The following is a 56,999-nucleotide window of genomic DNA, read 5'->3' as shown; positions in this document are numbered from 1 at the left end:
CAAAGGAATATGAACTGCTTTATTTCCTGGCAAAGGCGCCGGATAAGGTTTTTGACAGGGAGCATCTGCTTAAAGAAGTATGGCATTATGAATTTTTCGGAGATTTAAGAACAGTTGATACTCATGTGAAGCGCTTGCGTGAAAAACTGAATAAAGTTTCTGAGCAGGCTGCCAGAATGATTGTCACCGTTTGGGGAGTGGGCTACAAGTTTGAGGTTATTAATGAATGATGCTCTTTAGGAGTGTTGCCGGAAAGCTTTGGGGCACAATTCTTTTATTAGTTTCCTTTGTACTGCTGATTTTAACAGTCATGCTGCTGGAATTCTTTGAGAATTACCATATAAATGAGACAGAAAAGGGATTATCAAATACTGCCCATAAAATAACCAGAATTTTAAAAGAACATAATCGTGATGTCGGTTTGGAGATTTCCTGGGAGCTTGTCGATGATGTTACAAAAGTAGTCATTATTAACTCGCAGAAAGAGTACTACTATTCACCAAACCATACAGATTCATTAAAACTGCCCATTTCCTATCTCACCGAGGAAGATGATTTAAAAGAAGTTCTTACGAAAGACAAGACTGTAAAAAAAGTTACATCCGTTAATCCGGAGTATACAGACGTATCTGCAGATGACGACAGCAAAATTCTTATCATTGGAGTCCCGCTTGAAGGTGACGGCAGCAATGGAGCCGTTTTTATTTATCAGTCCATTGAGGTAATGCATGAAACATTGCGTTCAACCACAAAATTTATTTTGCTGGCTGCGGGAGTTGCCATCATTTTAACAACCATCTTTGCTTTTTTCTTATCGACAAGAATCAATGCTCCGCTGAGAAAAATGAAAGAAGCTGCCTTTGAGGTAGCAAGAGGTAAATTTGATACAAAAGTTCCGATTCTGACTAATGATGAGGTTGGCGAATTAGCCATGGCTTTTAATCAAATGGGCAGACAGCTGAAATTTAATATGAATGCCTTAAGCCAGGAAAAAGAACAGCTGGCAAGCATTTTAAGCGGGATGGCTGATGGGGTAATCACCTTCAACCGAGATGGAACGATTCTGATTACAAATCCTCCTGCAGAGCGTTTTCTGCAAAGCTGGTTTTATGAGCTGGATGACATCGAGAATAATACAGAAGAAGTTCCTTCCAAAGTAATGGAGCTCTTTCAGCTTGCTGTTAATACGGAGAAGGAACAGATTGGTGAAATCCCAATACAGGGACGTTCATGGGTGATAATCGTCAGCCCTCTTTATAATAAAAAATATATTAGGGGAGCGGTTGCAGTTATCAGGGATATGACTGAGGAGCGTAAGCTTGATAAGCTCCGCAACGATTTTATTGCTAATGTTTCTCATGAATTAAGGACGCCAATTTCGATGATGCAAGGATATAGTGAAGCGATCGTCGATGATATTGCCGGAACGGATGAAGAGAAAAAAGAGATGGCAAGCGTCATTTATGATGAATCGCTGAGAATGGGCCGGCTTGTGAACGAATTGCTTGATCTTGCCAGAATGGAAGCCGGGCATATTCAGCTGACAATGGAAAAAACTGATGTAAATTCCTTTCTGCAAAGAATCACCAGAAAATTTCAGGGACTCGCTAAAGAGAAGGAAATTAACCTGGAACATGATTTGCAAAGCGAAAATTTATCTATTCAATTTGATCCGGACAGAATAGAACAGGTTATGACCAATCTGATTGATAATGCCATCCGGCATACCCCTCAAAATGGAGAGGTTAAAGTTATCGAAAGGAGTGATGAACGGGGGCTGCTTATCGAAGTGAAAGATTCTGGCTCGGGAATCCCCGAAGAAGACCTGCCGTTTGTATTTGAGCGTTTTTACAAAGCTGACAAAGCAAGGACACGGGGCCGCTCCGGAACTGGCCTTGGACTCGCAATTGCAAAAAATATTATTGTAGCTCATAAAGGCCATATTACCGTTCAAAGCAAGACCGGACATGGTACGACATTTTCAATATTTATCCCCTCGAAATGACGGTTAAAGACGGGAATTGTGGCGATTGTTCTTGATACACGGGAAACAATTAATTATAGAATGGGGAAGGAGATGCAAGAATTTCCTTCCCTTTCTTTTTGGATTATAATGATAAGGCATTGGCCATTCGTATCCGAAGGCAGGGAGTAATCCTCCACCCAAACAGGCTCTTGCGCTTTTCTGCAAAATAATAATATAGTTAAACTGTAACTTTTTTTAGAGAGAGAACGACTATTTTATTGAACGGGGAGGGGAATTCATGGACTCCGTTTTTGATGAACTTTATAAAAAATACCATCAGGACGTTTTTCAATTTCTTTTTTATATGGTCAAAAACAAGGAACTGGCTGAGGATTTAGTCCAGGAAGTCTATATAAGAGTGTTAAAGTCATATGAAAGATTTGAAGGGAAAAGCAGTGAAAAAACATGGCTCTTTTCAATTGCGCGGAATGTTGCCATTGATTCCTTTCGCAAGCAAAAGGGCTGGAAACAAAAGATTATGGAGAAATTTGACTGGTCAACACAACAGGTAAAGGATGAACTCCCATTGCCTGATGAAATTGCTGTCCAACGGGAAGAAATCCAGATGATCTATCGCTGTCTGGATTTATGCACCATTGACCAGAGACTAGTCATAATTATGAGATATATACATGAACTCACCATTACAGAAACAGCTGATTCACTTGGCTGGACTGAAAGTAAGGTAAAGACAACACAGCATCGTGCATTAAAGGTGTTGAAAAATCATATGGAACATTTTAAGGCAAAGGAGGGAATGGATAATGAAGGAATCAAAGTGGAGCGATGAGCAGCTTCAGGAATTGTTGAGCCAGATGCCTAAGATTAAAGATAGTCGAGACCCGAGAGAAATCTATCAAACCATACAAATCAAAATGGGCAAACAAAAGAAAAGAACATGGATTATGCCTGCTGCAGCAGCGGCTGCTGCCTTGCTCCTGCTTTTCATTCTTGCCCCGAACCTTATGAATTGGCAGGAGTCTGCTGATAAGCAAGTCGAAATTAAATCAGATCAGACACAATCATCTGAACAAATAACAGGCGACAATTACAGCATATCTGAAAACAAAGACGAAGAGTCGAACCCGGAACCTCTTGCAAAAGAAGAAGATCCACAAGAGGATCATGCGCACCTTTCCGGTGACCCGGAAAAAGACTCAAAAAATGATATAAGCATGAAGTCTGTTTCATCCGAAGCAAACACCACTGCCGTTTATGAAGAAGATTTGGCAGGAAAAGAAGTCCTGACCTATGCAATTCCGGATAAGGAGGCTCAAAATATTGTACCTGTCAGCGTTCTGGTTGATGATGACCCGGACAGGACGAAATTTGCTTTGTTTGAAGACACGATGAACAAACTTACTGAGGATGCATGGGGCTTAGAGGATTACTATCCTTTAAAAGCAAATTTTACACATGATCAGGAAAATAATATACTGACAATTGATGTGCCGGCGGATCACCCTTATAGTATGTCCTCCACCACAGAGTTGCTTTTAGAAAAGGTTATGGCGAATATAATAAATAATCTTGATATAGAAAAGATTAACCTCAGGACGGAAGGGAAAGTTGGCATTGAGTTCAGTCATTATGGATATAGAGATGAATTTATCCCGGAAAAAAGCAATGGTAACTTAATTTATTATTTCTTCTATTCCAATGGTGCTGATTCAACACCATTCCTTGTCCCGTTAAGAGAAGAGCTCAATTCGGTAAAAGACGCTCTGAAAGCCATGAAGCAAAATAGGACTGAAAATAATCTACAGGCATCCATACCGGATGATATTGATTTTGAAATAGAAGAAATAAAGGATGGCAAACTCATAATCCGTTTTAATAATGAATCAGAAATAGTTGATAATGCGCCAACGCTTCATGCGATCGAAGCAATTCTTCTTACTGCCAAAGACTTTGATTTCAACACGGTCAAATTGGAAAATGCAGATGTTGATAAAATAGGCAAATTTGATCTTACGGAGGAATTAAAGGTGCCGATAGCAGCTAATAAAAGAGATTTGCCAAATTAGAAAGGCGGCCCCATGTGGCCGTCTTTTCCATTTGGGATAAAGTTCCTCCATATCTGCATAAAAACCCTGCTGCTGGAAGAATACTAATCACTGTGCTTTTATGAGCTTAATTGTTAATTGTTCTAAAAGAGTACAAGCTGTCATAGGGTGGAAGAGGGTGCGGAAAGAAAGCGCTCATGCGGATATTTCAGCTGACATCATAGGAGGAAAAGAATGAAGGATTACATAAGACGTTTCTTTATCGCAGGAATAATGGCTATTTGTGTGAGTCTGCTATTTCTGGGAGGGAAGCATTCTAAAGCTGCTGAGCCAAAAATTTCTGAGTCGACAGAGCATTGGGTATGGCCGGCAGATGGTGTAATTACAGATACGTATGGTACAAGAAGCGGTCAGCATAAAGGCATTGATATTGCCGGAGATTCCGGTTCTCCGGTTTATGCCGCTGACGCTGGAATTGTGTCCAGGTCGTATTACTCTCAAACATATGGAAATGTGATATTTATTAAACATAGCAACCAAACCGAAACAGTATACGCCCACCTGAATAAACGATTATCTGCTGAAGGTGAAAAAGTTTCGCTCGGACAGAAAATCGGATTGATGGGAAGCACAGGTGACTCTTCAGGAGTCCATCTTCATTTTGAGATACATGCGCAGGCATGGACAGCTGATAAAATAAATGCAGTGGATCCCTCTGTGGCATTTGGCATGGGAGAAGTTGGACAAGCTGTAAATGCAGCTGAAAGAACTGAAAACGCACGTGAAGTTTCAGCCCGGCCGTCTAATAATAATTCCGGGCAAATAACAAATGATTCGGGGGAAACCTACCATATAGTTAAAACCGGGGAAACATTATGGACCATCGCTGCACACTATAGTCTGCAGCCTGGTGATATTGCGGGTTTAAATAATATTAATCCTGATCATATTCTTACCGGTCAAAGACTGTTGATAAAACCCGTCAAATTTAGTAAATACACTGTTAAACAAGGCGATACATTAACTTCTATAGCAAAAATGCATGATACAACAGCAAAAGCTATTAAAGAGTTAAACAATGCAAATTCAGATGTTATCAAAATTGGACAAATTCTAATCATTCACAAAAAATAGAATAGAAATGATTGCACCGCTTTACTCCCTTAAAGTATAATGGGTAAAAAACTGGGGGAGTTAGAGTAATGCTTACAGACTATCATAACCATCTTGAAAACGGCACGTTAAGCCTGGACTATTTAAAAAAATTCACAGATGCTGCTGCTCAAAAAGGGATTGATTCTTTTGGGATTTCGGAGCATGCATATCATTTCTATCAGACAGCAGACATTCTGCAAAATTCATGGGTAAACGAAAGACGCTTTTATGATATGAAGGACTATGTGAATGTTTTTCAAGAAGCGTGGAGTACTGACATAGATGTGAAAATGTCTATAGAAATGGACTACACTCCGGGCAAGCATGAAGAAATGGCCAAGTTTATTAACAGCTACTCATTTGATTATGTAATTGGATCTATTCATTGGGTTGGAGATTTCGGCATAGATTTAGCTGAATTTAGAAAAGAATGGGATAAGCGGGATCTTTATGAGGTATATCGGAAGTATTTTGATCAAGTGGTCACACTGGCCCAATCCAATTTATTTGATATTGTAGGCCATCTGGACCTCGTGAAAATCTTTAAATATGTTCCTAAGGACGAAGAGTTTCTGCTGGAGCAGTATGATCGTGCAGCCAATGCACTGGCAGAATCCAAGACATGTGTGGAGATCAGCACAGCCGGTCTGCGAAAACCAGTAGGTGAACTATACCCGGATAAACGGCTCCTGCAAAAATGTTATGAGAAAAATATCCCGATCGTACTTTCATCTGATGCCCACTTTCCTGAACATGTAGGTGCCGATTTTGATAAGGCAATTGCTCTTGCAAAAGAAGTCGGATATCAGTCCATCATGACTTTTTCCAAAGGAGAAAGAAAGGAATATCCGCTTGGATAATACAAAAGGGATGGTGGAGCCTCCCTTTTTTTGCATTATCCATAAAAATTTTATAGGTATGGACATGGATATATATTTCAAACCCATACAGGTAAACAAACCCCTTCACAGAATAACTTTTTTTCAGTATAATTAATCTGTATAAATAAATACGGTCTATCTTCGGGGCAGGGTGAAATTCCCGACCGGCGGTGATGAGGTATTCTTAACTCTAAGCCCGCGAGCCTGAGAGAAGCGTTTTGTTCGATAAACGCTTTGCATTTAATTGGGCAGGATTTGGTGCGATTCCAAAGCCGACAGTACAGTCTGGATGGGAGAAGATGGAGGTTCTGCAGACGTTCAAAAAATGCAGGTTTTGAACGTTATTAAGCGTGCCTTTGCAACTCTCCCTCAAGTTATTTTAGCTTGAGGGTTATTTATTGCGAAGATATTTGCTTAGCCGAACCTTTCTTCTATAGGAGAGATAGTCCTAAAAAGGAGAGAGGAACTTGAAAAAACTTAATATCAAATCAATGGTAGCCATCGGAATGCTAAGCAGCATCTCTTATGTATTAATGCTGCTCAATTTTCCAATTCCGCCGTTTCCGCAATTTTTGATGATTGACTTCAGCGATATTCCTGCATTGATCGCAGCGTTAATCTTTGGCCCGGCGGCAGGTATATTAGTGGAGCTAATTAAAAATATTCTTGATTACTTCATGACAGGGAGTGCAACAGGGGTACCTGTTGGACACATTGCAAACTTTGCGGCAGGCATTTTGTTCGTCTTGCCTACTTATTATGTATACAGTAAGCTGAAGACTAAAAAAGGCATGACGTTTGGGCTCGTAATCGGCACCATAGTGATGGCTGTTATCATGAGTGTGCTTAATTACCTTGTCATTCTGCCGGCATATACATTCTTCCTGAATTTCCCGGCAATGTCAGCGCCTGAAATGAGAACAATGATTGTGACCGGGATTTTGCCATTCAATATATTAAAAGGACTTATTATTTCAATTGTTTTCATGCTCATTTTTACACGCATGAGAACCTGGGTGGAAAAGCAGGCTGTATTAAAAAGTGCAGCATAATGAATAATAAATTTAAAGCAGCGGCCAATGTTCCGCTGCTTTTTCAATTTAAAAGCCTAAAAAAACTCCCTTTCTAGTTGAAAGGGAGCAGTAGCTTAACAAAGATTAGAGTATGGCTGAGGGATTATTCGTATTTAAGCGCGTCGCCATCAAAAGCGTCATCAGCAACTTTGATTGAATCGGTTGGGCAGCCTTCGAATGCATCCATCATATCGTCAATCAATACATCTGGAATCTCAACGATACCCTGGTTATCATCAAGGGTAACAAATGCGATGCCTTCATCATCGTAATCATAAATGTCCGGTGCAGCTGCGCCGCAAGCTCCACATGCAATACATGTTTCTTTGTCAACAATTGTATACTTTGCCATGAAAAAACCTCCCAAGAATTAAACAATTAATCTCCCATCAAGATGATGGTAACACATTCCTCACATCCTATTGTAAAACTGAATGTTCAACTTTTCAATAGAAAATGTATTGAGAATGCTTATCACATAAGGGTTTAGGCATAATTTACCCTGTTAGAAATAATTAAAACGGCCTGCCTATTTCTTTCATGATAAAATAGAAGTAAGAAAAAGAAGGTAATAAAAAAATAAAAAATCTTAAGCCGTAAGGTGAACATAATGCAAAGACCATATTTGAAATCTGTAATAATGTACTGTATTAACGAATTGCAGGGACAAAGAACTATCTATTCCATTTTACATTTGCTGAATGGAAAAAAGTCTTCCCAGACGATCCAAGATGCTCATCTATTTCAACTAACCCCGTTTTTTCGTACATTTGGAAATTTAAGCAGGGGAGTACTGGACCAACTTGCAGAAGAAATCCTAAGCAGCAGCTGGATGACTGCCATTGATAAAAAGCATTACATTTTAACTGCAGAAGGGAAGAAAGAGCTCGAAAGATCTCTTTTAGAATGTCCAATACCTTCATCATTAAACGGATGGCTGTATCATAGTACAAGTGAATTGTTTTGGGAGAGGATTACGCTTTTAATTCAGGTAATATCACACTTGAATAATAACAATGTAAAGTACCTTCCTATCCAAAGAAAAAGAGATATTCATGAATGGCTGAAAGACTTTCTGGGAACATCTGGATTTGCCCGCGATGAAGTTGGGGTTATGCTGTACAGGGAACTGGGTCAGTGCCTTGAAGAGCTGAGTGATATTAATCCTGCTGTGCTGACATTGAGGATGACAGGCTATAACCGCATTGGCCTCACAGCTGTTCAAGCTTCTGAACAGCTTGGAATCAGCCAGGATTATTACCACCATCAGTTCCTTGGAGCTATTCATCATATATTGGCAAGCGTAAGAGATAATTCTGCCGAATATCCGCTTATCAATAAGATCGTGAGCGATGCAGGAAATGAAGTTCAGCTAACATTGTCTGCCCAAAAGACTTACACAATGTTAAAACAGGGACTGGATTTGGATGCTATTGCTAAAATGAGAAGATTGAAAAAAAGTACTATTGAGGATCATGTTGTGGAAGTAGCATTAAACGACAGCCGGTTTAATATCACACCTTACGTCTCGAAGGAAAAACAGAAGCTGATTCTTTATGCAGCCAATCGTGCTGATTCAATGCAATTAAAGCAAATACGTCAAATAGTGCCTGAATCCGATTATTTTGAAATCAGATTAGTAATGGCAAAGCTTGGAGAGGGACAATGAGATTGGACGAACTTTTGGAAAGAAAATTTGGATATTCTGCCTTCAGACCTGGACAAAAAGAAATCATTGAATCCGTGCTCGCAGGCAGAAATACTGTTGCCATGCTCCCTACAGGTACGGGTAAATCCCTTTGTTATCAGCTGCCGGGATATATGATTGAAGGCCAGGTGATTATTATTTCTCCTTTGCTGTCCCTGATGCAGGATCAGGCGGAGCAGCTTATGATGAATGGGGAAAAAAAGGTGATAGCATTCAATTCTTTTCTATCCCGTTTTGAAAAAAAACAGGCATTAACTAATCTGAATCAGTATAAGTTTATCTTTATTTCACCCGAAATGCTTTACTATGAATCAATACAATCTCAGCTGAAAAAATTGCGCATCGCTTTATTTGTTGTTGATGAAGCTCATTGTATCTCCCAATGGGGATATGATTTCAGGCCTGATTATTTAAAGCTTGGCGAAGTGAGGCAAAAGATAGGGAACCCGGTTACACTCGCTTTAACTGCCACAGCTACGCATGAGGTTAAAACAGATATAAAAAAGTCACTCGGCATACTGGACTGCAGCGAATTTATTTATTCGGTTGACCGTCCTAATATAGCGCTGACTGTAGAAAAGGCAGAAAATTTCCGTGTAAAAACAAAGAGGCTTGTGGAGCTTGCTGAGAGCCTTGAGGGTCCTGGCATTATATATTTTTCCAGCAAAAAAATGGCTGAACAAACAGCCGATATGCTGAGGGGAAATGGAGCCAAAAGAGTGATGGCTTATCATGGGGGAATGGACCAGGAAAGCCGCATCCTTGTGCAGCAGCAGTTTATCCATGGGCAGCTCGATCTTATTTGCGCTACAAGCGCCTTTGGCATGGGCATTAATAAAGATAACATCCGGTATGTGATACACTTTCATATGCCTCTTCAGATTGAATCTTATTTGCAGGAAATAGGACGGGCAGGAAGAGATGGAAAACAAAGTATAGCTATTATGCTCTATACACCCGGTGATGAGCAGCTTCCCATACAAATTGCAGAAAATGAATTTCCTGACAAGTCTCAAATTGATTGGATCAGCGGCTGGCTGGAAGAAAACCCGAATGTGATTACGAATATCAGTGCTTATGAAGAACAAATTAAACAGCTTTCCGGTTTAACAGAAATTCAGTGGAGAATATTTTATGATTTTTTTGAACGGAAAGCCAAATCCGGACTAGGGTATAAAAGGATTCTGCAGGAAATGAATGGGTACTGCGAAGGCAGAATCAAATTGAAAATAAATAGCATTGAGGAAATGTATGGGTGGATACACCATAAAAATTGCCGGAGAGAAAATATACTTTCCTTTTTTGATGAGGAAAAAAATATCCCGGTCCAATACTGCTGTGATATATGCGGTTTGCAATTGGATGAATTCATAAGAAGCACAAAATCAGATAATCAGGATAGTATGCATTATGATTGGAAGAATCATTTAGAATACCTCCTGATTCCAAGTGAGTGAACCGAATTGAAGAAAAAATACGAGGACATCATTAAGGAATTAACTGATAAGGAACTATTATTCCATCTTTATCTTACTCAGGTGCTTATTTTAGCCATTGCTTTCATCCTTAGTATTATATTATTTAACAGTTTTGAGGAATTCAAGGCTCTTTTTGTACTTGATGATATTAATATTCTTGTCATTGGGGCAGCGGCAGGATTGGCTGTTTTCCTGATTGATATTATCTTGATGAAGCTCCTCCCTGAGGAAATGTATGATGACGGAGGATTAAATAAGAAAATTTTTCAAAACCGCCATATTCTTCATATTGCTTTTATTGCAGCAGTGGTGGCAATAAGCGAGGAACTTCTGTTCAGAGGTGTCATTCAGACTCATTTTGGACTTGCAATCTCCAGTCTTATTTTTGCACTTGTTCATTATCGATATCTTTTTAATTGGTTTTTGTTTGTAAATATTATTACATTAAGCTTTTTTATAGGTTATATTTATCATATATCCAATAATTTGCTTGTTACGATTGTTATGCATTTTCTGATTGATTTTCTTTTGGGTATCCTTATTCGAAAAAGGTACCTGAAAAAATCAAAAGAGGAATAGGCAATGAACAATGGATAACAGCAGTGTTAAATAAGCTTCTTATGATTTTTTTTACAGGAAGGGATGAAACATGAGTAAAGAAGACCCATATAGAGATCAGGCTGAAAGACTCCGCAAGAGGATTGACAGAAAACAGGAAACGGGAGACAGCGGGCAAAAATCCGCTTTGCCGCCGCGGAGCCGTATACATCAGGAAAAAAGGAAAAAAAATAAATGGAGAGTTAAGTACCCTGTTATACGCTTGCTGGCTTTATTTTTTATCCTGCTCCCGATTACCATCTTCAGCATTTATCAATATGTAAGCAGTGATAAAAGCATCAATACCGGGTTAAATGCAGAATCTGAAGAAATTGGTTCTGAAACGGTCGTTTTTGCTACAAATGATGAAGAGGAAGGGACGACCATAGAAGTAAGCGAAGAGCAGGAAACTGAGAAACCTGAACAAGCTAAAAAAGCTGAAGAGTCACAAGAAAAAGAAGCAGCCAGCGACCAGCAGGAAAAACAGACTTCAGAAAAGCCTGATGAAGAAGATAAAGGTTCTGAAGCCGCATCCGAAAAGCAAGCCCGGCAAACAGCTCCTGATAGTACAGACTCGTCGAAAACTGACGGAACACAGGATGAATTAAAAAAGGAAGGCAAAGTTGTCTACCATACGGTTAAACCAAAGGAAACAATCTTTAGAATTGCCATGACCTATTATAAATCCCAATCCGGAATTGAAATAATAAAGCAAGCCAACAATTTGCCGTCAAATGAAATACAAACGGGCCAGGTATTAAAAATCCCGCTTGAGCAATAAAAGAGTCTAAGACCATTTTTTGCTTTCTTATCTCCCAGTCATAGAACAATGTACAAGCTCATACATTGTTATGAAAGGGAGGGAGCGTTTTTGGAATCGCCGATTAGAATGCTTGACGAACGTACAGACCAGGCAACAAGAAAAATGCTTGAGAAAGTTGTGGAGAGAAAACAAAGGTTTGATCGATTCAAGTCCTGGCATTTAATTGCCATGTGGGCGACCGTTTTTATATCCTTTTTATTCTTTTTTTATCTTTATAAAAGTGTTATGCAGCCTTACTCTTACTCGTTTGCATCAATGTTTTCGGCTTTTGTCAAACAGTCTGCTAATTTCTATTTACTTGTTTTTACGGTTGGCGTTTATGGGTTTATGAATCTTCTGAGAGAAAAAAGAGATAAAGCAGAAAAAGAATTTCATGCACTAAGGTGTGAAATAATTGATAAGAGTAAAGATCTCTGGAAAAAAGAAGATGAATGGAAAAATCGCCATAACGTTTTCGAAATGATGAAAAAAAATTATGATATAAACCTTTATCATGAGAACAAATGAAAAAAGAAGCAGCCTGCCTGCTTCTTTTTGTTAAGTATTTAGAAGAATTTCTTTTTATCCCGTTCTTCCTTTAAAATCTCAACGGCTTCTCTGAAGCGCTGGGAGTGGATGATCTCTCTTTCTCTTAAAAACCGGAGTCCGTCATTAAGATCCGGATCATCACTCATATTTATAATCCATTGATAGGTTGCCCTTGCTTTCTCTTCTGCGGCGATATCTTCATATAAATCTGCTATTGGATCCCCTTTTGCCTGGATATAAGAAGCTGTCCAAGGCACACCTGCAGCATTATGATAAAACAGGGCATTATCATGGTTAGCATAATGGGCATCCAGGCCTGCAGCCTTCATTTGATCAGGCGTAGCATCCTTCGTTAATTTATAAATCATTGTAGCGATCATTTCCAGATGTGCAAATTCCTCTGTTCCAATATCTGTAAGAAGTCCAATGACCTTATCCGGAATAGTATAACGCTGGTTTAAATATCTTAGAGCGGCAGCAAGTTCTCCGTCCGCACCCCCATATTGTTCAATTAGATACTTTGCCAGTTTAGGATTGCAAGTGCTCACCTTCACCGGATATTGCAGTTTCTTTTCATAAACCCACATTTTATTCTCAGCCTCCTTTGGAAGTCCGTTAGTAAGCCTTGAGCGCCTCCATATTAAGAAGGCGCCTGAAAATCAATTTATACCTGCCATGGCCACGGGGGATCATCCCAATTCCATGGCTGTCCCGAATAGCTGTGGCCAAATTGCATTAATGGACCATATTTGCTTTCAATGGCATTTCTCAGCTTTTTCCGTTCTTTTGCGTAATGGTTGAATTGCTTAATGGCTTCTGTATCATTATTGTGCGTATCAAGGTATAAAGTCAGCTCAACAAGTACAAAGTCTACAGCCTGAAGCTGTTCAAGAAGCTGGTAATAATCTGCGGGTAATTGTTTCATCACTGCTGTCCCTCCCTGGCTTTTTCATAGGGACTGTACCATGGATCATAGAAAGCCTTCCACAGAGTTCCTGTTTTTAAGGCCTGCATTGGTGTAAATTGTTCCAGTCCCGGCGGCTGAAATCCCATATAAAGGTTCGGAGGTGTGGAATAAGTTTTGACCTTAATTGGAGTGCAGGGGTCAAAGGGGCTAACATATGGGTGCCAGGTCTTACGGAGTGTATTCATCATAATCCCTCCTTTTTATGCGTCATTGAAACTTATGAGATCCACAGTGGTTTTATGATCGTTTACTCCAATAAAAAGAGGGAAAAGTTGAATAAATGGCGAAATAAATGGTAGGTCTAATTAATATTACTTTTGAGGTGATGGCAATGTTTGTGAAAAGTATTATGATTCCGAAGCATAACTGTAAAACAATCGGACAGGATGAAGCATTGAAAGATGCTCTGGATTTGCTTGAGGACAACCAGATCGATGGACTTCCTGTGTTGGATGGAGATCAATATGCCGGCATAATTACCAGGTATGGAATATATGAGAACTTCTTTTTATCAGGAAAATCAAAGGAAGAGTTTCTTAGAGGAACACTCGTAAAAGATATTGCCACACATCAGGAGCAATATTTGCAGGGAAATGAAATTTTTGAAAAAACACTGCTGGATTTAAAGGATTTTCCTTTACTTGCTGTTTTGGGCGAAAACCGTAAATTCCTGGGGATCGTCACCCGTTTTGATGTTCTGGCTCAATTTCAATCTGCTTTCGGGACGAATAAACCCGGTGTCAGGATTGCGTTTACCTCTGTGGAAGCAGAAGGGCGAATTGCCCGTTTGGCCGAAATCGCCCATTATTTCCATGAACACATCATATCTCTTGTTACTTTTGATGAAACAGACAAGCTGGTCCGCCGCATTGTGATGAAAGTAGAGAAAAATGATAATATGGATAAGTTCATCAGCCGGCTTGAAAAATCAGGTTTCCGTGTTCTGGATATTACAGAAGATTAATGTATATATAGTCAACAAAATAAATCCTTCTCATACACTCTGTATGGGAGGGATTTTTATTGTTTATTATTTTGCTGAAGCTGGTGACAGGCTTTATTGGCGGCATTTTATATATAAAATTTTTTCCGGTGTCTATTCCCATGGGCATTTCAGATATGATTGTGATTTTTGTGCTCGAGCCTGCAGGTTTTGTTCTGGGAATGACTTTTTTTCTTATCTCCTTTATAGCCAACGCAGAAATCATTAGGATGATCATTGAACGGACTGCCGGGATTTTTAAAAATATCAAGTCATCGAAAGAAAGCAATGCTTTGTTTGGGACTGTTCTGATCTTATTGCTGATGGGGTGCTTTTTTACTTTGTCAGTCCTTTCGCCATGGGAAGCGTTTGCCCTTTTCTGTTTTTCGGCAATCTATGGTATTATTTCTTTAGATTTCAAGAAATTCAATTTTGCTGGAGACTGAGTAAAGGCGATTGATGGCAGGAGGATTTATGATATACTTAATAGCTTTAACCTTAATTGGCGGTACAGGTTTACTTTTGTTTATGCTTAGGGAGGCATTTGCAGATAGAATTATATATAAAGAGCTTACCTTTCCTGAATTTCCGGAAAGCTTTGGTGAAATAAAGCTTTTTTTTATTTCTGATATTCATAGGAGGACAGTATCAGAAACCATAATCGGGGAGATAAAAGAGAAGAAACCTGATCTGGTGATTATTGGCGGTGATCTCTTGGAAAAAGGAGTTCCTTTTGATAGAGTAAAGAAAAACCTGCTGAGTTTGATGGAATGCGGGCCTGTCTATTTCGTGTGGGGAAACAATGATTATGAAGTGGATTACCATCAGCTCGACGCCCTCCTCCTCGAATGCGGAGTTAAAATTCTAGATAACACTGCCCTCGCCTTTGAATCTGCGGAAGGTGAGCGTTTTATCCTGCTGGGTACAGATGATCTCAGCAAAGAGAGGGATCGGCTCGACCTTGCACTTGAGGATGCAGGCTCTGATGGATTTCGGGTTCTCGTCAGCCATGATCCGCGAATCGTTAATAGTATAGAAAAAGAACAAAATATTCGCCTTGTCTTAAGCGGGCATACGCATGGGGGACAAATACATATTTTGGGATATAGCCCTTATGAAAAGGGACGGATAAAAGTGCTGCCGCAAACAACAATTCTGATCAGCAACGGCTATGGTACGACTGGAGTGCCTTTAAGGCTGGGGGCAAAGTCTGAAACTCACTTCATCACCTTAAAAAAACTGATATCTTAGCTTCAAAATGAAAACACATCCAGATTTTACAATTCTTACGGTCATTTTTATACTTTTTAAGCAGGGATAATTTTTGAAATTTAATCGCTGTCCAGCGATATTTGCTAATTAGCATTGAAGGGAGGGCTTTAGCATGGCAACTGAAGAAGGTAAATATAATATTAAGGCCGTTTCTAAGGTGCTCGGCATTCAGCCAGGAACCTTACGGGCGTGGGAAAGGCGATATCAAATCGTTGCTCCAAAGAGAAATGAATCCGGCCACAGACTATACACCGAAGAGCATATCAAAATATTAAAATGGCTGATCAGGAAAGTAGATCAGGGCTTTTCCATCAGCCAGGCTGTTTCCCTTCTGGAGAACAAGGAATTAAATGCCGAGCCGCTTCAGATGGATAAGGAAGGAGACCGGTCGGGTGCCCTTGCCAATGAGCTTCTTGAAGCTCTCCTTCATTTTAATGAATCGAAAGCGCATGATTTGATTAATCAGGCTTTTAGTTTTTACACAATAGATAAAGTCCTAATTGATATACTAGGCTCTCTATTAGTGGAAATTGGACATCTATGGGAGAATGGGAAAATTACCAGTGCTCATGAGCACTTTGCCTCGTCCATATTAAGATCAAGAATAGGGATGATTCTGCATTCCTTTCCGCATAACGGGGTTCTGCCAAAGGTAGTAGCAGTTTGCGGCCCTGGAGAAGCTCACGAATTAGGACTTTTAATTTTTACGTTATTCCTGCGGAGAAGAGGATTTGAGGTTGTTTACCTGGGGACAAGCATTGCTGACGAAGATATTGACACTGTAATTGGAGTGGTTAAACCCAAGTTTTTATTCCTGTCTTGTACAATGAAGTCCAATGTGCCGGAAACCCTTAAACTTTCAGAGAGGCTTACCGGGACTTATGGTAACATCCATGTAGGCATTGGGGGATTCGGCATTGATTCCCTAAGTAATGAAGAAAAAATGAAGTATGAACAGTTTATACCCGGCAGTTCTCCGCAAGAATGGGAAAAATGGATTAAAGAACGGCTCCTGTAAACAAAAGGTCTGGCGGTTAAATTGCCGGGTCTTTTCTTTTTTTAGTCACAGAAAAAAAGACGACTCACAAACTAAGCAATATATCATACACTAAACCAAAGAGTTGGTTCAGGTCAGGGGGCTTAAAATGCGCTTAGAACGTTTGAATTATAATAAAATCAAAATCTTTCTCACTTTAGATGACTTGAATGATAGGGGACTCACTAAGGAAGATGTCTTGAAGGATTCATTAAAATGGCATCAGCTTTTTCATGAAATGCTGGAAGAAGCAAGTGAAGAATTCGGTGTAGACATTCAGGGCTCAGTAGCAGTGGAGATTTTCTCCATGCAGGCGCAGGGAATGGTGATGATTGTTACGATGGAGGAGCAGATGGATGAAGAGCTCCTTGAGGATGGTTTTATTGAAATGCAGGTAACTGTTGATGGCAGTGAAGATATATTATTCGAATTCCGGGATTTTGAAGATGTAATTCAAATGGCAAATAGTCTGAACAACGTGCAGGTTGAGGAAGGAAGCCTATACTTTTATAAAGAAAAGTATTTTTATCATGCAAGAGATTTGGAGGGAGAAAATATTCACCGGGTAATTGCCATATTAGCTGAGTACGGTGATTCGGCTTTTACAAGCATTCACGTTATTCAGGAATATGGGAAAGTGCTGATCGAAGCCAATGCTGTAAAAAAGCTGGTGGAATATTTCTCATAATGTGAAAGAGGGGATCCAACCTCTTTTTTTTATGCAGGTCACTCTTTGCAATCTTCATTCGCTGCATCCAGCAACGAATCTCCATTAATAGCTCATGAATTATATAAAAATTGGGTAAACCAAATATAGGCAAACAGCTGCAATAATATTATATATAACGCTGTTTCTTTACAAAAGGAAACAGGATGTTTCTTTTGCCCTTCAGCGGGAAAAGGAGTACTGGGAGTAAACAGAAAATTCCCTTTAATACCAACGCTGACAGCGTTTTCATTAAAATATCAAAAAATGCGGAAAACTGCATTATTCTTCTTGCATAAATTAGGCAAAGGTGTATACTATTCCATGGAAGCGGACAACTAATGAAAGTGATTTTTCTAGGAGGTTTACAAATGGTAGCCGAGAAAGGTACTGATTCAAATAAAGCTGAAAAATTGGACGTTTTAAAGTCGACTCAAACGGTCATACATAAGGCTTTAGGGAAGCTGGGTTATTCTGATGAGGTGTATGAGCTTCTTAAAGAGCCAATTCGTATGATGACAGTGAAAATTCCTGTACGGATGGATGACGGAACAGTAAAAGTCTTTACTGGCTACCGGGCCCAGCATAATGATGCTGTTGGTCCTACTAAAGGCGGTATTCGTTTTCACCCGAATGTAACTGAAAAGGAAGTAAAGGCACTGTCAATTTGGATGAGCCTGAAATGCGGAATTGTAGATCTTCCATACGGCGGAGGCAAAGGCGGAATCGTTTGTGACCCGCGCGATATGTCCTTCGGTGAGTTAGAGCGGCTAAGCCGCGGATATGTTCGGGCAATCAGTCAAATTGTAGGTCCTACTAAGGATATTCCTGCGCCTGATGTATTTACCAACTCGCAGATCATGGCATGGATGATGGATGAATACAGCCGGATTGATGAATTTAATTCCCCAGGCTTTATTACCGGTAAACCACTTGTACTTGGGGGTTCACATGGACGGGAGTCAGCGACAGCTAAAGGGGTTACAATTTGCATTCGGGAAGCTGCCAAGAAAAAAGGCATTAACCTTGAAGGTGCAAGAGTTGTTGTTCAGGGATTCGGAAACGCTGGAAGTTTCCTCTCAAAGTTTATGCATGATGCAGGTGCGAAGGTTGTTGGTATTTCAGATGCTTATGGCGGGTTATATGATCCGAACGGCCTTGATATTGATTACCTCTTAGATCGACGTGACAGCTTCGGTACTGTGACCAAATTGTTTAATGATACAATTTCAAATAAAGAGCTGCTTGAACTTGATTGCGATATTCTGGTCCCGGCAGCCATAGAAAACCAGATAACACAAGAAAATGCACATAACATAAGAGCTGGCATTGTAGTGGAGGCGGCCAATGGTCCAACTACTTTGGAAGCAACACGGATTCTGTCTGAGCGGGGAATCCTGCTAGTCCCTGATGTACTGGCTTCTGCAGGCGGTGTAACAGTATCCTATTTCGAATGGGTTCAAAATAACCAGGGATATTACTGGACTGAAGAAGAAGTAGAAGAGAAGCTTGAGAAAGTCATGGTTAAATCATTCGATAATATCTATCAGACATCCCAAACACGCCGTGTCGATATGCGTCTGGCTGCGTATATGGTAGGCGTCAGAAAAATGGCGGAAGCTTCAAGATTCCGCGGGTGGATTTAACTGTAAATCTCCACATTTGAATATTCATAAAAAATCTCCTATCATAAACTGATGGGAGATTTTTTATAGACAGCAGCATGAAATACTTGTTTTGGCATTTAAGGAGTGAGAATCTTGAATATAGACGCTATTATTGTTGGGGGAGGGCCCTGCGGACTGGCAGCTGCCATAGCCCTTCAGGAAGCAGGAAAAAACCCCCTAGTTATCGAAAAGGGCAATATCGTAAATGCAATATACAACTACCCGACACACCAGACTTTCTTCAGCACAAGTGAGAAACTCGAAATCGGCGGGGTGCCCTTCATAACGGAAAATTACAAGCCTAAGAGAAACCAGGCGCTAACGTATTACCGGGAAGTGGTGAAAAGAAAGGGCATTAAGGTCAATGCTTACGAAAAAGTTTTAAATGTAGTAAAAAAACATCCCGAAGTATTTGAAGTGCAAACTGACAAGAGGGATTATACAGTCAAAAACGTCATAATTGCTACAGGTTATTATGATAATCCTAATTACATGAAAGTTCCCGGCGAGGATCTTGCAAAGGTATTTCACTATTTCAAAGAAGCTCACCCGTTTTTTGATAAAGACGTAGCAGTTATCGGAGGGAAAAACTCAAGCGTTGATGCCGCAATCGAACTGGTAAAAGCAGGCGCAAGAGTAACAGTGATCTATCGCGGAACAGAATATTCACCAAGCATAAAGCCCTGGATTCTGCCTGAGTTTGAATCTTTAGTGAAAAATGGCGTGATTAAAATGGAATTCAATGCACATGTGAACGAAATCAGTGAAAATAAGCTTTTATATACAGTGGATGGTAACACCTCTGACATTAAGAACGATTTTGTGTTTGCCATGACTGGCTATCATCCTGATCATGGGTTTTTAAGAAATATGGGGATTCAAATTAATGATGAAACCGGGCGCCCTCAATTTAACCCTGAAACAATGGAAACGAATGTCCCTGGAATATTTATTGCAGGTGTAATAGCTGCAGGAAATAATGCCAACGAAATTTTTATTGAAAATGGAAGATTTCACGGCGGACAAATAGCAAAAGCAATAATTGAAAAAGAGAGCGGAAACGGCAAAGGCTGATCATTTCGGATCAGCCTTTTTATTTATATTTGAAAAATCTCTTCGATATTTTGCTGTGTTTGGAGTCCAATTAACAGTTTAATTCTGGCTTTTTGTCCATTAAGCCCATTTGAAAATATAACCCCCATGTCCTTGAGGTGTTTTCCGCCTCCGTCATAACCATATACATCTTGTGCAATTCCATTGAAGCAGCGGGAAACCAATACAATCGGAATGTTTTTTCCAGTAAGGGTTTTAATGCCCTCAATTGTGGCTGGGGGCAGATTACCTTGTCCAAGTGCTTCGATAACAACACCATCGAAATCTAAATTCCCTATCGCATGAAGCAAAGAAGAATCCATTCCGGCAAAAGCTTTAATGAGTGTGACTTTTTTTTCAACTGTATCCAAAGGGTAGTATTCTCTATTTGTCGGCGCATTATGGAATAATACACCTCTCTTTGTGACTATTCCAATTGGCCCATACTGAGGGCTCTGGAAAGTAGAGACATTACTCGTATGTGTTTTTGTAACATTTTCTGCTGTATGAATTTCATCATTTAAAACGACAAGGACCCCTTTGTCTTTTGCTTCTTCACATGCAGCCACACGAATAGAAGAAATGAGGTTGTAAAGTCCGTCTGAACCGATTTCATTACTCGATCTCATTGCACCTGTTACAACGATCGGAAGGGATGTTTTCACACTTAAGTCCAAAAAATAGGCTGTCTCTTCTAATGTATCTGTTCCATGAGTAATTACTACGCCGCTAATCTCTTCCTTTGCAAGGCTGTTTTCAATGATTTCCTTCAATTTAAGCATTTCCTTTGGCGTAATATGCGGTGAAGGAAGGTGGAATGGCTCTTCAACCATTAATTCTGCAAGGGACAGAAGTTCCTTTGTTTTTTCCGTTAATGGATTATTATCTGTTGGTTTTACGGCACCTGTTGCTGCATCCTCGCTCATTGAAATGGTGCCTCCTGTGTGTATAACTAGTATCTTTTTTTTCTCCATGTTAATCCCCCAATTTTCGCTTTGAAAAATAAATATGATGCGGAATATTTCTTTTCCAATATTTGAATAATCATTTTAATTCTTTCTATATCATGATACGATTAAGAAAACAGATTGAAAAGAGGACAGCTCATGCTGGGAATATTATCCGCTGGCATCGCGCCGGGACTGGCACTATTAAGTTATTTTTATTTAAAAGATCAATATGAGTCAGAACCCATATCAATGGTTTTTAAAACTTTTTTGTTTGGTGCCTTGCTTGTGTTCCCCATCATGTTTATCCAATACGTTTTAGAAGCTGAAGGGGTGCTCCAGTCCAGTTTAGCGGATGCATTTTTATCATCAAGCATGCTGGAGGAATTCTTTAAATGGTTTATATTATTCTATACTATTTATCAGCAAGTAACCTTTGATGAACCATATGATGGAATTGTGTATGGTGCCTCGGTATCACTCGGCTTTGCTACTGCAGAAAATATCTTCTATCTCATCGGGCTAGGTGTGGAACACGCACTTGGGAGGGCCTTGCTCCCGGTTTCCAGTCATGCTCTCTTCGGTGTTATTATGGGCTATTATATAGGAAAAGGAAAATTCTCGGCAACGTCTACAAAAAAATGGATAGCCTTTTCACTTCTTGTACCTTTTCTCCTTCACGGTATTTACGACTATATCCTCATTTCCCTAAAACATTGGATGTTTATCATGTTTCCATTTATGATCTTCCTTTGGTGGCTGGGCTTAAGAAAAGTTAAAAAAGCAAGGGCTCATAGCGTAAGGCATATGAATAATCAATTTGAAATACAGAAAACCCTCCATTCCTGATGGAGGTTTTTTTTATTTGCCGCCAACCTTAATAAATGATTCAAGTTATTGAATAAAAAGCCAGAGACTACAAAAAATAGAGTCAATGATAAAAGATTGACTTTTGGAGGTTATAATCCATGAAAAAGAAATTTATGGCAGGAAAGGTGTTACTCATAATCTCCCTTTGTGTTCTGGGAATTCCATTGAGCGGGAATATGGAAAAAGCCAATGCCTTTTCAAATCAGGTGATTCAGCACGGGGCTGTAGGTGACGATGTTATAGAACTTCAATCACGTCTGCAGTATTTAGGCTTTTACAACGGGAAGATCGATGGAGTCTTTGGGTGGGGAACCTATTGGGCGCTTAGGAACTTCCAATATGAATTTGGACTTCCCATTGATGGGCTTGCAGGCCAGGAAACAAAAAACAAGCTCGTGAAAGCATCTAAATATAATGAACAGTATGTGAAGGAACAAATCAATAAGGGCAATAAATTTACCCATTATGGCGGGGTGGAAACTGACAAACAGACTAAGCCTCAGCAAGGGTCAACGGGGGGAACAGCACAGCAGCAGGAAGCTCCCAAACAGCCCACTGCTTCAAATGTCCCGAATGGATTCTCGGAAAACGATATCCAGCTAATGGCCAATGCAGTCTATGGAGAGTCAAGAGGGGAACCGTATACAGGCCAGGTGGCAGTTGCTTCAGTTATCTTAAACCGTGTAAACAGTGCTTCATTCCCAAACACTGTTTCTGGCGTCATTTTTGAGCCTCGTGCTTTTACTGCTGTTGCCGATGGACAGATATGGCTAACGCCTAATGAGACGGCAAAAAAAGCAGTACTGGATGCGATTAATGGATGGGATCCGACAGGAGAGGCGCTGTATTATTTTAATCCGGATACTGCTACAAGCGGATGGATTTGGACACGGCCGCAAATCAAGCGGATTGGAAAACATATATTCTGTAAATAGAGGGGTGAATTATCATGCTTAGAGGAATTCTTATTGGGATACTTGCACTGGGTGTTGCCGGTACAGCGTTTTGGGGTTATCAGGAACACCGGGAGAAAAATGCAATCCTCATTAATGCTGAAAATAATTATCAAAGAGCATTTCATGATTTAACATATCAAGTCGACCTATTGCATGACAAAATTGGAACAACTTTAGCGATGAATTCGAGAGCTTCACTCTCACCTGAATTGGCAGAAGTATGGAGATTGACTTCAGAAGCCCACTCGGACGTGGGCCAGCTGCCTCTAACACTTCTTCCTTTCAATAAAACCGAAGAGTTTTTATCCAATATCGGAGATTTCAGTTATCGGACAGCAGTAAGAGATTTAGAGAAGGAGCCATTATCGGAAAAGGAATACCAAACCCTCAAACAGCTTTATAAGCAATCTGCGGATGTTCAGCAGGATTTACGTAAAGTACAGCATATGGTTCTTGAAAAGAACTTGAGATGGATGGATGTGGAAATGGCTCTCGCGTCCAATAAAGAACCTGCAGACAATACCATTATAGATGGCTTTAAAACAGTGGAAAAAACAGTTGAAGGCTACGGAGAGACAGACTTTGGACCTGCATTTGTAAATATGCAGAAAAAGGATGAAAACTACAAATATCTGAAGGGCAAAGAAATTTCAAAAAAAGAAGCTGCACGTATCGGTCAGCACTATGCAGGTCTGGGGAAGAATGTGAACATCAGAGTAACGGAAAACGGCAAGGGATCTGATTACGGATTTTTCAGTGTGAGTATCCAAAACAAGAAAACAAATGAAGAAGCAAACATGGATATTACCAAAAAAGGCGGCTATCCAATCTGGTATATCCTGGACCGGAAAGTGGCGAAACAAAAAGTAAGCCTTAATGAGGCAAGCAATAATGCAGTTAAATTTCTAAAGGACAATGGCTTTAAAGATCTGGATTTATTCGAGAGTGCCCAATATGACAATTTAGGGGTATTCACCTTTGTTTCGAATCAGGAGGGTGTAAGAATTTATCCGGACTCCATTCGTGTGAAAATTGCGCTTGACAATGGCGGGATGACTGCTTTTTCTGCCGAAGATTATTTAAAATCTCATCACCAGCGTGAAATTCCAGAGCCTGCGATTACTGCGGAAGAGGCAAGAACAAAGGTGAATCCGCAGTTGAAGGTCATGGAAGACAGGCGTGCAATAATTATTAACGATTTGAATCAGGAAGTTTCCTGTTATGAATTTATGGGCACATTGGGTGAAGATACTTACAGGATTTATATAAATGCAGAAACAGGACAGGAAGAAAAAGTTGAAAAGCTTAAGAATGCAGAACCAATATATGAAGATGTAGTGTAGAGAAAGCCGGATAGGCTTTCTCTCTTTTTAGGTCTTTTTGCTCAAAAGAAGCAAAAATGTTATTGCAGGATTCTTATATAGCGTTCATAATTAAATGACAAGATTATCCTTTTACTATGGGGAAGTGTGGAAGTGTGATAAATATTGGTGAAGCATTGATGCTCGAATTGACGTACTCCGAAAAACCTGAAAATTATAAATGTAAGCTTGCCGAAAGAGAAGGAAATAACTTATATATTGATTATCCAATAAATCAGGAAACGAATAAAACTGCATTTCTGGTCGATGGTACACAGCTGAAGGCTACCTTTTTAGCTGATGATGGAACGGTATATCTTTTTGAAAGCGAAGTTCTAGGAAGAGTTAAGAAAAAAATCCCGATGATGATTTTATCATATCCCGGGGATGAACATTTAGTGAAAATTCAAAGACGGCAGTTTGTCCGGATAGAAACACCAGTTGATGTTGCAATCCATTCGGAAAATAACGAGTTCTCTCCTTTTGTATCCGTTACGGATGATATAAGTGCAGGCGGGGCTGCAATCATCGCTAAGATGGACAGTTCCTTAAAAGCCAATATGAAAATACTTACATATTTCGTATTAGCCATGCAAAACGGTGTCAATTATTATTTGAAACTTAAAAGTAACGTAATAAGAGTCTCTGAACCCCGAAATGGCAAATCGCTAATTTCTGTTCAATTTATGGAGGTAAGCCCGCAGGACAGGCAATTGCTTTTGCGTTTTTGTTTCGAAAGGCAATTGGCCATGAAGAAAAAAGGCCTGGAAATATGAATAAAGGAATAATTTTTATATTCATCTCTCATAATAGATGGTGAAGTCTATTGAATTGATTCTATATTTCCAGTTGGAGAGATGGCCATGATGAAAACAGTGGAGAGGATTATTCTTAAATTAATTATAGTACAATTTGTTTTCCTGCTGATCACTCAATTTTTCTTTCATCATATGGATGCATTTCCGGAATTAAAGCAGCTGACACAGTATGAAGGTGTCACAGATCAGAATTTTACTGAACTGCTTGAAACTTTCAGAAAAAATAATTAGCAGGCAGGCGCCTGCTTATTTTTGTGGTGAAATTTTTAAAAACTGCTTTAAAAATTTGCAAGACTTAAAATACAGCTTATTTATGCACTGAAGAAGACTTATTATGTTAAAATAAATCGGAATGAACCTGGAGAAAAAGCGGCCAGGGTTACACAGGAGGAACTATGAGTAAACGTATATCAATCGCAATTGACGGCCCAGCTGCTGCAGGGAAAAGTACAGTAGCAAAGATCGTGGCCGAGAAATTATCTTACATATATATTGATACTGGTGCCATGTATCGGGCCTTGACTTATAAAGCAATTCAGAAAAATACAAGCCTTGAAGATGAAGCCTCTCTTATGGAGATTTTAAACAATACAGTTATTGAACTGCAGCCAGGCGAAAAAGGGCAATTAATTTATCTGGACGGCCAGGATGTGACAAATGAAATCAGAACTTCCGAAGTGACAAATTCTGTTTCCGTTGTTTCCATGCATAAGCTGGTTAGGGAAGAAATGGTTTCGCGCCAGCAAAGCTTTGCTTTAAATGGAGGAGTGGTAATGGATGGCCGGGATATCGGAACTCATGTCCTGCCCCATGCAGAAGTGAAGGTTTTCCTTCTGGCTTCTGTCGATGAAAGAGCTCTAAGGCGGCATAACGAAAATATCCAAAAGGGATATTCATCTGACCTGGACAAGCTGAAGGAGGAAATCTCTCTTAGGGACAAGCTGGACTCTGAACGTGAAGTAGCTCCATTAAAAAAAGCGGCTGATGCAAAGGAGATTGATACAACCTCATTGTCAATTGGGCAGGTAGTCGACAGGATAATGGATCTGGCTATTGAAAGGATTGGTTCAAAGTGAATCTCTACGCTTTTGCCAAAGCGGCAGTCTATGGGGTTCTAAAACCCATTTACAGATTTGAAGTATTCGGAAAGGAGAACTTTCCGGAAGAAGGCGGGGTTCTCCTTTGCTCTAATCATATAGATAATCTGGATCCTCCCGTAGTCGGCATTAATGCTCCAAGGCCAGTATATTTCATGGCCAAAGAAGAGCTTTTTAATGTTCCGGTCCTAGGGAAAATTGTTCCCCATCTAAATGCTTTTCCTGTCAAAAGAGGAATGAGTGACAGGGAAGCGTTAAGAAAAGGTCTTGGAATTCTAAAAGAAGGAAATGTTTTAGGTCTGTTCCCGGAGGGTACTAGGAGTAAAACGGGACAGCTGCGAAAAGGGCTGGCCGGAGCAGGTTTTTTTGCTCTCAGATCGGAAGCGCATGTTGTTCCCTGCGCCATTATTGGTCCTTATAAAGCTTTTTCAAAATTAAAAGTTGTTTACGGGAAACCAATTGATATGAAAGAGCTTCGAGAAAGAAAGGCATCAGCGGAGGAAACCACAGAAATGATTATGTCTGAAATCCGTAAATTAATTGAAGATTACTCTTAGACCTTCTTGCTTGACAAAAAACTTCTTTTGTAAGAAGTTAGTAAAAAGGCATTTTTTTAAAAGGCGAAAATATTCGAAAAATAAGGCTTTCCTTTACTGAACAATTTTATAATCAAAAACAGTTGAAAAATAGCCTGTAAATAATTAGCCATTCGAGTATTTCTGCTGCTGACACAGGGTTCTTGCCTGGATGGCAGGCAGTTGAATACAGATTAAAAATTTGAAAGCAGCCATTGGATTAAGGAGGAATACATATGTCAGAGGAAATGAATCAAGTAGAAGTTAAAAATTTTGAGGTGGGTGACAAGGTAAAAGGCCAAGTTACCAAGGTTGAAGAAAAGCAAGTCATCGTTGATCTTGCTGACAGCAAACTGGATGGGATTATCCCAATCAGCGAGCTTTCAAGCCTTCACATTGAAAAAGCCGGCGATGCGGTATCAGAAGGAGATCAACTCGAGCTTGAGGTTTTAAAAGTTGAGGAAGATGCTCTTATTCTTTCAAAACGTAAAGTTGATGCCGGTAAGTCATGGGAAACTCTCGAACAGAAATTCAATGAGGGTGAAGTTTTTGAAGCAGAAATAAAAGATGTAGTTAAAGGCGGATTAGTAGTAGACCTGGGTGTTCGCGGATTTGTTCCAGCTTCCCTGGTTGAAGCTCATTTTGTTGAAGATTTTACTGATTATAAAGGCAAAACGATGACATTTAAAATTGTTGAGCTTGATAAAGATAAAAATCGCCTGATTCTTTCCCATCGTGCTGTAATAGAGGAAGAAAAAGGCAAGCAGAAACATCAAGTGCTGGAGTCCCTTCAGGCAGGTGAGGTTCTGGATGGAACAGTTCAAAGAATTACTGACTTTGGAGCATTTGTTGATATCGGCGGAATCGATGGACTTGTCCATATTTCCCAGCTTTCCTATGAGCATGTGGAAAAGCCTTCAGATGTTGTCGAGGAAGGCCAAAAAGTGCAAGTGAAAGTATTAAGCGTCGACCGCGACAATGAACGCATTTCACTATCCATTAAGGAGACTCTTCCTGGACCATGGGATAATATCGGCGAGAAGGCTCCTAAAGGCAGTACACTTGATGGAACAGTTAGAAGACTTGTTTCATACGGAGCATTTGTTGAAGTTTTTCCTGGTGTTGAAGGACTTGTCCATATTTCTCAAATTGCTCATAAGCATATCGGAACTCCGCATGAAGTTCTAAGCGAAGGACAGGAAGTGAAAGTGAAGGTTCTTGATGTGAACGAACAGGATCAGCGCCTGTCATTGAGCATCAAAGATCTTCTTGAAAAAGAGCAGGAAGAAGTGACTGACTATGAACTTCCTGAAGAAACAAAAGGCTTCTCGCTTGGTGATATGATTGGCGACCAGCTAAAGAATTTAAAAAAGTAATGGTGATAAATTGTGTCCAGATCAAAACGTAAATGGGATCATATCCAGCATGCTTTAGCAACAGGCCAGAGCAGCAATACCGGTTTAGCCGATATTGCTTTTGTACATCAAAGCCTTCCTGATGCGTTTCTTGATCAGGCAGATTTAGGCACTTCAATTGGCGAACTTTCATTAAGTTCGCCAATTTTCATAAATGCTATGACAGGGGGCGGAGGAGAAAGAACGGTTCAAATTAACCGGGATCTCGCCTTGGCCGCCAAATCAACAGGCCTTGCTATGGCAGTAGGGTCTCAGATGTCTGCACTTAAGGATCCAAGTGAAGCAGAATCCTACCGGGTTGTCAGACGGGAAAACTCCCGAGGTATTATTTTAGGCAACTTAGGAAGTGAAGCTACAATCGATCAGGCAAAAGCAGCAGTTGATATGATTGAAGCAAATGCACTGCAAATTCATTTAAATGCTGTACAGGAATTGACCATGCCGGAAGGTGACCGTGATTTTCGCGGTGCATTAAAAAGAATTGAAAAAATTGTCGCCCATTCCGAAGTTCCAGTAGTAGTAAAAGAAGTAGGGTTTGGCATAAATAAAGAAGCAGCTTCAATGCTTGCCTCAGTCGGCGTTAAAGGCATTGATATCGGCGGATTTGGAGGAACAAATTTCTCCCGTATTGAAAATGCAAGAAGAGATAGACTGTTAACGTTTTTCGATGAATGGGGAATACCGACAGCTGTCTCCATTGCAGAAGCTGCATCTTTAAAAGCAGGCGTTGCTGTTATTGCTTCCGGGGGCATTCGGACAAGCTATGAAATAGCAAAGGCAATTGCACTTGGTGCAGGAGCTGCTGGGATGGCGGGGTTCTTTTTAAAGGTCCTAATGAAAGAAGGAATTGAGGCACTTATCGAAGAAATTAACAACATTCATTCTGAATTGAAGATGATCATGACAGCTTTGGGGACAAAAAGCATCGCGGAACTCCAGCAGTCTCCCATAATCATATCTGGAAGGACCCATCATTGGCTGAATGAACGCGGAATTGAGACAAAAGCATATTCCAGGCGGACCATCCAAAAATAGCTCTCGTCATTTGACGAGAGCTATTTTTTTCATTCTGGCTGCAGTGCATAGCAAGGCGAAGCAGCTTTTCTTAACTGTATTTCGAATCATTCAGAGATCTGGCTTCTTCGGGACTCTGCATCTTGGAAGCTCCAGGATAATGAAGTGCCTGGTCGCGATCGGACTCCACTTTTCCGCTATTTTTCAGCTTTTTTTCCTGTCTGTCTTTGCCCATATATAACACCTCCATGTTATTAAGATGAAGTGAGCGCGTGAGAATTATGCAAAAAGACAGCTGGGATTCATTTGGCAATGCTTTTGAATTTGAAGGGTTAATTTACATACGAAGTAGCCATAATGGAAATGATAGGAGGTAGAGGATGGAAGGATTATTTTTTTATTGGATTTCCTGGATGGTTTGGATTATGGCGACTTTTTTTATGGCTCGAACGAATAAATACCGGTTTTTATTGTCTGCCTGGATCTTATGCTTAATGATCCTGTCACCCTTGACACTTAATATCCTTAATTTTGAAATTGGTATCGCTGCACTTTTTTTGCTTGTATCACTATATATTTTCGCCCGGAGACTAAAAAAGTTGAGCAAACTTTATTTCCTTTTTTGCACATTCATCCTGATGATGGCCTATGTCACTTTTCACCTTTTTGAACTGTTTGATCCTGTTTGGGTGATTTTCCCCCGGGAATGGATGCTTTCATTCCTTATGGTTTATATGGCTGTACTCCTGCAAAAAAACAGAATGCTCAGGCTGCCGTTAATATTGCTCGGGGGCATCCAGGGAGAATTTCTATATGCCTTTATCCTTAAACCATTTTCCTTTCCGTATACGATTGGATCATTGGCCTTTTTGGATATCATGAGCATTTCATTTTCCATATCGGCTTTATGGATTGCGGTGCATTGGACGGTCCAATACATTGAAGCCAACTTTAAACATTTTGAAAGGGAGAAACAAAAATTATCATGAGTGAATACACATACCCGATTCTTTTTGGTCTGGCTATAGGAACCTTGACACGTATTTATATGCTTCGGACCGATTACCGTCAATACCCTACATATTTGCACGGGAAAATTATTCATGTTGCTTTAGGATTCATTGCTGCAGGCCTTGGAACGGTGGCTATTCCTTCAATTATGGAGGAAGACTTCACAGCCGTCACCTTTCTGACTCTGGCTGCATCCCAGTTTAGAGAAGTCAGAAATATGGAGAGAAACACACTGACTGAACTGGACAGCTACGAAATGGTTCCGAGAGGAAAAACATATATCGAAGGTGTAGCAATAGCCTTTGAAAGCAGGAATTATCTTGTAATCTTCACATCATTGCTTAGTACGCTAGGCTATCTGCTGTTTAATATATGGGGAGGTCTTGCGGCAGCCGTTCTTGCCATAGTGGTTTCCACGAAATTAATGTCGGGTGGAAGGCTGAAGGATATTGTAGATGTTGAGTTTGTGGAACCGCGTTTTGATGGAGCAGGCTTGTATGTGGACAATATTTACATTATGAATATCGGTTTGCCTGAAAGGCAAGAGGAAGTGCTCCGATATGGCATGGGCTTTATTTTAAATCCAAAAAATTTCAATGCCCGATCCACTATTGCCAATCTGGGACAGAGGCAGGCTATATTGCATGATGTTTCTACTGCTTTGGGTGTTTACCGGGATTCAGGGACTCCTGCGCTTGTTCCTCTGGCAAAAAGGGATCTGGATGATGGGCGAGTTGGGGTATTTGTTTTGCCCCAGGTAAAGGATGTTAATAAAGCCCTAAAAGTCATCGAAGCAGTCCCGACACTCGAAAATGCGATTAGGATGCCTTCTGAACGGCAAACGAATGGGAAAGGAAGTTAGAGTATGGTGCTTGAAAAATACATACTGGCTGCTATTACAACAAATCCATCCAAGATACCGTCAGGGACTGCCGTTTTTCATTGTGAAGATAAAAAAGAAATGGAAATCATCGCAGCCAATCTTGAAGCAATTCTAGACGGAATTGCCCATGCCTTAACAGAAGAACTATATGTAATTGTTAAGCATTAAGGGAGGTTTCCAAGTTTTTCATTGCCGTGAAGGTTTCTCTTTGTTAAAATATCTAAGTTAGACCCTTCTATCTTTGAGAAGGGTTTATTTTATAAATGTAAAGCGGTTTGGATGGTTTTAACATCAATGTAGTGTTATTGTGGACAGCCATCTGTATGCTTACTTTAAGTAAAAGGCATTTCTGGAACATAGACGCAAAGTTTAACAATTTAAGAATAAAGAATTGAAAGGGTGATGTTCATGGCAAAACCAGTTTTGGCTATTGTCGGGCGTCCTAACGTTGGCAAATCAACGATATTTAACAGAATTGTAGGAGAACGGATATCGATTGTCGAAGATATTCCGGGAGTGACCAGGGACAGAATTTATAGTTCTGCAGAATGGCTGACTCATGATTTTAATATTATTGATACAGGCGGAATTGATATTGGGGATGAGCCATTTTTAGATCAAATTCGTCTTCAGGCAGAAATTGCGATAGATGAAGCTGATGTCATTGTCTTTCTTGTGAACGGAAGAGAGGGTGTCACAAGCGCAGATGAGGAAGTTGCAAAAATTTTATATAAAGCCAAAAAGCCTGTAGTTCTGGGTGTGAATAAGATTGATAACCCTGAGATGCGGGATTTGATTTATGACTTTTATGCACTTGGCTTTGGTGAGCCGTTTCCGATTTCAGGTTCTCATGGTCTTGGTCTTGGAGACTTGCTTGATGAAGCTGCCAAGCATTTTCCGAAACATGGCCAAAGTGAATATGGAGAAGATGTCATTAAGTTTTCATTAATTGGCCGCCCGAATGTCGGGAAATCCTCCCTTGTAAACGCAATGCTTGGTGAAGAACGGGTCATTGTCAGCAATATCGCAGGCACCACAAGAGATGCAATCGACTCGAAGGTGAAAGTGGATGGACAGGAATATGTCATCATCGATACTGCGGGTATGCGGAAAAAAGGGAAAGTGTATGAAACAACAGAAAAGTATAGTGTACTAAGAGCCTTGAGGGCAATCGAGCGTTCCGATGTTGTCCTGGTGGTTATTGATGGGGAAGAAGGAATCATTGAACAGGACAAGCGCATTGCCGGTTATGCTCATGAAGCAGGCAGAGCTGTTGTAATTGTTGTCAATAAGTGGGATGCTGTTGAAAAAGATGAGAAAACAATGAAGGCATTTGAACAAAATATCCGTGAGCATTTTCAATTCCTGGATTATGCACCTGTTGTTTTCCTTTCTGCCAAAACGAAAAAGCGTATTCATACACTTATCCCAATGATTAACACAGCCAGTGAAAATCATTCTTTGCGTGTTGAAACAAGCGTCCTGAATGATGTTGTCATGGATGCTATTGCAATGAACCCAACGCCAACAGATAAAGGAAGACGCCTAAGGGTTTATTACACCACACAGGTTGCTGTGAAGCCGCCGACATTTGTTGTGTTTGTCAATGATCCTGAACTTCTTCATTTTTCATATGAACGTTTCCTGGAAAACAGAATCAGGGACGCTTTTGGTTTTGAAGGCACACCTATTAAGATATTTGCAAGGGAAAGAAAATAATGCGATGACGCCGGCCGGGAAGCTTTAAAATGTGTCTGGCAGGCAGAATCGGATGAATTTTCAATGCATCCAAATACATTAAAAGGCAGTGATCAAATGGAGCGGAAAAAAGAAAGTGTAGCTGTAGCAGGTGCCGGCAGCTGGGGTACTGCCCTGGCGATGGTGCTTGCGGATAATGGGCATGACGTCAGATTGTGGGGCCATAATCCTGATCAGATAGAGGAAATTAATAAGCACCATACTAATCAAAAATATCTATCAGGAATACATCTGCCTGCAGAAATAAAGGGATATACATCGCTTGAAGAGGCTTTAAGCGGAACTGACACCTTGATTTTGGCAGTGCCGACAAAGGCCATTCGTGAAGTAATCGGGAAGATCAAGGGAATTAGAAAAGAGCCCCTGACTATTGTGCACGTAAGTAAAGGAATAGAACCTGATTCACTTCTCAGAATTTCTGAAATGATTGAAGAGGAAATGCCCGGAAACCTTCTGGACAGTGTTGTGGTGCTCTCAGGCCCAAGCCATGCAGAAGAAGTTAGTCTGAGGCATCCAACTACTGTTACGGTGTCTTCAAAAGATATGGACGCTGCCGAAAAAATTCAGGATTTATTTATCAATAACAATTTCAGAGTATATACCAACCCCGATATCATTGGAGTGGAAATTGGCGGTGCTTTAAAAAATATCATCGCCCTTGCTGCCGGAATTACAGATGGCTTAGGTTATGGAGACAATGCCAAGGCAGCCTTGATAACCAGAGGTCTTGCTGAAATCGCCCGTCTAGGGATGAAGATGGGGGCAAGCCCGCTTACCTTTTCCGGATTAGCGGGGATCGGGGACTTGATCGTTACATGTACCTCCGTCCATTCACGCAATTGGAGAGCAGGAAACCTTCTTGGAAAGGGACATAATCTGCAGGAAGTCCTGGATAATATGGGCATGGTCGTAGAGGGAGTCAGAACAACAAAAGCAGCGCATCAGCTGGCTCAAAAATATAACGTGAAAATGCCAATTACCACTGTTCTGTATGATGTTCTTTTTAATAATGTGAATGCGAAGGATGCTGTTGAACTTCTGATGGGAAGAGGAAAAACACATGAGATGGAAGACCTCGCGAACGTTTTGGAAGATCAAAGCGGGAGTAAAAAAAACTGATATCGATATAAATATAAAAATATAGGCATTAGATGATGCGAGACAGCAGGTTCCTGCATACAATGCAACGAAGCAAACTAGTGTAATGAACAGGGTGCTGGGTTATTTAGTCAAATGGCTGAGGTAAAGAATTGCCCCTTCTTTGCCTCAGTTTTTTTGTGTTCATTTTTTCGTGATGAAAAGCTTTTAGATTTATCCATTTAATATGTTATAATACATTTCGGAAAAGGGAGTTGATTATATGTCACCGTCTTTAATGAAAATGTGGATATCTCTAGCCTCTATGGGATTTATGTTTTTATCTATAATATTAATTTATCTTAGCCGCTACAAGCTGAAAGCTGGAGTTTTTAAGGTAATTACAGCATTTGTTGCCTACTTTTTAATGATAATCAGCGGAATTATTATAGTGATTGTCGTGTTCAGCGGTCCGACAAGCAGCTAGCACTTTTACATAAAGGGTTGATTAAATGAAAAAAACTTTTAACATGTTTTTGCTTTTGCTGAGCGGTGTTTTGATTCTGACAGGCTGTATGTATCCTGAAGAAAAATTATCCCAAAATCAGATAGCCTATAAGGATCAGATTCAATCTGTCCAGTCTGCAGTGGATCAATACAGGGAAGCAAATGGTGGTCTTCTGCCGATTAAAACCAAGGGGCAGACAACTCCTATCTATCAAAAATATCCAATCGATTTTAAAAAAGTTGCTCCGGAATATATGGCAGAGCCGCCTGGAAATGCCTTTGAATCCGGCGGGGTTTTTCAATATGTGATTGTTGACGCAGAAACAGATCCGAAAGTGAAAATTTTTGATTTAAGAATTGCTGAAACAATCAGGGATATTAACCTGAGGATTAAAGCACATGGATTCCCGCCATATAAAGAGCAAATAGCTGAAAATGTTTATACAATGGACTTTAAAAAATTGGGATTTAAGGAAGAGCCAAAAGCCCTCAGTCCTTATAGCGGCCAGAGCCTTCCATATGTCGTAACCGGCAATGCTGAAGTATATGTAGATTATCGGGTTGATTTGTATAAGGCATTGGAGAATAAGAAGAACAAACCTGAACTTGGAAAGGATATTAGAAATCTTCTTGTAGAGGATTCTGATTTTGTTCCCGCCTATTCACTGCCTTATACGATTGAGCCCGGCACAAATGATCCAATCTTTTTGGTGAAATAGTCATAACCCTTCTCCTGCAAAATATATTGTAGGAGAAGGGTTATTTTTTTATTTATTTTTATAACCACTCTTCAACTAATGACTAAAAGCATAAAGGCAAAGAAATAAAGGCGCAGGGGAGTTTCTAAATAATTAAGGAAATTTGGAATGGCCTGCTGTCCATTCCGGACTGTCATAGCATTGGAGCTCTACAGCTGGGCTGACAGGTGCAGTGCACTTTCCTGATAGGGGGGTAAAAAAGAAAAAAACTGTCATAACAATGTAGGACAACATCATACACATATAATGTCCAAACATAATAGATAGGATAATATTATCCCATTAACTCAAGATTTCAGGAGGGGATCACTTGGAAAAGGTTGATATTTTTAAAGATATTGCCGAAAGAACTGGCGGCGATATATATTTCGGGGTAGTTGGCGCAGTTCGCACCGGCAAATCTACATTTATAAAAAAGTTCATGGAATTGGTTGTACTGCCAAATATGGAAAACGAAGCGGAACGTGCCCGCACACAGGATGAGCTTCCCCAAAGTGCTGCCGGCAAGACAATTATGACCACAGAACCGAAATTTGTTCCTAACCAGGCTGCTACAGTTCATGTAGCAGAAGGGCTGGATGTAAATATCAGGCTTGTGGACTGTGTGGGATATACAGTACCGGGAGCGAAGGGCTATGAAGACGAAAACGGCCCGAGAATGATCAATACACCATGGTATGAAGAGCCGATTCCTTTTCACGAAGCTGCTGAAATAGGAACAAGAAAGGTGATTCAGGAGCATTCCACAATCGGAGTGGTGATTACAACAGACGGAACCATCGGGGAGATACCGCGTGCAAACTATATTGAGGCAGAAGAAAGAGTTATTGATGAGTTAAAAGAAGTTGGCAAGCCGTTTATCATGATCATTAACAGCGTCCAGCCTCACCACCCAAATACGGATGCCCTTAGAAATGATCTTGCCGAAAAATATGATATCCCTGTCCTGGCCATGAGCGTAGAGGGCATGAGAGAATCGGATGTATTAAATGTTATGCGAGAAGCTCTTTATGAGTTCCCGGTACTGGAAGTGAATGTAAATCTTCCAAGCTGGGTTATGGTGCTGCATGAAGATCACTGGCTTCGTGAAAGCTATCAGGAAGCAGTTAAAGAAACGGTTAAGGATATTAAGAGGCTAAGAGATGTTGACCGTGTGGTCCATCAATTCAGCGACTTTGAATTCATTGACCGGGCAGGCCTTGCAGGAATTGAAATGGGGCAGGGAGTAGCCGAAATTGACTTATATGCGCCGGACGATCTTTATGATGAGGTCCTTAAAGAGATAGTGGGTGTTGAAATCCGCGGAAAAGACCACTTGCTCGAGCTGATGCAGGAATTTGCCCATGCAAAAGCTGAGTATGATCAAATTTCCGATGCGCTGAGAATGGTGAAGCAAACCGGCTACGGCATCGCTGCTCCTTCACTGGCTGATATGAGTCTCGATGAACCGGAAATTACACGCCATGGATCACGCTTTGGTGTAAGGCTTAAGGCTGTTGCTCCATCCATTCATATGATAAAAGTTGATGTGGAATCTGAGTTCTCTCCTATCATCGGAACAGAGAAGCAAAGCGAAGAACTCGTCCGCTACCTGATGCAGGACTTTGAAGATGATCCACTCTCAATCTGGAACTCCGACATCTTTGGACGCAGCCTCAGCTCCATCGTAAGAGAAGGAATTCAGGCAAAATTGTCCCTGATGCCTGAAAACGCAAGATATAAACTCAAAGAGACATTAGAAAGAATCATCAACGAAGGCTCGGGCGGATTAATTGCGATAATTCTTTAATGAAGGCTCCTTTTGGAGTCTTTTTTTGCGGTGGAATGAGTCGGGATCCGGGCCAACTTCGGACACAGGAGGAGAAAATCCAGTGTTCTAAGTCCGAACCCAGAGCACCTTAAAGGAACTGGCAACCCTTGCAATTTGAAATAATATGTTTCAACCCGTATGATAAGGGTAATTAAACGAGGTCAGCGTATTACAAATATGTTGCAAATAAGAAAAGATTCCCATTAAATCATGAAATATTCTTGATAACAGCATTTGATTGTGATAATCTTTTAACAGAATTACCGTTATGGCGGCCAAACCCTTATTTTAAAAGGGTTTATAATGATTTTTTGATTGAAAAATTTCAATTTATCATTTAATATAAGGCTTGTTAAACAAAAACACGCCATAACGTATAGAATTCAGTAATTTTGTTTACAAATGTATGTAAGGAATCTTATTTTACTGGGTTTTATCCATATTTGGGAGGAGGTGAAAGGCATGAACAAAACAGAACTAATTAACGCAGTTGCAGAGGCTGGCGAACTTTCTAAAAAAGACGCGACTAAAGCAGTTGATGCTGTTTTCGATACAATCCTTGATGCTTTGAAAAATGGTGATAAGGTACAACTAATCGGTTTCGGAAACTTTGAAGTTCGCGAACGTGCTGCCCGCAAAGGACGCAACCCGCAAACTGGCGAAGAAATCGAAATCGCTGCAAGCAAAGTTCCTGCTTTCAAACCAGGCAAAGCGCTTAAAGATGCAGTTAAATAATCTACATACAAGTGCTTAAAGCTTATGCTTGAGCAAAAAACCGCGATATATTCGCGGTTTTTTCTTTTTGTGTTACTGGCCTTTAAAAAGAAGAGGATTCACCCTGTTCACGGTATTTTATTTGAAGATGTTTCAGTTTTGCCTGAATGAAGGGGTTATGCTAATATGAACATATTATTACCACAGTGTTATACATAGGAGGCATTAATATGGCAGAGGTAAATCGTGCCCAGTTAGAAGATGCGGTGCGTTTAATATTGGAAGCAATCGGTGAAGACCCGAATCGTGAAGGACTTCTTGATACACCAAAACGAGTCGCAAAAATGTACGAAGAAGTTTTTATGGGACTTAACCAGGACCCTAAAGAATACTTTGATACAGTATTTGGCGAGGACCATGAGGAACTTGTTTTGGTTAAAGATATTCCGTTCTACTCTATGTGTGAACATCATCTTGTGCCTTTCTTTGGGGTTGCCCATGTAGCATACATCCCGCGGAATGGGAGAGTAACAGGATTAAGCAAACTCGCCAGAGCTGTAGAGGCAGTTGCGAAACGTCCTCAGCTTCAGGAACGCATTACATCTACTGTAGCAAATTCGATCCTGGAAAAGCTTGAGCCGCATGGTGTGATGGTTGTTGTGGAAGCAGAGCATATGTGCATGACAATGCGCGGAGTTAAAAAGCCCGGTTCAAAAACGGTGACATCAGCAGTAAGAGGCGTATTTGCAGAGGATGCAAGAGCACGTGCAGAAGTACTTTCACTGATAAAACAATAATATGGACTCTGTTTATGAATGAGTTTAGGCAATAAACAGATCAAAGGCTGAAAGATAAAACTTTTAGCCTTTTTTTATAACTAATTATCAATCACCAGCATATAGCAAAGGATGGTATGAATGGAAAAGAAAAATCCATCAGGAAACGATTATATTGTGATTAAAGCAAAAGAAGACGGTGTTAATGTAATAGGGTTAACAAGAGGATCCGATACAAGATTCCACCATTCAGAAAAACTTGACCAGGGAGAAGTCATGATTGCGCAATTTACAGAGCATACTTCTGCGATTAAAATCAGGGGGAATGCCAGGATCATGACAAGCTATGGAGAACTCGAAAGTGAGGCTAAGAAATAGCTTTCCCCTGGAATAGAAGGTCAGAATATTTTCATAAGATAATGTCCTGACATGTTCCTGTCATTTATGATATAATTGTCTCTGCTTGAATATTTCTCTTGAATACAAGATACCGGGTAAAAGGTTTTTTGCCCGTTTTATATTTAATAGGAAACAATGAATTGGTTAAAAATAGATAATAATATGTAAGGCGTTTTGTATCCGTTCTCTTTGTCGCGGTAATCACATGGAGAAATAGCGGCTGGGAAAAGAAAATTAAGGGGAAACAAGGGTGATGGCATGCATGATGTGAAGATTAAATTAGCAGATGTGAAAGAACAGATTGAAAAAAAAGTTAACCACCCTTATCTGCTCAGGTATATTGATTCACCTGTTATTGATGAAGACAAGCTTCTGCTTTTTATCTCTTTACTTGATGATGTGGAGATACCTGAATCAAAAGCAGAAAAATATGCAGTAACTGCAATGCTTATCCAAATCGCCCTTGATACCCACGAACTTGTTAAGAACGATGAATCTGAAGACAAAGGTCTTAAACATAGACAGCTTACTGTCCTTGCTGGTGTTTATTACAGCGGATTATATTACAAGATTCTCGCAGCTCTTGATGATATCAAAATGATCAGGGTCTTCGCGGATGGGATTAAAGATGTAAATGAGCATAAAATTTCGCTTTATCAGAAATCTCCTGAAGCGGTCGACACTCTGATGAGTTCAGTCAGGAAAGTAGAGGCGTCACTTTTTGAAAAGCTGGCTGACGCATTCAGCAAAACAGCATGGAAAGAAGTAATATCCAATCTTTTATTCATTAAGCGCCTGATTATGGAGAAGCAGCAGTTCATGAAGGAAGGCACCTCAGTTGTTTTTGAAGCGCTTAAAAAGCTGACTTTCCCAAAAGTGAAAGAGATGTCTGCTGAGCAGAGGAAATATCTGATTCTCATTTGCGACAGGTATATTGACTTTTCAAGGAATATTGTCGATCAATCACTGCTGAATTTTCCTATGGCAAATGAATTACTGGAGCAGCGTATTCACTGCATTTTCAATAATAATCAGTCTGTGGCTAAAACTTTTGTGGAAGAAGGATAAAATATGCAGCAATCAAAAGAAGAACGTGTTCATAGCGTATTTGAAAAGATTTATGGCAACTACGATAAAATGAATTCTGTTATCAGCTTTCAGCAGCATTTAAGATGGCGTAAAGATACAATGAAAAAGATGAATGTTCAAAAAGGTGCAAAAGCGCTTGATGTCTGCTGCGGAACAGCCGATTGGTCCATTGCGCTCGCTGAAGCCGTAGGTGAAAACGGTAAAGTGACAGGCTTGGATTTCAGCAAAAATATGCTGAAGATTGGTGAGGAAAAAATCAAAGAGCGGAAACTGAAGCAAGTGGAGCTTGTGCATGGTAATGCAATGGAGCTTCCTTTCGCTGACAATTCATTCGATTATGTGACAATCGGTTTTGGTCTGCGCAACGTGCCGGATTATCTGCAGGTGTTAAAAGAAATGAACCGTGTCGTAAAGCCAGGGGGTCTGGCAGTATGTCTGGAGACTTCTCAGCCAACACTGTTCGGATACAAGCAGGCATATTATTTCTACTTCCGCTTTGTTATGCCTATGTTTGGAAAGCTTTTTGCCAAAAGCTTTAATGAGTATTCCTGGCTGCAGGAATCTGCGAGAGACTTTCCCGGGATGAAAGAACTTGCAGGAATGTTCGAGGAAGCAGGTTTTAAAAACGTTACATTTAAGCCTTATAGCGGCGGAGTGGCTGCCGTACACATTGGAACGAAATAAAAAATAATAACTTGTTCTGTATGTTTCTCATGGAAAAAGAGAATAGATCAGACGGGATCGATAAGCTGGGTGAGTAAGCAAATGAAATTGAAAATGATGTATTCATTTTTAAATTCAGATTTAAATGTTATAGAAAACGAGCTGGAGGAGACGATTAAAGCTGAGTCTCCCCTATTGCATCAGGCTTCCCTGCATCTGCTGCAGGCCGGGGGGAAAAGAATCCGCCCAGTTTTCGTTTTGCTGGCTGCGAAGTTCGGAGAATACGATATTGATAAAATTAAAAACGTAGCTGTATCACTGGAGCTTATCCATATGGCGTCGCTTGTCCATGATGATGTTATTGATGATGCAGAACTGCGCAGGGGACAGCCTACCATCAAAGCAAAATGGGATAATAAGATTGCCATGTATACCGGTGATTATATTTTTGCGCGTGCGCTGGAATTAATAACAAATGTGGAAAATCCGCATGCCCATAAAATTCTCTCTCATACACTTGTGGAACTGTGTATAGGCGAAATAGAGCAAATTAAAGATAAGTATAACTATGACCAGAATATCAGGACATATTTCCGGAGAATTAAAAGGAAAACAGCCATGCTGATTGCTGTGAGCTGCCAGCTTGGCGGAATTGCGGCTAATGTAGAGGAAGATATACATAGAAAACTTTTTAAATTCGGCTATTATGTGGGAATGTCCTATCAGATCATTGACGATGTTCTGGATTTTGTCGGTACAGAAAAAGAACTTGGCAAGCCAGCAGGAGGAGATCTCCTTCAGGGAAACATTACGCTTCCTGCTTTATTTGCAATGGAGGATCATAGAATCTCCGAACAAATCAGAAGAGTCCACGAAGGTACTGAACGAAGTGATATAGAAAACATAATTGCTATGGTCAAATATTCCGGTGCAATTGAAAAATCTCTGCAAATTAGTGATAAATATCTGCAGAAAGCTTTAGCGGTACTTGAAGAACTGCCTCATTCCAAATCCAAGAAAGCTTTACGGGATATTGCAAAATTTATAGGCAAAAGAAAATTTTAATTTAGTGTACCAATTGCCAGCACTCTACCGGGTGCCGGCAATTTCTCTGTTTGGAAAGTTAAAATAAAAAAGCGCTTTCAAATTTATGTTGCTAAATTTTCAAAACAATGTTAATATTTTCGTGGATTAACATTATAACTATACATAAGTTTTAGGAGTGGAATTCAATGGAAAGAACTTTTTTAATGGTTAAACCAGACGGTGTACAGCGCAATTTAATCGGGGAAATCGTTTCCCGTTTCGAAAAGAAAGGCTTTCAGCTAGTAGGCGGCAAGCTAATGAGCATTAGCCAGGAACTTGCGGAAGAGCATTATGGAGAGCATAAAGAGCGTCCATTCTTTGGAGAGCTTGTTGACTTTATTACATCCGGACCAGTTTTCGCAATGGTGTGGGAAGGTGAAAATGTTATCGCAACAGCTCGTCAGATGATGGGTTCAACAAATCCTAAAGATGCTGCTCCAGGAACAATCCGCGGAGATTTCGGCATTACAGTTGGAAAAAATGTAATCCATGGATCCGATTCACCTGTAAGTGCAGAACGTGAAATTGGCCTTTTCTTCAAAGAAGAAGAAAAAGTGGAATACAAAAAATTAATGAATGACTGGATTAACTAATATTTTAAAGAGTACTTGTCCATGACAAGTGCTTTTTTTGTAACCGAATTCATTATTTCAGCTGGATGGGTATAACCATAAAAGAAAAAAGCTCACCGGTATTATCAGAGGGGAAATAGAATGGCCGACGATTATCAGGAATTTATACAAAATATAAAAAGAAAAACAGGAATTGATCTTTCGCTGTACAAAGAAGCTCAAATGAAGAGAAGGCTCATATCCCTGTATGAGAAAAAAGGCTTTCAATCATTTGGAAGTTTTTTTAGCGCGTTAGTCAAGAATAGAGAACTGCTGAATGATTTTTTGGACAGGATGACAATAAATGTTTCCGAATTTTACCGGAATGCACAAAGGTGGGAGGTGCTCGAAAAAAATATCCTGCCTGGACTATTAGATCAAAATAGGAATCTGAAAATCTGGAGCGCTGCCTGTTCCACTGGTGAAGAACCTTATACAATTGCCATGATATTATCAAAAATGCTGCCAATGTCGCAAATCAAGATAAATGCAACTGATATTGATGAAAATGCCCTGGCAAGGGCACGGATGGGTCTTTACCCTGAGCGTTCGCTAAACGAAGTTCCTGATATGATGAAACAAAAGTTTTTTCAGCGGGAAGGAAGTTTCTATAAAATATCCGAGGATATAAAAAGGACAGTAACTTTCAAAAAGCAAAATCTCCTTTCAGATGATTTTGGCGGTCCGTATGATCTCATCGTATGCAGGAACGTTCTCATATATTTTACAGAGGAAGCAAAGGATCAGCTTTATCATAAATTCAGCGGCGCATTAAGAAAAGATGGGATATTCTTTGTTGGGAGCACTGAACAGATTTTTAACTCAGGCCGCTATCAACTGGCATCTGCTGAAACTTTCTTTTATAAAAAAGAATAATAACACATGGAGGATGATTATTTGGTCGTCCTCTTTTTCTTTTGTTTTTTAGTTTGGTAGTAAATAATATTCGTGTTAAAATGGCTCCATTCATAAGAAGAAATAAAATATTATAGGAATTTTCAATTTTATCTATTCTTATATTTATCATTATGTTATATTGGTACATAATCCTTTAATGAGTTGAAGGGGGAAAGAGTTTTGAGATATCTTACATCTGGTGAATCTCACGGACCGCAGCTGACTACTATAATAGAAGGGCTGCCAGCAGGAATGCCGCTCGTAGATTCAGATATAAACGAAGAGCTTGCCAGACGCCAGAAAGGATATGGCAGAGGCAGAAGGATGCAAATTGAAAAAGATACTGTTCAAATAACAGCCGGGATCAGACATGGATACACACTGGGATCCCCGGTAGCACTTGTTGTTGAGAATAATGATTGGAAGCACTGGACAAAAATTATGGGCCAGGATCCTCTCAATCCTGAAGATGAGGCAGAAATGAAAAGAAAAATCTCCCGTCCTCGCCCAGGCCATGCTGATTTAAATGGTGCCCTAAAATATGGGCACAGGGATATGAGAAATGTTTTAGAGCGATCTTCAGCCAGAGAAACCACAGTGAGAGTGGCTGCCGGTGCAGCTGCAAAAAAACTGCTTTCTCAGCTGGGGATTGAGGTTGCAGCACATGTTATTGAAATTGGCGGGGTTATTTCAGGCCAAAGAGATTATTCTTCACTTAAGGAGTTAAAGGAAATTACAGAAGAATCGCCCGTTCGCTGTCTGGATCAGACTGCCTCCCAAAAAATGATGGCTGCGATCGATTCCGCTAAGGAAAATGGCGATTCCATCGGCGGTGTAGTGGAGGTTATTGTTGAAGGAATGCCACCGGGAGTTGGAAGTTATGTACACTATGACCGAAAGCTTGATTCGAAGCTTGCAGGTGCGATGGTGAGCATCAATGCTTTTAAAGGTGTCGAGTTTGGCATAGGTTTCGAGGCAGCAAGGAAGCCTGGAAGTGAAGTTCATGATGAAATCGCATGGGACCCGGATAAAGGCTATTATCGGAAAACAAACCGTCTTGGCGGCTTAGAAGGGGGCATGTCAACGGGAATGCCAATCGTCATCAGAGGAGTAATGAAGCCAATACCCACTCTCTATAAACCGCTGCAAAGTGTAGATATCGAAACAAAGGAACCGTTCTCAGCAAGCATAGAGCGTTCTGACAGCTGTGCGGTGCCGGCAGCTGCAGTCGTTGCAGAAAATGTGATTGCCTGGGAACTGGCTTCAGCCATTGTAGACCAGTTTTATTCTGACCGGTTTGAGACATTAAAAGCGTCCGTTGAACAGCAAAGACAATTTGCGAGGGAGTTTTAATGAAAAGGATTTTAATCAAAACACCTGACAAGGCCTATCCGGTTTATATAGGGTCCGGAGCAATTGAGGGATTGGGATCATATATTAAAGATGCTTTTCCGGCCTTGACAAATGTAATGATCATCACGGATGAAACGGTTCGGGACCTGCATCTGCCAGAGCTGGAAGCGTCACTTACGGGGATTGAGGCCAAAGTCTGTACTGTGCCAAGCGGTGAGAAAGCCAAAACCTTTGAAGTTTACTATCAGTGCTTGTCCTTTGCTCTGGAACATAAACTTGATCGAAAATCTCTTATCCTGGCGTTTGGCGGGGGAGCTGTCGGAGATTTGGCAGGTTTTGTCGCAGCCACATTTATGAGAGGAATACCCTTCATTCAGATTCCAACTACCATCCTGGCACATGATAGCGCTGTGGGAGGAAAAGTTGCCATCAACCATCCTTCAGGAAAAAATATGGCAGGGTCTTTTTACCAGCCCCAGGCAGTGTTTTATGATCTGGCGTTTCTTGACTCCCTGCCTCAGAAAGAGCTGCGCTCAGGGTTTGCAGAAGTCATAAAGCATAGCCTGATAGATGATATGAACTTTTATTTGAACCTTAAAAACAACATCCTTACCCTTGAAAGCCTTCCCTCTGATGAATTAAGCAGGATGCTTACAAAGGGAATAGAGATCAAGGGCAGGATTGTTGCAGAGGATGAAAAGGAAGCTGGCGTTCGGGCATTTCTGAATTTCGGCCATACTCTGGGCCATGCAATTGAAGCGGAGAAAGGCTATGGAGAATGGACACATGGCGAATCTGTGGCAGTAGGGATGATATTTGCACTTCAATTAAGTAAAACACTGCTGGATCTTTGCTTTGATGTTAACGAATTCAAACGCTGGCTTGATCAGCTTGGCTACAAAACAGATCTCCCTGAAGATTTATCACATTCAAAACTGCTTGAGCGGATGAAGCAGGATAAAAAATCAGAGGGACAGAATGTCCGCTTTGTTCTTTTAGAGGAAGTGGGTAAGCCTGTCATATATCAGGTTTCTGATGACCTGATTTTGCGGGAGCTTGCTATTTTTACAAAATAAAAAGGCTGACAAAACAGTTATGGGAGGTGCTGTAAGTGATTCGAGGGGTGAGGGGAGCCGTCACCGTAGATGAGAATTGTGAAGCCGAGATATTAGAAGCGACTGAGCTGCTGATCAGGCAAATGATTCAGGAAAATAATATTATATCTGAGGATGTAGCTTCTGTCTTTATATCCGTTACGGAAGAATTAACAGCAGCCTTTCCCGCAAAGGCAATGCGTTCAATAGAAGGCTGGACATACGTTCCTGTCATGTGCATGAAAGAAATTCCTATTGAAGGATCGCTCCCTAATTGTATCCGGGTTATGATGCATGTGAATACAGATACTCCTCAGCAGAATATCCGCCATATTTATTTGCGTGGAGCCATCAAGCTTCGGCCAGATCTAAACACCACGAACTCTCCTTAATGGAGAGTTTTGTGATAATATAGGAGCAGACGAAAAGTGCTTTAACACGATAATTAGTGAAAGCGATAAAAAAAGAGGTGGATTTGAATGAAATGGAAGGAACAGCTGTTGAATTTAACTCCTTACCAGCCGGGGAAATCAATTGATCAAGTAAAAAAGGAATATAGACTGAATCAAATAGTTAAGCTTGCTTCAAATGAGAATCCTTTTGGATGCTCTGAAAAAGTTCTTTTTACGATGAATCAGTCGCCGTCATTTTTTGCCCTGTATCCCGATGGTTATGCTTCTGAGCTGCGGTCGGTTTTGGCAGGGCACTTAAGTATACAGAAAGATCAGCTGATTTTTGGCAATGGCTCGGATGAAATTATTCAAATGATTTCCAGAGCTTTATTAAGTCCGGAAACCAATACTGTTATGGCGGCGCCAACATTTCCGCAATATAGGCATAATGCTGTGGTAGAAGGTGCGGAAATCAGGGAAATTCCACTGGTTGAAGGAGAGCATGATCTTGATGGAATGCTGGCTGCCATCGATGAAAAAACTGCTGTAGTCTGGGTGTGCAGTCCAAACAATCCGACAGGGAACTATATTAATGAGTCTGCATTGCTTTCATTTCTGAAAAAGGTGCCTCAAGATGTTTTGGTTGTCCTTGATGAAGCTTATTATGAATATGTTACAGCAGAGGATTACTGCAATACATTGGATTTAATCCGGAATTACGAAAATTTGATTGTCCTGCGTACATTCTCAAAAATTTATGGCTTAGCAAGCCTTCGGGTAGGCTATGGAATTGCTAATCCTCAAACAATCAAAGCCCTCGAACCGGTAAGAGAGCCATTTAATGTAAATAAGTTTGCTCAGGCTGCCGCTGCTGCAGCCATAGGGGATCAGAATTTCATTGAAGAGTGCAGACGGAAAAATCGCGAAGGGCTCGAACAATTCTATGCTTTCTGTGAAGATCATGGACTGGGTTATTACCCTTCACAGGGAAATTTCATATTAATCAATTTTAATGCCGATTCAGATGAGGTGTTTCAATTTTTACTTGAAAAAGGGTATATCGTCCGGTCCGGCAAGGCACTTGGCTTCCAGGGCTATGTCCGTGTCACGGTAGGTTCTAAGGAACAGAATGATGGTGTGCTTGCCGCAATGGGCCAGTATCTTGCAAAGCAGGCTGCAGCATTGTAGGGATTTTTTAGGTTAGCAGTATAAATACTTTTTTGATATCCATTCAGAGGCATAATAATGCCTCTGAATTATTTTTAATAAAGGCGGTGAGAGGATGAGAGGGAAGATCTTTATTATTGGCCTTGGTTTGATCGGAGGTTCTTTGGCCCTATCAATAAAAAGAAAACATAGTGAAAGCATGATCATCGGCTTTGATGTTAATAAAGAGCAGGGACGCCTTGCCCAAATGCTTGGGGTCTCAGACGAAATTTCTGATACTATTAAGGATGGGGCAAGGGACGCTGATTTAATTTTAATAGCTGCACCTGTACAGGAGACTCAAAAAATAATACATATTTTAAAAGAGTGTGAATTGAAAAATAACGTCATCATTTCGGATGCAGGCAGCACAAAAAAAGAAATTGTAAGCTGTGCAAAGGTACTAAAGGAAAAAGGAATCACTTTTATCGGTGGGCATCCAATGGCAGGCTCCCATAAGAGCGGTGTCACTGCAGCAAAAGATTTGCTTTTTGAGAATGCCTTTTATCTGCTCACTCCTGAAGAGCATATTGCTCCGGCGGAGGTTGAAAGGTTAAAGGAATGGCTCTCAGGAACAAAAGCGAAATTTCTGACCATAGCTCCCGATGAACATGATTATATAACCGGGATCGTCAGCCATTTTCCGCATATGATAGCTGCTTCCCTGGTCCATCAGGCAGAAAAAACAAGCCGTTCGCACAAGCTGATTCCAAGACTGGCAGCTGGAGGCTTCAGGGATATTACCAGGATTGCCTCCAGCAGCCCTGCTATGTGGAGGGATATTCTCCTTCAGAATAAAGAAGTGCTGCTTAAGTTAATGGAGGATTGGCAGGGAGAAATGGAGATAGTAAAATCAATCCTCAGACAGGAAAACAGTGAGGGCATATTTGAATATTTTTCTCATGCAAAGATGTTCAGGGATGAGCTGCCTCAAAAAGAAAAAGGTGCAATTCCGGCATTTTATGATCTGTTCGTGGATGTACCGGACTACCCTGGTGTCATTTCAGAAATCACTGGATATTTGGCTCAGGAAGAAATCAGCATTACGAATATCCGAATCCTGGAGACAAGGGAAGAAATTTATGGAGTTCTGGTTATCAGCTTTCAAACGGAAGAGGACAGGGATCGGGCAATTAATTGCCTGGAACTGTATACAAGCTATGAAACAACCATCGGTCTATAGAGCGAATTTTTTAATTTAGCAAAGGGTGATGATAGATGATATCGGCAAAATTGAAGTCAAATGTCAAAGGTTTAAGCGGGGAAATAGCGGTACCCGGTGATAAATCCATATCACATCGTTCTGTGATGTTTGGATCCATTGCAAAAGGGAAGACCTCTGTAACTAATTTTCTGTTAGGAGAGGATTGTCTTAGTACGATAGCCTGCTTCCGCAAGCTCGGAGTAACTATTGAGCAGGAAGGCAATAAAGTTACAATTACGGGGCAGGGAATGGATGGATTACAGGAACCGGCTGATATTCTGGATGTTGGGAATTCAGGTACGACGATACGCCTTATGATGGGAATTCTGGCTGGCCGTCCGTTCCATTCAGTCCTTGTCGGAGATAAATCCATTGCAAAAAGGCCGATGACAAGAGTAACCTCGCCACTAAGTTTACTTGGTGCAAAGATTCATGGCAGGAAGAATGGGGAATTCACCCCCTTATCAGTCATTGGCGGCCCCTTGTCAGGAGTAACATATGAGCTTCCTGTCGCGAGCGCACAGGTTAAATCAGCACTGCTCTTTGCCGGCCTGCAGGCAAGCGGAGAAACAGTCATTATTGAACCTGTGAAGACACGTGATCATACTGAAAGAATGATCACACAATTTGGCGGGGATGTTGCAGCAGATGGGCAAACCATTCGGGTTAAGGGAGGCCAAACACTGACAGGGACAGAAATTCATGTTCCCGGTGATATATCTTCTGCTGCCTTCTTTCTGGCTGCAGGAGCCATTGTGCCTAATAGTGAAATTACGTTGAAAAACGTTGGACTGAATCCTACAAGAACCGGCATCCTTGAAGTGCTGCAGCAGATGGGTGCAGATTTCAGCATTGAGCCGTATGAAAATGGATCAGCTGAGCCTGCAGGGGATATTACCATCAGAACTTCTAAACTTAAAGGAACTGTTATCGAAGGGGCGCTCATTCCGCGGCTTATCGATGAAATTCCAATTATTGCCCTTCTCGCAACACAAGCAGAGGGAGAAACAGTAATTAAGGATGCAGAGGAACTTAAGGTAAAGGAAACGAATCGCATTGATACGGTTGTCAATGAACTCTCAGAGCTTGGAGCCGTGATTACTGCTACAGAAGATGGAATGGTAATCAGGGGAAAATCATCTCTTTCAGGTGGAACTGTCTCAAGTCACGGAGACCATCGGATCGGCATGATGCTGGCAATTGCTGCCGCCATTTCAAAAGACGAAGTTCACCTTCAGCAGAAAGAAGCAATTTCTGTATCCTATCCGTCGTTTTTTGATCATTTAGATAGCCTTATTTCAGATTGAATTACATTCATAGAAAAAAGAGCTGTTTTCCTGCAGCTCTTTTTCTGTACAAGCAGTCATATTTATCTGAAAATTTCATAGCTTGTCATAAGACCGTTTAAGAGGGTGGTTTTATGACATATATTATTGAGAATGCAAATCTGCTAAAGGAAGACAAGCTGTTAAAAACATCTATGCTGATAAGAAATAATGAGATTTCACTGATGCAGACTGAAATGAAAAGGTTTCAATTCACAAGAATGGATGCGGGTGCATTTATTATGTCTGCAGGATTCGTGGTTCTGGACACATCCATCCCGCTTGAAAAGCCCTTTTCAGAACTCAAAGAGTATTATATCCGGGAGTTTCTTTTAAAAGGATGTACAGCCTTCCTGACAGCCGTGCCTGTTAAGCATGAATATTCTTTGAAGAGTGATCTTAAAAGCTTTAATGCAAGTTTATTAAGCAGCCCGATTGATTATATTATTGGTGTGAAAATTCCTGTCCGTCTCCTTACCCCTTCTTTTATGAGAAAATGTAAGAGAGAAAGAGTTCCTGTTGTTTTTGTTGAAATACAGGATGCAAAGGAGCTTGAACAAGTTCCATGGGGTTGGCTGCGGGAAGCAATGTTTCCTTATAATTGTCCGCTTGTACCCATCTTTGCAGGCAGGAATGAAAAGGAGAAAAGCAGAATAAATACATTATGGGCAAAACTGATGCAGGAAGAGAAAATACCTTCGGTGCCGAATGAGCTGATGGAACACGAGCCTTTATCGAGGTCAGTTCTGTCCAAAGCCGGGATTTACCCTTTAAAAGGGAATATCCATCAGGGCGGGGAAGTCAGTTATAATTTATTTGAAAAACCTGAAGAAGGTCTTACCGTTGAAGAATCACAGCTGTTTCATTATCATAGAGATAAACTTGCTGTCACTGTACTGAAGGGAAAAGTGATTAGAGCCGGACAAGAAGTGATTTTTCGTTCAGGTTCCGGCGAGCAGGTTAAAATCAGCACACCAGCTTATTTTAAAATAGCCGATTAGCATTCGAAAGGAATTTAGTATGGATAAAGTAAATAAAATCATTACTCTTTTAGAAAACGGTCATCATGAAGAAGCGTTGGAGAGCTATCAGCAAATACTGCTGGATGGTTCCCATGAAGAAAGGTTCCTGCTGGCTGAAGAACTGTTCCAGTACGGTTTCCTTGAGGAATCAAAAGCCTTATATGAACGGCTTCTGGAAGCATATCCGGAAGAAGGAGAACTGCTCGTTCTGCTGGCTGAAACACATATTGATCTTGGAAATGAAGAGGAAGCCATCCTTGTCCTTGAAAGAATAAATGAACATGATCCGAGCTTTCCGCAGTCGCTTCTCTTATTAGCAGACCTTTATCAGATGGATGGTCTATTTGAGGTCAGCGAACAAAAGCTCCTGAAAGCAAAAGAAATATTGCCTGATGAGATAATTGTAGATTTTGCCCTGGGTGAACTTTATGCAGAGCAGGGTCGGTTCCTGGAAGCAAAGCGGATTTATGAAAAAGTTCTCAGGAAAGAGGAAATCATTGCAGGCATAAATGTAAATCAGAGATTGGCGGATATTCTCAGTGCAGGCGGAGCATTTGAAGAAGCCCTTCCATATTACGAAAAAGCGCTTGATGACAAACTGGAGATTAATACCCTTTTCAGTTATGCTTTTACAGCGCTTCAAGCCGGCTTTAACCGTACAGCCATTGAAAAATTGACTGAACTGAAGGAGCTGGATCCCGAGTATCATTCACTGTATTTATACCTTGCTCAGGCATACGAGCGGGAGGAAGAAGCCGCGAGCGGCCTGGAAGCAGTCAAGGAAGGCATAAAACAGGACGAATTTAACAAAGAGCTATTTTTCTATGGCGGGAAGCTTGCCTTGAAAAATGGCAATGAAAAAGAATCCGAAGATATGTTCAGGCAGGCTCTTGCACTGGATCCCGAATATGTCCAGGCAGCGATTCTTTTAAATAAACTTCTCCTCCAGCAGGAAAGATATGAAGATGTAATCGAAATTACTGAAATGCTGAACGAGCTGGAAGAGCCCCAGCTATTATGGGATTCAGCCGTTGCCTTTCAGCATTTAGAGGAATATTCAGAGGCATTAAACAAATATCAGCTTGCATATACTTTCTTTAAACAGCAGCCGGATTTTCTTTCAGATTACGGATATTTTTTAGCAGAGGAAGGAAAAAGGGAAGAGGCTGCCGAAATTTTTAATACATTAACCAAACTGGAGCCTGGCAATGAGGAATATCTGGATGTGCTGCAGCGACTCACGGATGATTTTCTTGATTAAATATGGCAGTTTCTATACTTAATGCAGTTTCAGTAAGACCAAATTTGTCTGTAAGCAGAGGAGGGAATCAAAAATGGCGACCCCTGTATCTGTCAACGAGAAGAAAGATTTTATCCGCTGGTTTTTGAACCATTATCAGCTCAAAAGAAGAGAATGTGTTTGGATTCTCAATTATTTGATGAGTCATGACCAGCTTATGGAGAAGGTGCATTTTGTGGAGCAGGCACAGTATTGCCCAAGAGGCCTGATCATGTCGACACATTGTGTGGATGAAGTTCCTTTCCGTTTTTACAAAGAGAATGTAATGACCACAGATGCGGAGAAGTCCTTCCATGATATTCGCTTAAACAGGGATGAAGAGATTTATATCCAGCTTAATTTCCATGCTTCAAATAAGGCCCATCAGTATGCAGCGGTCATGGAGGAAAATCCCTTTATGCCAAAGACACTCCAGGTAAACGAAAAGGACCGGCTGATTGCGGAAAGGTTCCTCGCGGAAAGCCTGGAAAAGTTTAGAAGAGAGAAACTCCTTGTACTCATTGATGAAGCATTGGATAAGCAGGATAAAAAAGCTTTTAACGTTCTGACTCAGCAGCTGAATAAATTAGAAACCACCTAAGCCTTGCTTTTATAAAAGCAGGGCTTTTATTTTGCCTGCATTCTCTGATTTGAAGCATTCTAATCATTAATGATATATTAAGGAAGGCAAATATATGTAATGGAGTGAATGATATGAAATGGATATCACAGGATATCGACATGTTCCTTAAAGAAAAGCAATATGTAGACACAGCTGTTCTCCCGCTTCTTCCTGTATCATTTGGCGATGATATCAAACAGTCTGTAGCGATGACAGAATTTATATCACTTCTAAGTGTGCAGCTTGAACGGCAATTCAGAGGGCGTCTCATCATGCTGCCTGGATATGCATATCTGAAACCGGCATCAGAAGAGAGCCTGATCAGCGGCTTGGGACAATGGGAATCAGAATTGAAGGCTCAGGGGTTTAAGCATATTTTCCTATTAACTTCGGACAGCATGTGGAAAACGTTCGAAGACCGGCTGGAAGGAGGCTTGATTTGGCTTCCATCTCTGCCTCTTGAGAATATGGATGAAAATTATAGGAACTCCATTCTCGATGACCAGGTGAAACAGCTGCTGAATCTTTTTGTCCAAAAGTGGCAAAATGGTGAATAGTGCGAATGTTAAGTCGCTCTATTTACATGTTTCGCCAAAGGATTATATTGACCTTGCATAAAGATTGATATATCATTGTTATGTCCTAGTTTTATATTGTGTTGAATTTTGTCCGTTGGACTTAACTTCATAATAGAGGGGGGAAAAGTATGAGCAAAAATCGAGTTACTAGACGTCAATTCCTGAACTATACACTTACTGGTGTAGGCGGTTTCATGGCAGCAGGCATGCTAATGCCGATGGTCCGTTTTGCGGTTGATCCTGTATTGCAGGCAGCTGGTGAAAGTGATTTTATTCCAACAAAGCAAAAAGTGGCTGAAATTACCGAAAAGCCGACAAGGGTTGATTACACTTACGAGCAGCAGGATGCATGGTACACATCCGAAGTTACCGGCACTGCTTGGGTTTATAAGGATGATAAAGGTGAAATTGTTGCATTGTCTCCAGTATGTAAGCATTTAGGGTGCGTAGTTGACTGGAATACTGACAAGTCAAACCCTGATCATTTCTATTGCCCTTGCCATGGCGGCCTTTATACAAAGGATGGGACAAACGTTCCAGGTACACCGCCGGTTGCATCACTTGATGTATTTCCTTACAAAGAAAAAGATGGCTTCTTGTATTTAGGCAAGGCTGAACCGCGAAAGGAGGCGTAATAATTGTTAAACAAAATTTATGATTGGGTAGATGAGCGTTTAGATATTACGCCGATCTGGCGGGATATTGCTGACCATGAAGTGCCTGAGCATGTAAACCCCGCACATCATTTCTCTGCATTCGTTTACTGTTTTGGCGGTCTGACGTTCTTCGTTACTGTAATTCAAATCTTATCCGGTATGTTCCTGACAATGTACTATGTTCCGGATATCAAAAATGCATGGGAATCCGTGTATTATCTTCAAAACCATGTTGCATTCGGGCAGATTGTCCGCGGAATGCACCACTGGGGAGCAAGTTTGGTAATCGTAATGATGTTCCTACATACGTTACGTGTTTTCTTCCAGGGAGCTTATAAGAAGCCCCGTGAATTAAACTGGGTTGTCGGAGTGCTTATTTTCTTCATAATGCTTGCACTTGGACTGACAGGTTACTTATTGCCTTGGGATATGAAAGCCCTTTTCGCTACAAAAGTAACAATCCAGATCGTAGAATCAACTCCGCTGATTGGAGAATATCTGAAAATACTAATTGCAGGACATTCTGATATTGTCGGCGCGCAGACGATCACCCGATTCTTTGCTATCCATGTATTCTTCTTACCGGCTGCATTATTCGGGTTAATGGCTGCCCACTTTATTATGATTCGTAAGCAGGGTATTTCAGGACCGTTGTAAGAAATAATTTTATGATCATTGCAAAAGGAGGGGAAATCGCCCAATGCATCGTGGTAAAGGTATGAAATTCGTAGGTGACTCTCGTGTTCCTGCAGAACGCAAACCGAATATTCCGAAAGACTATTCGGAATATCCAGGAAAAACAGAAGCATTCTGGCCAAACTTCCTGTTAAAGGAATGGATGGTAGGGGCTGTATTCCTTATCGGTTTCCTATGCTTGACAATTGCGCATGAGCCGCCATTAGAAAAAATTGCTGATCCAAGTGATACAGCTTATATTCCGCTGCCAGACTGGTACTTCCTGTTCTTGTACCAGCTTCTAAAATACAGCTATGCATCCGGACCTTATAATGCAATCGGTGCTTTTATTATTCCGGGTCTTGCATTCGGAGCATTGTTGCTTGCACCATTTATTGACCGCGGACCTGAACGCCGTCCGTCCAAGCGTCCTTTAGCAACCGGCTTTATGCTATTGGCTCTAGCCGGCATTACTTATCTGACTTGGGAGTCTGTTGCCCACCATGACTGGGAGGCAGCTGCACAGCAAGGTAAGATTGTGGCTGAAGTAGAATTCGATAAAGAAGACGAAGGCTACAAGATTTTTGAAGCAAACGGATGTATTTCCTGCCACGGAGGAGACCTTCAGGGTGGAGCAGGTTCACCTGCACTTGTTGACACTGGGTTAACACCTGAAGAAGTTGCTGACATTGCTAAAAACGGTAAAGGCGCTATGCCTCCAGGAATGTTCAAAGGTTCTGATGAAGAACTTCAAAAGCTTGCTGAATTCATTTCTGGCCTTGAAAGCAAATAATTAAAAAGAAGCTGGCATTGCCAGCTTCTTTTTTTTGCCAAATAATTGTTCGTTTTTTTATAGGAGTTTGATGTGGTAAAATAATGAAATAATCGTGTACATAGAGAAAAGGAGAAAAAACATGAAATGGATCTATCCTTTATTAGGCAGCAGAGCTATGCTGATACTCCTTCTGATTATTAACACAGCAGGCACCATCTATGGGTATATATGGTATAAGTGGCAGCTGGTAGATACACCGGCTATTTTCTTGCCATTCGTACCCGACAGCCCTACAGCGAGCCTGTTTTTTATGTTTGTGCTCATCGCCTTTCTAATGGGCAAAAATTGGCCATTGATGGAAGCTTTAGCAATTGTAACCCTTATTAAATACGGAATATGGGCTGTAGTTATGAATTTGCTCGTATTTCAGGTTACAGGTGGATTGGATCCCCTTGCTCTCATGCTGATCTTCTCTCATGGTGCAATGGCAGTCCAGGGTGTTCTCTACGCACCATTCTATCGCTTCAAAACATGGCATCTAGTCATTACGGGTATCTGGACTCTGCACAATGATGTAATTGATTACGTCTTTTTCATGCTTCCCCGCTATCCGATACTAAATCTTTACACACCGCAAATCGGCTATTTTACATTCTGGCTCAGCATTTTCTCACTAGGAACAGCGTATTACTTCGTCCTAAGAAAAAATCGATTTCGTCTGGATATAGTGAAATAGTGCTCCGATTCCCTTGATCCAAACCATTTAGTGTTTTGGGTCTTTTTTGTTTATATAGAAATAACCTGGCCCCCAAAATTATTTTCTGGTCTAACCTTGTCCCTCTTTTCATATTTATCTAATAGTAATTTGAGGGGGGACAAGTTTGATGAGGCGAAAAGTAATCGCATTCTTATTCATTATTATGTTATTGCCTGGAATGGTGTCTGCAGATAAGACAACAAAAATAGATAAATTAGATCAATTGTCTAATGAAGCCTTACAGATGGTTAAGCTTCACAGGTATGAGGATGCCAAGAAGCTGTTGGAGTATTTCTCCGAGCAATTCGTTGCTGTAAACGGCAAGGAAAGGCCATTTACAATGGACGAGCTGCGGATTATTACAGTTTCTCATGATGATGCTGTACAAGCTGCGGTAAATACATCTATGAGCCACGAAGAACGGCTTAATCATGCAACAAAATTCCGCCTCGTAATGGATGCGATTTCCTCCAAATATCAGCCTTTATGGACTGAAATGGAGAAGCCGATCATGTCAGTGTTTGGTGAGGTAAAGGAAGCGGCATACAGCGGAAATAACGAGAACTTCCATTCACGTTTGAATTCCTTTTTGTCTTTATATGAGGTTATTTATCCCAGTCTGAAGATAGATGTGGATGCAGAAAAGGTACAAAAACTGAACGCCCGCATAAATTTTATCGATCATTATCGGCCTCAGGTGCTTTCCCAGCAGGCAAGCCAGCAGGAACTTGCTGCATTGGAAAATGATCTGCAGACTATCTTTGATGAAATGACAGAAGATGAAACGGATCCATCCCTCTGGTGGGTGATCATCTCAACCGGGAGCATAATCATCATTACATTATCTTACGTAGGTTGGAGAAAATATAAGGGAGACAGGGCAAGACAAAAAAATCGATCTTAATAAGAAAAGCGGAAGCACCTTGCTCACCCCCGACAAGCACAAGACGAGCCTCACGGAAAGGCGTTCTT

General features: G+C 40.7%; 65 protein-coding genes and 1 riboswitch (1 of these 66 running past the window's edge). Of the genes, 59 read left to right on the top strand and 6 right to left on the bottom strand.

All coding sequences use genetic code 11. The annotated features are described in order from the left end of the window. From CHI10_RS13225 to CHI10_RS13195, 7 genes are all read left to right on the top strand, one after another. Positions 1–230 carry the final stretch of a response regulator transcription factor gene (locus CHI10_RS13225; protein ID WP_095244727.1) on the top strand. 487 nt of this gene lie to the left of the window's left edge, so the window shows 230 of its 717 coding nt (coding positions 488–717); the start codon falls outside the window, past its left edge; the stop codon is at positions 228–230. Continuing rightward, the gene (locus CHI10_RS13220) at positions 227–2,005 is read left to right on the top strand and encodes an ATP-binding protein (RefSeq protein WP_095244726.1); all 1,779 of its coding nucleotides are present in this window, start codon (positions 227–229) and stop codon (positions 2,003–2,005) included. The genes CHI10_RS13225 and CHI10_RS13220 overlap by 4 nt, the downstream gene beginning before the upstream one ends. A 259-nt stretch (positions 2,006–2,264) precedes the next feature. Beyond that, positions 2,265–2,816, top strand: coding sequence for an RNA polymerase sigma factor SigX (sigX, locus tag CHI10_RS13215; RefSeq protein WP_095244725.1), 552 nt, complete (start codon positions 2,265–2,267; stop codon positions 2,814–2,816). Continuing rightward, entirely contained in the window at positions 2,791–4,053 is a 1,263-nt protein-coding gene (locus tag CHI10_RS13210; protein ID WP_095244724.1) for a hypothetical protein, read from the top strand. Before sigX ends, CHI10_RS13210 begins: the two co-directional genes overlap by 26 nt. A gap of 213 nt (positions 4,054–4,266) precedes the next feature. After that, a complete protein-coding gene (locus CHI10_RS13205; RefSeq protein WP_095244723.1) occupies positions 4,267–5,166 on the top strand; it encodes a peptidoglycan DD-metalloendopeptidase family protein in 900 nt (299 codons plus the stop codon). A gap of 68 nt (positions 5,167–5,234) precedes the next feature. Further along, complete coding sequence (locus CHI10_RS13200; protein WP_095244722.1) at positions 5,235–6,047, top strand: histidinol-phosphatase; 813 nt, start codon at positions 5,235–5,237, stop codon at positions 6,045–6,047. Between the two features lie 154 nt (positions 6,048–6,201). Next, a riboswitch (FMN riboswitch) is annotated at positions 6,202–6,373 on the top strand. Positions 6,374–6,535: 162 nt separating this feature from the next. Beyond that, complete coding sequence (locus tag CHI10_RS13195) at positions 6,536–7,120, top strand: ECF transporter S component (protein ID WP_095244721.1); 585 nt, start codon at positions 6,536–6,538, stop codon at positions 7,118–7,120. 124 nt (positions 7,121–7,244) lie between these two features. On the opposite strand, the gene CHI10_RS13190 is transcribed toward CHI10_RS13195, so the two are convergent. After that, the gene (locus tag CHI10_RS13190; RefSeq protein WP_095244720.1) at positions 7,245–7,493 is read right to left on the bottom strand and encodes a ferredoxin; all 249 of its coding nucleotides are present in this window, start codon (positions 7,491–7,493) and stop codon (positions 7,245–7,247) included. Positions 7,494–7,751: 258 nt separating this feature from the next. Between CHI10_RS13190 and CHI10_RS13185 the strand changes: the two genes are divergently transcribed. The 5 genes from CHI10_RS13185 (at position 7,752) to CHI10_RS13165 (ending at position 12,254) form a co-directional block, all read left to right on the top strand. Next, positions 7,752–8,810: a YpbB family protein gene (locus tag CHI10_RS13185; protein ID WP_095244719.1), complete on the top strand. Its 1,059-nt coding sequence runs from the start codon at positions 7,752–7,754 to the stop codon at positions 8,808–8,810. Further along, positions 8,807–10,306, top strand: a complete 1,500-nt coding sequence (locus tag CHI10_RS13180; protein ID WP_095244718.1) for a RecQ family ATP-dependent DNA helicase — start codon at positions 8,807–8,809, stop codon at positions 10,304–10,306. The genes CHI10_RS13185 and CHI10_RS13180 overlap by 4 nt, the downstream gene beginning before the upstream one ends. Before the next feature lie 6 nt (positions 10,307–10,312). Then, positions 10,313–10,906 (top strand): CPBP family intramembrane glutamic endopeptidase, encoded by a 594-nt coding sequence (locus CHI10_RS13175; RefSeq protein ID WP_095244717.1) that lies wholly within the window; start codon positions 10,313–10,315, stop codon positions 10,904–10,906. Positions 10,907–10,976: 70 nt separating this feature from the next. Then, positions 10,977–11,705 carry a LysM peptidoglycan-binding domain-containing protein gene (locus tag CHI10_RS13170; protein ID WP_095244716.1) on the top strand — a complete coding sequence of 243 codons (729 nt, stop codon included), beginning with the start codon at positions 10,977–10,979 and terminating at the stop codon, positions 11,703–11,705. A gap of 90 nt (positions 11,706–11,795) precedes the next feature. Then, positions 11,796–12,254 (top strand): YpbF family protein, encoded by a 459-nt coding sequence (locus tag CHI10_RS13165; protein ID WP_095244715.1) that lies wholly within the window; start codon positions 11,796–11,798, stop codon positions 12,252–12,254. A 38-nt stretch (positions 12,255–12,292) separates the two neighbouring features. On the opposite strand, the gene cotJC is transcribed toward CHI10_RS13165, so the two are convergent. From cotJC to CHI10_RS13150, 3 genes are all read right to left on the bottom strand, one after another. Further along, positions 12,293–12,862: a spore coat protein CotJC gene (gene cotJC / locus CHI10_RS13160; RefSeq protein WP_061792468.1), complete on the bottom strand. Its 570-nt coding sequence runs from the start codon at positions 12,860–12,862 to the stop codon at positions 12,293–12,295. Positions 12,863–12,939: 77 nt separating this feature from the next. Further along, complete coding sequence (locus CHI10_RS13155; RefSeq protein ID WP_048008141.1) at positions 12,940–13,200, bottom strand: spore coat protein CotJB; 261 nt, start codon at positions 13,198–13,200, stop codon at positions 12,940–12,942. After that, positions 13,200–13,427 carry a spore coat associated protein CotJA gene (locus tag CHI10_RS13150; RefSeq protein ID WP_076260414.1) on the bottom strand — a complete coding sequence of 76 codons (228 nt, stop codon included), beginning with the start codon at positions 13,425–13,427 and terminating at the stop codon, positions 13,200–13,202. The genes CHI10_RS13155 and CHI10_RS13150 overlap by 1 nt, the downstream gene beginning before the upstream one ends. A 146-nt stretch (positions 13,428–13,573) precedes the next feature. On the opposite strand from CHI10_RS13150, the gene CHI10_RS13145 reads away from it, so the two are divergent. The 7 genes from CHI10_RS13145 (at position 13,574) to CHI10_RS13115 (ending at position 19,979) form a co-directional block, all read left to right on the top strand. Next, entirely contained in the window at positions 13,574–14,206 is a 633-nt protein-coding gene (locus tag CHI10_RS13145) for a CBS domain-containing protein (RefSeq protein WP_095244714.1), read from the top strand. A gap of 59 nt (positions 14,207–14,265) precedes the next feature. Further along, a complete protein-coding gene (locus CHI10_RS13140) occupies positions 14,266–14,670 on the top strand; it encodes a hypothetical protein (RefSeq protein ID WP_095244713.1) in 405 nt (134 codons plus the stop codon). A 28-nt stretch (positions 14,671–14,698) separates the two neighbouring features. Next, a complete protein-coding gene (locus CHI10_RS13135) occupies positions 14,699–15,475 on the top strand; it encodes a metallophosphoesterase (RefSeq protein WP_095244712.1) in 777 nt (258 codons plus the stop codon). 133 nt (positions 15,476–15,608) lie between these two features. Then, the gene (locus tag CHI10_RS13130; protein ID WP_095244711.1) at positions 15,609–16,514 is read left to right on the top strand and encodes a MerR family transcriptional regulator; all 906 of its coding nucleotides are present in this window, start codon (positions 15,609–15,611) and stop codon (positions 16,512–16,514) included. A 127-nt stretch (positions 16,515–16,641) separates the two neighbouring features. Next, entirely contained in the window at positions 16,642–17,220 is a 579-nt protein-coding gene (locus CHI10_RS13125; protein WP_095244710.1) for a genetic competence negative regulator, read from the top strand. Positions 17,221–17,609: 389 nt separating this feature from the next. Continuing rightward, positions 17,610–18,884 (top strand): Glu/Leu/Phe/Val family dehydrogenase, encoded by a 1,275-nt coding sequence (locus CHI10_RS13120; RefSeq protein WP_095244709.1) that lies wholly within the window; start codon positions 17,610–17,612, stop codon positions 18,882–18,884. Between the two features lie 114 nt (positions 18,885–18,998). Then, complete coding sequence (locus CHI10_RS13115) at positions 18,999–19,979, top strand: YpdA family putative bacillithiol disulfide reductase (protein ID WP_095244708.1); 981 nt, start codon at positions 18,999–19,001, stop codon at positions 19,977–19,979. A 23-nt stretch (positions 19,980–20,002) separates the two neighbouring features. On the opposite strand, the gene CHI10_RS13110 is transcribed toward CHI10_RS13115, so the two are convergent. Then, positions 20,003–20,971: an asparaginase gene (locus tag CHI10_RS13110; protein WP_095244707.1), complete on the bottom strand. Its 969-nt coding sequence runs from the start codon at positions 20,969–20,971 to the stop codon at positions 20,003–20,005. Positions 20,972–21,103: 132 nt separating this feature from the next. Between CHI10_RS13110 and prsW the strand changes: the two genes are divergently transcribed. The 9 genes from prsW (at position 21,104) to fni (ending at position 29,071) form a co-directional block, all read left to right on the top strand. Beyond that, positions 21,104–21,793, top strand: coding sequence for a glutamic-type intramembrane protease PrsW (gene prsW / locus CHI10_RS13105; RefSeq protein WP_095244706.1), 690 nt, complete (start codon positions 21,104–21,106; stop codon positions 21,791–21,793). Between the two features lie 119 nt (positions 21,794–21,912). Continuing rightward, positions 21,913–22,749, top strand: a complete 837-nt coding sequence (gene sleB / locus CHI10_RS13100) for a spore cortex-lytic enzyme (protein WP_095244705.1) — start codon at positions 21,913–21,915, stop codon at positions 22,747–22,749. A gap of 14 nt (positions 22,750–22,763) precedes the next feature. Then, a complete protein-coding gene (ypeB, locus tag CHI10_RS13095) occupies positions 22,764–24,113 on the top strand; it encodes a germination protein YpeB (protein ID WP_095244704.1) in 1,350 nt (449 codons plus the stop codon). Between the two features lie 134 nt (positions 24,114–24,247). After that, positions 24,248–24,907 (top strand): flagellar brake protein, encoded by a 660-nt coding sequence (locus tag CHI10_RS13090; protein ID WP_095244703.1) that lies wholly within the window; start codon positions 24,248–24,250, stop codon positions 24,905–24,907. An 87-nt stretch (positions 24,908–24,994) separates the two neighbouring features. Then, a complete protein-coding gene (locus CHI10_RS13085) occupies positions 24,995–25,180 on the top strand; it encodes a YpfB family protein (RefSeq protein ID WP_386852051.1) in 186 nt (61 codons plus the stop codon). Between the two features lie 164 nt (positions 25,181–25,344). Then, a complete protein-coding gene (gene cmk / locus CHI10_RS13080; protein ID WP_095244702.1) occupies positions 25,345–26,025 on the top strand; it encodes a (d)CMP kinase in 681 nt (226 codons plus the stop codon). After that, on the top strand, positions 26,022–26,603 hold the full coding sequence (locus CHI10_RS13075) for a lysophospholipid acyltransferase family protein (RefSeq protein WP_095244701.1): 582 nt from the start codon (positions 26,022–26,024) through the stop codon (positions 26,601–26,603). Before cmk ends, CHI10_RS13075 begins: the two co-directional genes overlap by 4 nt. Positions 26,604–26,857: 254 nt before the next feature. Beyond that, on the top strand, positions 26,858–27,997 hold the full coding sequence (gene rpsA, locus CHI10_RS13070) for a 30S ribosomal protein S1 (protein ID WP_095244700.1): 1,140 nt from the start codon (positions 26,858–26,860) through the stop codon (positions 27,995–27,997). Between the two features lie 12 nt (positions 27,998–28,009). Further along, positions 28,010–29,071 carry a type 2 isopentenyl-diphosphate Delta-isomerase gene (gene fni, locus CHI10_RS13065; RefSeq protein ID WP_095244699.1) on the top strand — a complete coding sequence of 354 codons (1,062 nt, stop codon included), beginning with the start codon at positions 28,010–28,012 and terminating at the stop codon, positions 29,069–29,071. Positions 29,072–29,141: 70 nt separating this feature from the next. Here the strand turns inward: fni and CHI10_RS13060 are convergent, their stop codons facing one another. Then, positions 29,142–29,285, bottom strand: a complete 144-nt coding sequence (locus CHI10_RS13060; RefSeq protein ID WP_082138921.1) for a YpzI family protein — start codon at positions 29,283–29,285, stop codon at positions 29,142–29,144. A gap of 145 nt (positions 29,286–29,430) precedes the next feature. On the opposite strand from CHI10_RS13060, the gene CHI10_RS13055 reads away from it, so the two are divergent. The 31 genes from CHI10_RS13055 to ypjB all read left to right on the top strand — a co-directional run bounded on the left by CHI10_RS13055 (position 29,431) and on the right by ypjB (position 56,931). Further along, a complete protein-coding gene (locus CHI10_RS13055) occupies positions 29,431–30,039 on the top strand; it encodes a YphA family membrane protein (protein WP_095244698.1) in 609 nt (202 codons plus the stop codon). Next, a complete protein-coding gene (locus CHI10_RS13050; RefSeq protein ID WP_095244697.1) occupies positions 30,036–30,923 on the top strand; it encodes a YIEGIA family protein in 888 nt (295 codons plus the stop codon). The genes CHI10_RS13055 and CHI10_RS13050 overlap by 4 nt, the downstream gene beginning before the upstream one ends. 3 nt (positions 30,924–30,926) lie before the next feature. Then, positions 30,927–31,112: a capping complex subunit for YIEGIA gene (locus tag CHI10_RS13045; RefSeq protein WP_048008161.1), complete on the top strand. Its 186-nt coding sequence runs from the start codon at positions 30,927–30,929 to the stop codon at positions 31,110–31,112. Between the two features lie 240 nt (positions 31,113–31,352). Beyond that, the gene (der, locus tag CHI10_RS13040; protein ID WP_095244696.1) at positions 31,353–32,663 is read left to right on the top strand and encodes a ribosome biogenesis GTPase Der; all 1,311 of its coding nucleotides are present in this window, start codon (positions 31,353–31,355) and stop codon (positions 32,661–32,663) included. Between the two features lie 96 nt (positions 32,664–32,759). After that, positions 32,760–33,821, top strand: coding sequence for an NAD(P)H-dependent glycerol-3-phosphate dehydrogenase (locus CHI10_RS13035; RefSeq protein WP_179289033.1), 1,062 nt, complete (start codon positions 32,760–32,762; stop codon positions 33,819–33,821). A 241-nt stretch (positions 33,822–34,062) separates the two neighbouring features. Then, entirely contained in the window at positions 34,063–34,266 is a 204-nt protein-coding gene (locus CHI10_RS13030; RefSeq protein WP_095244694.1) for a DUF2768 domain-containing protein, read from the top strand. 25 nt (positions 34,267–34,291) lie between these two features. Then, entirely contained in the window at positions 34,292–35,005 is a 714-nt protein-coding gene (locus CHI10_RS13025) for a hypothetical protein (protein ID WP_095244693.1), read from the top strand. 349 nt (positions 35,006–35,354) lie between these two features. Next, entirely contained in the window at positions 35,355–36,833 is a 1,479-nt protein-coding gene (gene spoIVA, locus CHI10_RS13020; protein WP_035330137.1) for a stage IV sporulation protein A, read from the top strand. Between the two features lie 483 nt (positions 36,834–37,316). Next, positions 37,317–37,589: a non-specific DNA-binding protein Hbs gene (hbs, locus tag CHI10_RS13015; RefSeq protein ID WP_009332755.1), complete on the top strand. Its 273-nt coding sequence runs from the start codon at positions 37,317–37,319 to the stop codon at positions 37,587–37,589. 209 nt (positions 37,590–37,798) lie between these two features. Beyond that, entirely contained in the window at positions 37,799–38,365 is a 567-nt protein-coding gene (gene folE / locus CHI10_RS13010; protein ID WP_095244692.1) for a GTP cyclohydrolase I FolE, read from the top strand. 120 nt (positions 38,366–38,485) lie between these two features. After that, positions 38,486–38,722 carry a trp RNA-binding attenuation protein MtrB gene (mtrB, locus tag CHI10_RS13005; protein WP_048008168.1) on the top strand — a complete coding sequence of 79 codons (237 nt, stop codon included), beginning with the start codon at positions 38,486–38,488 and terminating at the stop codon, positions 38,720–38,722. Positions 38,723–39,001: 279 nt separating this feature from the next. Further along, positions 39,002–39,811, top strand: coding sequence for a heptaprenyl diphosphate synthase component 1 (locus tag CHI10_RS13000; protein WP_095244691.1), 810 nt, complete (start codon positions 39,002–39,004; stop codon positions 39,809–39,811). Positions 39,812–39,814: 3 nt separating this feature from the next. Further along, positions 39,815–40,516 (top strand): demethylmenaquinone methyltransferase, encoded by a 702-nt coding sequence (menG, locus tag CHI10_RS12995; RefSeq protein WP_095244690.1) that lies wholly within the window; start codon positions 39,815–39,817, stop codon positions 40,514–40,516. A gap of 81 nt (positions 40,517–40,597) precedes the next feature. Beyond that, entirely contained in the window at positions 40,598–41,560 is a 963-nt protein-coding gene (gene hepT, locus CHI10_RS12990; protein WP_095244689.1) for a heptaprenyl diphosphate synthase component II, read from the top strand. A gap of 167 nt (positions 41,561–41,727) precedes the next feature. Further along, positions 41,728–42,174: a nucleoside-diphosphate kinase gene (gene ndk / locus CHI10_RS12985; protein WP_035330143.1), complete on the top strand. Its 447-nt coding sequence runs from the start codon at positions 41,728–41,730 to the stop codon at positions 42,172–42,174. Positions 42,175–42,294: 120 nt separating this feature from the next. After that, complete coding sequence (locus CHI10_RS12980) at positions 42,295–43,068, top strand: CheR family methyltransferase (RefSeq protein WP_095244688.1); 774 nt, start codon at positions 42,295–42,297, stop codon at positions 43,066–43,068. Between the two features lie 201 nt (positions 43,069–43,269). Next, entirely contained in the window at positions 43,270–44,442 is a 1,173-nt protein-coding gene (aroC, locus tag CHI10_RS12975) for a chorismate synthase (protein ID WP_095244687.1), read from the top strand. Continuing rightward, on the top strand, positions 44,442–45,518 hold the full coding sequence (gene aroB, locus CHI10_RS12970; protein WP_095244686.1) for a 3-dehydroquinate synthase: 1,077 nt from the start codon (positions 44,442–44,444) through the stop codon (positions 45,516–45,518). Before aroC ends, aroB begins: the two co-directional genes overlap by 1 nt. 35 nt (positions 45,519–45,553) lie before the next feature. Then, positions 45,554–45,928 carry a chorismate mutase gene (gene aroH / locus CHI10_RS12965; protein WP_095244685.1) on the top strand — a complete coding sequence of 125 codons (375 nt, stop codon included), beginning with the start codon at positions 45,554–45,556 and terminating at the stop codon, positions 45,926–45,928. Between the two features lie 87 nt (positions 45,929–46,015). Further along, positions 46,016–47,116, top strand: a complete 1,101-nt coding sequence (gene hisC, locus CHI10_RS12960; RefSeq protein WP_095244684.1) for a histidinol-phosphate transaminase — start codon at positions 46,016–46,018, stop codon at positions 47,114–47,116. A gap of 94 nt (positions 47,117–47,210) precedes the next feature. Beyond that, positions 47,211–48,317 (top strand): prephenate dehydrogenase, encoded by a 1,107-nt coding sequence (locus CHI10_RS12955; RefSeq protein WP_095244683.1) that lies wholly within the window; start codon positions 47,211–47,213, stop codon positions 48,315–48,317. A 35-nt stretch (positions 48,318–48,352) separates the two neighbouring features. After that, a complete protein-coding gene (gene aroA / locus CHI10_RS12950) occupies positions 48,353–49,645 on the top strand; it encodes a 3-phosphoshikimate 1-carboxyvinyltransferase (protein ID WP_095244682.1) in 1,293 nt (430 codons plus the stop codon). A gap of 113 nt (positions 49,646–49,758) precedes the next feature. Then, complete coding sequence (locus CHI10_RS12945; protein WP_095244681.1) at positions 49,759–50,664, top strand: hypothetical protein; 906 nt, start codon at positions 49,759–49,761, stop codon at positions 50,662–50,664. A 19-nt stretch (positions 50,665–50,683) separates the two neighbouring features. Further along, complete coding sequence (locus CHI10_RS12940) at positions 50,684–51,946, top strand: tetratricopeptide repeat protein (RefSeq protein ID WP_095244680.1); 1,263 nt, start codon at positions 50,684–50,686, stop codon at positions 51,944–51,946. A 73-nt stretch (positions 51,947–52,019) separates the two neighbouring features. Then, a complete protein-coding gene (locus tag CHI10_RS12935) occupies positions 52,020–52,565 on the top strand; it encodes a ReoY family proteolytic degradation factor (RefSeq protein WP_095244679.1) in 546 nt (181 codons plus the stop codon). A gap of 113 nt (positions 52,566–52,678) precedes the next feature. Then, positions 52,679–53,143: a YpiF family protein gene (locus CHI10_RS12930; RefSeq protein ID WP_095244678.1), complete on the top strand. Its 465-nt coding sequence runs from the start codon at positions 52,679–52,681 to the stop codon at positions 53,141–53,143. A 149-nt stretch (positions 53,144–53,292) separates the two neighbouring features. Then, positions 53,293–53,799, top strand: a complete 507-nt coding sequence (locus CHI10_RS12925; protein WP_095244677.1) for a Rieske (2Fe-2S) protein — start codon at positions 53,293–53,295, stop codon at positions 53,797–53,799. A 3-nt stretch (positions 53,800–53,802) separates the two neighbouring features. After that, positions 53,803–54,477, top strand: a complete 675-nt coding sequence (gene qcrB / locus CHI10_RS12920; RefSeq protein WP_035330156.1) for a menaquinol-cytochrome c reductase cytochrome b subunit — start codon at positions 53,803–53,805, stop codon at positions 54,475–54,477. Positions 54,478–54,520: 43 nt separating this feature from the next. Next, positions 54,521–55,288, top strand: a complete 768-nt coding sequence (locus CHI10_RS12915; RefSeq protein WP_095244676.1) for a menaquinol-cytochrome c reductase cytochrome b/c subunit — start codon at positions 54,521–54,523, stop codon at positions 55,286–55,288. A 121-nt stretch (positions 55,289–55,409) separates the two neighbouring features. After that, positions 55,410–56,006 (top strand): lipoprotein heptaprenylglyceryl N-acetyltransferase LhaT, encoded by a 597-nt coding sequence (lhaT, locus tag CHI10_RS12910; RefSeq protein ID WP_095244675.1) that lies wholly within the window; start codon positions 55,410–55,412, stop codon positions 56,004–56,006. A gap of 148 nt (positions 56,007–56,154) precedes the next feature. Then, positions 56,155–56,931: a sporulation protein YpjB gene (gene ypjB, locus CHI10_RS12905; protein ID WP_061792753.1), complete on the top strand. Its 777-nt coding sequence runs from the start codon at positions 56,155–56,157 to the stop codon at positions 56,929–56,931. The last annotated feature ends 68 nt before the right edge of the window (positions 56,932–56,999 follow it).

It is taken from the genome of Bacillus sp. 7894-2, assembly GCF_002272225.1.
Lineage (GTDB): Bacteria > Bacillota > Bacilli > Bacillales > Cytobacillaceae > Cytobacillus.
This window is presented reverse-complemented; position numbering and strand designations above follow the sequence as displayed.

Bases quoted from the DNA above. Each gene is read 5' to 3' on its own strand.
- CHI10_RS13220 (WP_095244726.1), top strand. From the start codon at position 227: ATGATGCTCTTTAGGAGTGTTGCCGGAAAGCTTTGGGGCACAATTCTT.
- sigX (WP_095244725.1), top strand. From the start codon at position 2,265: ATGGACTCCGTTTTTGATGAACTTTATAAAAAATACCATCAGGACGTT.
- CHI10_RS13210 (WP_095244724.1), top strand. From the start codon at position 2,791: ATGAAGGAATCAAAGTGGAGCGATGAGCAGCTTCAGGAATTGTTGAGC.
- CHI10_RS13205 (WP_095244723.1), top strand. From the start codon at position 4,267: ATGAAGGATTACATAAGACGTTTCTTTATCGCAGGAATAATGGCTATT.
- CHI10_RS13200 (WP_095244722.1), top strand. From the start codon at position 5,235: ATGCTTACAGACTATCATAACCATCTTGAAAACGGCACGTTAAGCCTG.
- CHI10_RS13190 (WP_095244720.1), bottom strand. From the start codon at position 7,493: ATGGCAAAGTATACAATTGTTGACAAAGAAACATGTATTGCATGTGGA.
- CHI10_RS13185 (WP_095244719.1), top strand. From the start codon at position 7,752: ATGCAAAGACCATATTTGAAATCTGTAATAATGTACTGTATTAACGAA.
- CHI10_RS13180 (WP_095244718.1), top strand. From the start codon at position 8,807: ATGAGATTGGACGAACTTTTGGAAAGAAAATTTGGATATTCTGCCTTC.
- CHI10_RS13170 (WP_095244716.1), top strand. From the start codon at position 10,977: ATGAGTAAAGAAGACCCATATAGAGATCAGGCTGAAAGACTCCGCAAG.
- cotJC (WP_061792468.1), bottom strand. From the start codon at position 12,862: ATGTGGGTTTATGAAAAGAAACTGCAATATCCGGTGAAGGTGAGCACT.
- CHI10_RS13155 (WP_048008141.1), bottom strand. From the start codon at position 13,200: ATGAAACAATTACCCGCAGATTATTACCAGCTTCTTGAACAGCTTCAG.
- CHI10_RS13150 (WP_076260414.1), bottom strand. From the start codon at position 13,427: ATGAATACACTCCGTAAGACCTGGCACCCATATGTTAGCCCCTTTGAC.
- CHI10_RS13145 (WP_095244714.1), top strand. From the start codon at position 13,574: ATGTTTGTGAAAAGTATTATGATTCCGAAGCATAACTGTAAAACAATC.
- CHI10_RS13135 (WP_095244712.1), top strand. From the start codon at position 14,699: ATGATATACTTAATAGCTTTAACCTTAATTGGCGGTACAGGTTTACTT.
- CHI10_RS13130 (WP_095244711.1), top strand. From the start codon at position 15,609: ATGGCAACTGAAGAAGGTAAATATAATATTAAGGCCGTTTCTAAGGTG.
- CHI10_RS13125 (WP_095244710.1), top strand. From the start codon at position 16,642: ATGCGCTTAGAACGTTTGAATTATAATAAAATCAAAATCTTTCTCACT.
- CHI10_RS13120 (WP_095244709.1), top strand. From the start codon at position 17,610: ATGGTAGCCGAGAAAGGTACTGATTCAAATAAAGCTGAAAAATTGGAC.
- CHI10_RS13110 (WP_095244707.1), bottom strand. From the start codon at position 20,971: ATGGAGAAAAAAAAGATACTAGTTATACACACAGGAGGCACCATTTCA.
- prsW (WP_095244706.1), top strand. From the start codon at position 21,104: ATGCTGGGAATATTATCCGCTGGCATCGCGCCGGGACTGGCACTATTA.
- sleB (WP_095244705.1), top strand. From the start codon at position 21,913: ATGAAAAAGAAATTTATGGCAGGAAAGGTGTTACTCATAATCTCCCTT.
- ypeB (WP_095244704.1), top strand. From the start codon at position 22,764: ATGCTTAGAGGAATTCTTATTGGGATACTTGCACTGGGTGTTGCCGGT.
- CHI10_RS13085 (WP_386852051.1), top strand. From the start codon at position 24,995: ATGATGAAAACAGTGGAGAGGATTATTCTTAAATTAATTATAGTACAA.
- cmk (WP_095244702.1), top strand. From the start codon at position 25,345: ATGAGTAAACGTATATCAATCGCAATTGACGGCCCAGCTGCTGCAGGG.
- rpsA (WP_095244700.1), top strand. From the start codon at position 26,858: ATGTCAGAGGAAATGAATCAAGTAGAAGTTAAAAATTTTGAGGTGGGT.
- CHI10_RS13060 (WP_082138921.1), bottom strand. From the start codon at position 29,285: ATGGGCAAAGACAGACAGGAAAAAAAGCTGAAAAATAGCGGAAAAGTG.
- CHI10_RS13055 (WP_095244698.1), top strand. From the start codon at position 29,431: ATGGAAGGATTATTTTTTTATTGGATTTCCTGGATGGTTTGGATTATG.
- CHI10_RS13050 (WP_095244697.1), top strand. From the start codon at position 30,036: ATGAGTGAATACACATACCCGATTCTTTTTGGTCTGGCTATAGGAACC.
- CHI10_RS13045 (WP_048008161.1), top strand. From the start codon at position 30,927: ATGGTGCTTGAAAAATACATACTGGCTGCTATTACAACAAATCCATCC.
- der (WP_095244696.1), top strand. From the start codon at position 31,353: ATGGCAAAACCAGTTTTGGCTATTGTCGGGCGTCCTAACGTTGGCAAA.
- CHI10_RS13035 (WP_179289033.1), top strand. From the start codon at position 32,760: ATGGAGCGGAAAAAAGAAAGTGTAGCTGTAGCAGGTGCCGGCAGCTGG.
- CHI10_RS13030 (WP_095244694.1), top strand. From the start codon at position 34,063: ATGTCACCGTCTTTAATGAAAATGTGGATATCTCTAGCCTCTATGGGA.
- CHI10_RS13025 (WP_095244693.1), top strand. From the start codon at position 34,292: ATGAAAAAAACTTTTAACATGTTTTTGCTTTTGCTGAGCGGTGTTTTG.
- hbs (WP_009332755.1), top strand. From the start codon at position 37,317: ATGAACAAAACAGAACTAATTAACGCAGTTGCAGAGGCTGGCGAACTT.
- folE (WP_095244692.1), top strand. From the start codon at position 37,799: ATGGCAGAGGTAAATCGTGCCCAGTTAGAAGATGCGGTGCGTTTAATA.
- mtrB (WP_048008168.1), top strand. From the start codon at position 38,486: ATGGAAAAGAAAAATCCATCAGGAAACGATTATATTGTGATTAAAGCA.
- CHI10_RS13000 (WP_095244691.1), top strand. From the start codon at position 39,002: ATGCATGATGTGAAGATTAAATTAGCAGATGTGAAAGAACAGATTGAA.
- menG (WP_095244690.1), top strand. From the start codon at position 39,815: ATGCAGCAATCAAAAGAAGAACGTGTTCATAGCGTATTTGAAAAGATT.
- hepT (WP_095244689.1), top strand. From the start codon at position 40,598: ATGAAATTGAAAATGATGTATTCATTTTTAAATTCAGATTTAAATGTT.
- ndk (WP_035330143.1), top strand. From the start codon at position 41,728: ATGGAAAGAACTTTTTTAATGGTTAAACCAGACGGTGTACAGCGCAAT.
- CHI10_RS12980 (WP_095244688.1), top strand. From the start codon at position 42,295: ATGGCCGACGATTATCAGGAATTTATACAAAATATAAAAAGAAAAACA.
- aroB (WP_095244686.1), top strand. From the start codon at position 44,442: ATGAAAAGGATTTTAATCAAAACACCTGACAAGGCCTATCCGGTTTAT.
- hisC (WP_095244684.1), top strand. From the start codon at position 46,016: ATGAAATGGAAGGAACAGCTGTTGAATTTAACTCCTTACCAGCCGGGG.
- CHI10_RS12955 (WP_095244683.1), top strand. From the start codon at position 47,211: ATGAGAGGGAAGATCTTTATTATTGGCCTTGGTTTGATCGGAGGTTCT.
- aroA (WP_095244682.1), top strand. From the start codon at position 48,353: ATGATATCGGCAAAATTGAAGTCAAATGTCAAAGGTTTAAGCGGGGAA.
- CHI10_RS12945 (WP_095244681.1), top strand. From the start codon at position 49,759: ATGACATATATTATTGAGAATGCAAATCTGCTAAAGGAAGACAAGCTG.
- CHI10_RS12940 (WP_095244680.1), top strand. From the start codon at position 50,684: ATGGATAAAGTAAATAAAATCATTACTCTTTTAGAAAACGGTCATCAT.
- CHI10_RS12935 (WP_095244679.1), top strand. From the start codon at position 52,020: ATGGCGACCCCTGTATCTGTCAACGAGAAGAAAGATTTTATCCGCTGG.
- CHI10_RS12930 (WP_095244678.1), top strand. From the start codon at position 52,679: ATGAAATGGATATCACAGGATATCGACATGTTCCTTAAAGAAAAGCAA.
- CHI10_RS12925 (WP_095244677.1), top strand. From the start codon at position 53,293: ATGAGCAAAAATCGAGTTACTAGACGTCAATTCCTGAACTATACACTT.
- CHI10_RS12915 (WP_095244676.1), top strand. From the start codon at position 54,521: ATGCATCGTGGTAAAGGTATGAAATTCGTAGGTGACTCTCGTGTTCCT.
- lhaT (WP_095244675.1), top strand. From the start codon at position 55,410: ATGAAATGGATCTATCCTTTATTAGGCAGCAGAGCTATGCTGATACTC.
- ypjB (WP_061792753.1), top strand. From the start codon at position 56,155: ATGAGGCGAAAAGTAATCGCATTCTTATTCATTATTATGTTATTGCCT.